Origin of the sequence: Pedobacter sp. W3I1 (assembly GCF_030816015.1) — a bacterium.
GTDB lineage: Bacteria > Bacteroidota > Bacteroidia > Sphingobacteriales > Sphingobacteriaceae > Pedobacter.
Genome location: NZ_JAUSXN010000001.1, coordinates 2,593,750 through 2,651,420, shown reverse-complemented (window position 1 = coordinate 2,651,420; position 57,671 = coordinate 2,593,750). Strand labels below are relative to the sequence as shown.

Sequence of the window (57,671 nt, the reverse complement as noted above, 5' to 3'; positions counted from 1 at the left end):
ATTGATGGTGAAAGTCATATTGTTGGCGAAAAAGCAATAGATGCTTACCTGAACGATGGCATGAAAGGTCGCTTCATCAAATCCATCAAACAGATCCTTTCGAGAACTACTTTTACCGAAACCCGTATCCATAATAAAAGATATACAGCTTCTGATCTGGTTACCCTGATTCTTAAAGACCTGAAAGAAAAAGCTGACCTGATTACGGGCTACGATTGCCACAAAGCCATTATCGGCCGCCCGGTTTTCTTTGATGACGACAATACCATGAAAGATACCCTGGCGCAAACCAGGTTAAAAAAAGCTGCTGAAAGTGCGGGTTTTACCGATGTGCGTTTTCAATTCGAACCTATTGGGGCAGCTTTTGCCTACGAAAAAACAATCAAAAAGAAGGAACGCGTTTTAGTAGCCGATTTAGGTGGTGGTACAACAGATTTCACCTACCTGATCCTCGATCCGGATAAGGTAGGCAGTAAAAACCGTAAAAACGATATGATTGCGTCTGGTGGTATCTACATTGGTGGCGATAGTCTTGATTCTGCTTTTATGTGGGATAAAGGCACACCCTATTTCGGGAAAAACACCATGTATGAGGCTACTCCTGGCAAAGTTTTAAATGTGCCGAAATCGCTTTTTGCCAATATTTGTACCTGGGATAAAATGAACTTTTTTAACGGTTTAAAAATCCAGAAAGAGATTGAGGAATATTACTATTACTCTGGCAACGATCCGAAGTTTAAAAACCTGATCACCCTGATCGAAAATAACCTGGGTTATTCTTTGTTCAGATCGATCGAGAAAACAAAGATTGAACTTTCAGATCAGCCTGTTTCTACCTTCGCCTATAGTAACATGGAAATCGAGATTGATGAAAATATTTCGCTGGAACAGTATAATTCGATTATCGAAAAAGACATCAATAAAATCGATGCTTACCTGGATCAGTTTATGGAAACATACAAAATTAACCCGGCAGATATTGACTGTTTGTTTTTAACTGGAGGAACATCGATGGTTTCGGCCGTGCAAAACTTGTTTAAACGCAAGTTCCCTCACATCCCATTAAACTCTGGCGATAATTTTAAAAGCGTAGCCAAAGGACTGGCTTACAGTGGTTATCTATTTGAAAATTAATTACACAGACTGTCATTCTGAGCGCAGCGAAGAATCTCTGCAACATAGCAACATTGTCTCTTACACCATGGTCTGTGTCCTCACAGGCCATTTAATTTAAGTTCTCAACATGTGAACATTCAAACCGAGGAGAAGAAATTACTGGTTTGGATCCGGAGCGCAATGCCTGTACAAAACATTCAGTTTCTTCCCGTTTTACGCTTTTACGCTTCGCTGCCTCGTACCTCGTTGCTGCAGGGTAACGCTTCAACCGCGGCTAATGGGCAAAAACAGTTTTTCATTTTTAGGGTTGCAGGGGGGCATAAAAATTATCCTTCTACTATGCTCCCAATATCAGATTCAAAAAAAAGAGACTGTATCACAAAAACAAATTGTCATCCTGAGCCTGTCGAAGGACTTAGTTAAATACACTTGTATGTGTTTCGACAGGCTCAACATGACAAATTTGCCGAGAAATTTTCTTTCTGATATATCCTTGAATTAATTTTATAATGACTTTTTAGCCTGTTTTTCGCCAAATGGTCTAACATTACTCGTCAGTTTTTTAAAGCCAAAGCGTGATGGCAGATTGGACGAGCAGCAAATTGCTGGTTTCTTTTTCTCTTTTACCCGAACAATTTCTTTAACCTTACCGTTTTTACAGGCAAAGAGCAATCCACAACATAAAATTAAAGCAGGCTTAATTAATTTATTCTTCATCTATTTTTCAATTTCTGACCAATCAAAACGAGGGTTTTCTGATGGTGTTTTAGCCTGTTTCATTAAAGCATAAAGTGTTTTAACAGTTTCAGGGTTTTTAGAAGCAACATCATTCTTTTCACCAATATCAGCTTTTAAGTTATACAACTCTAACTTTTCGGCAGTGCCTTTATCTTTAAAACGGATCAATTTCCAGTCGCCTTTGGTTAAAGCTTCTTTCAAACCGCTTTCATTAAACTGCCAGTAGAAATAATCATGTTCTTTAACTGCTTTTTTACCACTTAATAATGGCGAAAAAGATAATCCATCTATATTTCTGGGTGATGCTGTACCTGTTAACTCTCCTAATGTCGGCAATACATCCCAAAAGGCCCATGGCGTAGGATTAACCTGCCCTGCAGCAATTTTGCCAGGCGCTCTTACAATCAATGGTACGCGGATTCCACCTTCGTACAGATCTCTTTTTACGCCCCTGAACTCGCCACTGCTGTTAAAAAACACTGGATCGGCACCACCTTCTTTATGTGGCCCGTTATCACTGGTAAAGAAAATATAGGTATCGTTATCCAAACCTAATTTCTTAATCAACGCTACAATAGTACCTACATCGGTATCAAGTTTATTTACCATTGCTGCAAAAGTAGCATGTGGCTGCGCCTGACTATCATAGTTTCCTTTTTTCTCGAAAGGGGTTTCTGGTGGAAATTTACTCGAACCATCTGCATTCTGAAATTTCCTCAATAGTTCTGCAGGCACTTTTAACTCCGCATGTGGAACCGTTAAAGGCAAATACAAAAAGAAAGGCTGATCTTTATTGGCATTAATAAAATCAACAGCTTTATTTACAATCAGGTCTTCGGTATATTTTGTGGTGTCAACAGGCACTTCTACTGTTTTACCGCCAACAATTTCGTACAAACGATTGGTGTAATAATCGTGCGCATGCGATTGATCCAGGTAGCCATAAAAACTATCGAAACCTTTTAAATGCGGCGCACCTTTGCTGTCTTCATCACCAAGCCCCCACTTACCAAACATGCCTGTTTTATACCCATTTCCTTTTAAGCGCTCGGCAAGGGTCGTATCCTGAGCGCGTAGAGCGGCAAGACCATCTTTGGCTTTTGCATTACCCCTTACCCAGGCATGCCCCATGGTATAACCCGTCATTAAGGCACATCTCGAAGGAGCACAAACGGTATTTCCGGAATAGAAACGGGTGAACTTAATTCCTTCCTCTGTGAGCTTATCCAGATTCGGCGTTGGAATTTTAGAATTCGGGTTAAAGCTGTGTACGTTACCATAACCTAAATCATCGGCCAGGATAAAAATAATGTTGGGTTTCTTTTTACTTTGTGCCTGTACAGAAGCAAAATTGGCCGTTAGCGTAGCAAAAGCTATAAATTTTAATATATTTTTCATCTCTATTTGTTATAGTTTGGATTCTGTTTTAATATCGGATTATTCTGGATTGCAATTGACGGCACTGGCCATAAATAATCTTTATTGGCATCGAAAAGGCGGCTATCAATCCTTGCCCCTGCGCTATTGGTAATATTTCCATTTAATACCTGCTCAGCTATTCTCCACCTGCGTACATCATAATAATATAAACCTTCTCCTGCCAGTTCTACTCTCCGTTCATGCCTAATCTCTGCCCTCAATTCTTGCTGACCTAAAGTAGATGGAATATTTGGCATTTTAGCCCTTGCTCTTACTAAATTCAAAGCATCAAAAACCGATTGATCGGGACCAGAATCTTCATTTTTTGCTTCGGCGTACATCAAGAGTACATCAGCATACCGAAGTAAAATTAAATTTAACTCTGATGTTCCGCTTGTTGGTGCTGCAACAGGTTTTTCATTGTCTTTAAAAATAGTATATTTTTTTAATCCATAACCTGTACTGGGGTATTGAATTGCGGTTACGGTAGCACCTTTAAACTGTGTACCTGGTAAAATTACGGTGGCCTGTAATCTGCTATCGCGGTTTTCAAATGGTTTTGCAGCATTATAAACCGCTGAACTGTTTATTGGCTTTCCATCGGTTGCGTAATAGGTATTTACCAGATCGGGCAAAGGTGCTGAGCCCAGTTGTTGATCTAAACTGATATCGAGCGAATGGGTAAATTCAGGATATTTGTATTGCACATCAAAAATTACTTCGCTATTGCCTTCGTTTTCCAGATAGAATAAGCCACGGTAATCGGGAAACAAACTGTAAGTTTTTAAATCAATAACTGCTTTTGCAGCTTCGGCAGCTTCTTTCCAGCGTTTGGCATACAATAAAACCCTTGCTTTTAAAGCTAAGGCTGCACCACGCGTTGCTCTTCCTTTATCTACACCAGAGTAGGTTAAAGGTAATGCGGTTCCTGATGAGGCTTCGGTTAAATCTTTTAAAATCTGCGTGAGCAATTCATCGGCCGTGTTTCTTGGCAAATTGGCCTGTGTTTCGTAATTAGTGGCATCGGTAATTAATGGCGCTCCACCAAACAGATTCCAAAGGGGAATATAATATAAGGCACGAAGATATTTGGCTTCGGCTTTATACCTTTCTTTTAAGGCGCCATCCATACTTACTTTATCGATATTGGCCAATACATTATTGGCTCTGCCTATACCTTTGTAACTGCCATTCCAGGTTTCGTTAAAATAAGCTGTTGCCGCATTGTGCAAACCCCTCGAAATGATGTTATAATCGTTATTGTACTGGTAAGTATTCGGACTTAAGGCATCCAGATAGATGGAATTGGCAGCATAAACATTGTAGTAAATTGCAGCATAGGTTCCGTTCAGGGCAGCTTCTGCCTGCACTTTCGTATTCCAATAGGTGTCTTGCGTAAAACGATCAGTTGGCGTTACATCCAGATAATCTTTACAGCCAAACAAGAACACCGAAATGAATATAAATAGAATATATTTTCTCATGACCTGTTATTTAAATGATACATTAATTCCTGCAGTAATTGTTTTCGCATTAGGATATTCGATCAGATCGGCTCTGGTTAAATTCCTTTCCGGATCGCTGAACTTGAAGTTTGAAAAGGTTAAATAATTTTGTGCATTCACAAATACCTTTAACACATCAATACCTGCTTTATTGAGCCATTTATTGGGAAAGGAATAACTGATCTGCACATTTTTCAACCTGAGATAAGAGGCATCCCTTACCCAAAAGCTCGAAGTCTGAAAGTTTTGAGGATAGCCATTCGATGTAGTTAAACGTGGTAAAGAAGCTCCTGTATTGGTTGGCGTCCACGAATCGGTAAGCCAATCTTTCGTTACACCTGCACCATTTTTAAACGGTTGCGCCAAATTTCCGGTCAGGTAAGTATCCACATCCTGCAAGCCCTGAAAGATGAAACTGAAATCCCACCTTTTATAACCAAAACCACCAGAAAAGCCATAAACAAATTTTGGAATACTATTACCGATTACCACACGGTCGTTATTATCAATCACACCATTTCCATCTACATCTTTATATTTCAAATCGCCCGGAACCGTACCTGCATTTTGAAAAGCATGTGCTTTCACTTCGTCAGCACTTTGAAAAATCCCATCCGCCTGTAGTCCAAAAAAGCTATCAATTGGCGATCCTTCCTGAATAATGGTATTGCCGCTATAATATTTCTGTCCATTTACATTGGTGACTTTGTTTTTCACATAGGTTAGATTAGCGTCTAGATTATATCGAAGATCTTTTACCGAATCTTTAAAACCAAGTGTGATTTCAAAACCACGGTTGTTTACAGCACCGATGTTTTTTACAGGTCCGGCTAAATTACCTACCTGCCCGGGAACGCTGATCTGCCTTAGAATTTTCGAAGTCTGTTTATCGAACAAATCAACTTCAAAAGTCAGCTTGCTTTTAAAAAAGCTGCCCTCTAAACCGATATCGCTCATGGTGGTGGTTTCCCAGGTAATGTTGGGGTCGCTTAGCTGCGTAATGGCTGCCCCGCTTACAATTGTTCCGTTAAAATTGTAGTTCTGCCCCAGGGCGATGGCATCTACATAACTGAATAAAGGCACATTTTGATTGCCCAACTTGCCATATGATGCTCTAAGTTTTAAATTGCTAAAAATATTTAAATCTTTAATAAAATCTTCTTCACTGGCTCTCCATCCTGCTGAAAATGAAGGAAAAAATCCCCACCTATTGTCTTTGGCAAATCGTGATGAACCATCATACCTAAAATTCGCCTCGAACAGGTATTTTTCGTTGTAATTATAGTTGAAACGACCAAAATACGATTGTAACCTCGAAGCGCCAGAGGTACCTGTAACCTGAGGTGATGTACTCCCGGCATTCAGTTCGGTTAAGTCATTGCCCAGATAACCCTCGTTATAGGCAGAAAAATTACTGTCATCAAAACGCTCTAAACTAAATCCAGCCAATGCACCAAAATGGTGTTTATCAAGCGAACCTTCCCAGTTTAAAGTATGAAAATTGGTAATATTAATATTGTTCTGACTGATTTGTCTAACTCCTCGTGCAGGTGTATTGCCAATAGGTGTTACCACTCCTGTTTTCGGATTGGTTAGGTTAATAGCCGGATAAGAATATTTGTTAATACCATAAAGCAGGTTGGCTCCCAATGTGGTTTTATACCTGATGTTAAATGGCAACTGATATTCTAAAAATACATTGGCCATAGTGCGGTACTGGTTGTTTTTATTAAAACCTTCGTTTGCCAATGCTACGGTATTTCTAAAGAAATTATGTCCGGGAACACGAATCCATTGATCGGCATAAGTACCATCTTGTGCATAAGCCGTTTGGAAAGGCAAACCCCGGTAAGTTAAACCCATTAAACCACCTTCACCATTGCCATCATCGGCACTATAGGCACTTTCTTTACTGTTCCAAAAGTTAGCGGTTAAACTTGCACCCACCTTTAGGTTTTTGGTAATATCAGAACTGATATTCGAATTTAAGGAATAACGTTTACCCGATGAGGCAATTAAAATACCATCCTGATCTAAATAACCCAGCGAGATAGAAAAAGCTGTTTTTTCTGAGCCACCGGATATACGGAGGTTATGCTCCTGGATGGCTGCATTGCGAAACATGATATCGAACCAATTGGTATTTGGATAAATAATTGGGTCAGTACCGTTTCTATATTCGTTAATCAAGGCTTCACTGCTTTCGGCAGGCTTGCCCTCATTAGCCAGGGCACGGTTTTTACCGATCATGTAATCGACTGTATTGGTTACCACATCAGGAAACTGCGTGGCTTTTTGCGAACCTGCATAAAAGTTATAATCGATAGAAAATGTTCCTTTTTTACCCGTTTTCGTTTTCACTAAGATTACGCCATTTGCTGCACGGTTACCGTAAATGGCCGCAGAAGCTGCATCTTTTAAAACGGTTACACTTTCAATATCGTTTGGATTAACATCGCCCAAGGGGAATTCAATGCCATCAACCAGCACCAGGGGGTTGTTATTATTTAATGTACCTGCCCCGCGGATGCGAATGGTTGCCGCATCGGCCCCAGGCCTGCCTTTGGTTTGGTTAGTAAAAACGCCCGGCACATTTTGAAGTGCCTGAGTAGCATTGGTAATCGGCCTGTTGGCCAATGTTTTCGCATCTACAGTGGCCAATGATCCGGTGAGGTTAACCTTTTTTTGTGTGCCATAACCTACCACCACCACATCATTTAGTGGATTGTAGTCTTCTACAAGCTCAACTGTAATCTGACTTTGGGTAACCACCACTTCGCTTTGTTTATACCCAACGAAATTAACCAATAAAGTAAAAGGGAACTTTTGCCCGGTAATTAAACGGAACTTTCCTTCCCTATCGGTTGATGAGCCATTGGTTGTACCTTGAATTTTAACTGATGCGCCAATTAAGGTTTCTTTGGTTTTTGCATCAATTACAGTTCCAGATAAAGTGGCATTAATAGTAGGTTCTGTCGGGTTTTGTGCTTGTGATAGTAGCGGGATGCATGAAAATAATACAGGTAATAAAATGCGGCATGTTTGCCTGAGGCCCAACCGAAAATTGGACGTAATACTTTGTAAAGCCAAAGCCCCTTGTACGGGATTGACTTTCTCAAAATTTTGCATAACTTTGAAATAGGTGATTTGAACTGATTTGAAACAGGTGCAACGCCAATTGAATTCCTGTTTCGTTAATTTTGCCGGGGGAAAATACTTATGTATTTTCCTTTTTTTTGCTCTTACTGCACGAGTAGAAACAAGCAATTCTTTTTAAATTACCAGCAACAATACATTCTGTTTAAAGTTATAAATAAGGGGCTCGGTACGAGGATAGATTTCGTAAACTCTTGTTTCATAATGATTATATTTTCGGCAAATATAATTTTTTTTGAATAGACTACAAATTTACTAGACTTTTTATTTTACTTGCTCAAACCGGCTCAGATGCAGAATTGTAAACACTAAAATACAACTATGTAATATATTTACGAATATTTTTTTTCTTTAGGCTAAGATTTTATAATTTAGCGGATGTAAAATTGGTGCGGCTGATAAAATAGATGCAGTTAGCAAAACTTTACGCGTTAGGCGCGAAAGCAATTAATGTAGTGAGGTCTGGAATACCTGTTCTCTAGAAGAGATGAAATCAAACTGATGAACATTTCTTTGGCAGACGCACCAATTTTTCATTCAATTTAGGTTAGGCGGCTAAATTGCAATACCGAAATGCCTTTGTGCCGTTTAAAACTCGTACTAAAATTAGTAGTTTGTTCAAAACCCAATAATTCAGCTATTTCATCAACCGTATAATCACTGTGAAGCAACAATTCTTCTGCTTTGCGCATAATGTGATCTTTGATGAGTACTGACAGGCTTTTTCCAAGCACACGATCTAAAAATTTATTCAATTTACCAGCACTCATCCCCATGCCTTCTGCATAAAATTGAATGGATCTTTCTTGTTTATAAAATTGTTCTAAAATGGCCCTAAACCGCAATACCTGTTGCAAATCATCTAAAGTTATAGCAGCAAGATAGCCATCTAAACCAGCTGTAAAACCCAGAAATAATGATAAGTATTGTGCTAAAAAGGGCATATCTTTTTTAATATTGATTTCTCTTTTTAGCTGATCGAGTAAACTGTAAGTTTTAGTTGATTGGTGCGAATCGAGATCCCTGAAAGATAAATTTAAAAAGAGGTTCTTAGCCTGGGGGTCTAAGTGTTGAAGTAAAAATTCGGCATATAAGAAACTGCTAAAACTGAGCCAATAACCTGATGTAATTTCTCCATCGAGCCTAACCAGGCCTTCTTCCGGAATAAAAAAAATCCTACCTTTTAACAGGGGATAATCGCCAGAATTCATGCACAAAAAGCCATTTCCCTCGCGTACAATCAACATACGCATAGGGTATATTGCCTGCAACGCGCGTTCTCTTTTAAAAAAACCGCTAATTGGCTCCAGCTGTATCATAAAACTTAAGGATAAACAACAGTAAGATCAAATTTATCAGATTTGGTTACAAGTTGCTAAAATAATTTATTATAATGATAAGACGCTATCTGTAATACAGACTAATGGATTAATCATTAAATCATCATCAATCTTTCGGTTCAAGAATTAACACATTTATTGCAATTGATAATATTTGATGCAATTCAAAAGAAACTTTTAACCCCCTTCTTAAATTAAGTCCATTTATGGAGTCGTTTTGATAAAACAGAACTTCTTCTCCAATATTGCTCCTGATTTTCCCAAAACCCTCGGTTTCATTATAATAATCTATTGTACCCATTTCTTTTGTCACCATTTTTCGACACTCTTGCGTTAACTATTGTATAGTTCGCCAAAAAACTGTGCCAAATAATTATAAACTGATTAGATGATAAAAGAACATCCTATAATATTTATCTATGCAGATAGCACAATCACCTTAATGGCCTCAATTCCATTTTGTGTAAATTCAATATCAAACTGAACAATATTATTGGGTTTTATCGGATCGACTACACCATGGGCAAAAACACTCACTTCCCTCCCTCCATTGGATGGTATAATACTGCCAACACCTTCTTGTTGATTATAAAACTTTACTGTACCTAACCTCATCGAACTACTGAATCAATTTAACATTAACCGCATTAGGGCCTTTTTTCCCTTGTGCGATTTCGAACTCTACCCGATCATTCTGGCTTATTTTATCAGTTAAGCCTGTAACGTGAACAAAAACTTCTTCTCCGTCTTCTGTTATGATGAAACCAAAACCTTTAGATTCATTATAAAATTTTACTGTTCCTTGCATTTTATTTAGATTTTATACAATAAACATACAAAAAATCAAAAAGGTTTAGCTATTAAATAGATTTCTGCACTAAACCCATAGATCAAGCAATAATAAATGATGATTAGTGTTAGGATAAACAAAGCGTATATAATAAAAAAAAGCCGAAGACAGCATCCACAACTTTCCTATTTGAATATAATAGCTAATAAACTGATTTGAATTAAAAAACCGATAAAACAAGATTTTGCCAGCATCGAATCTCGATTGGCATACAACAGATATAACAAGCTGTTAGCCTGCATTTATCACTGCATAGTTCACCGATCCTAAATGATAATATAGGATTGATGTAAATACCAGAAATGAATTCTTTTTTTATTCGGATACCGAATTTTGCCGCTTCATCAATAAACCATTCAAGGAGAAAAGTTTCTCCTGAAAAAAGTATTTGAAAATTGAACTAACCCTTTTTTCCGCTAAAAATCACAAAGAAAACACTAAAACCACCTAAAAGGAAAACTATTCCAAGAATCAAATTTACTTTATCGCCCATTCTCTAATTTACAGATTAAAATGACAATGACAATAGGCTGACACAAAATAATTTAAAAAAACAACTTAAGGTTGTACGATTTGAATTTAATTAATTTTTACAAAGGTTTTGATGAGTCTTGTTTGAGATGATATAACTGCTCATTAACCCGATCATGGGTTTAAGTTTATAGGGACTGAGCACTGGAACTCACATTTAAACTTGATCATAAATAGCATAAAAGGGACACTTTTGACAGAGATTATGCAAGATTTTAAAATCGAAAGCTTTATTATATTAAGGTCTTGGGTCTGACCCTAAGTTTAGAAACACCCATTATATTTTTAGCAACCACTCCTCTTTTAGTAATAGCAGTATCAAATTCAACTGTACTCCCAACATATAAACCTTTCGCTTTGCAATCTACTATATCAAAATAAATGCTTTCTAAAACCAAATATTGAGAGATTAAACCAAAACCCCTTTCTTTATTGTAAGCTGTTATTACTCCAGTCATCGTATTATTTTTAGAGTGTAATCTATATAAAAATAACATTATCAACACAATACCAATTCAATAGTAGAGATTCTGAAAGAAAAAATAGATAAGATTAATAAATTTGTTGATGAATGGATTTCAATTAAAAACGTTTGATTTAAACACCAACGGAGCAATCTTTAATAAATTAGTACAGTCCCACTATACTTCCTCCCGCTTAAGTTATATTAATCTTTGCATATCATGAAAAGTTAACCAGATATAGTTAACTCAGTTATGTGCTTTATTCAATCAATCCATCATTCTATAATTCTCTCAATAAATAACTAATCGATCCTAATATTATTCGCATAAATTTTGATACAATACTTCAGGCTATAAAACTATATCCTATATTTATTAAAAATCCATCAACCAAATAAATGAAAACAACTTTTACCGTACTGTTATCTGCCATTGCATTTGTATTTATATCGGCAACAACACTAAACAAAAATGTTTACGAGAGCAAGGCTTTCGAATTTTTCCCCATACATAAAATAGACACACCAGATCAAGACCGTTTTGTAAAAGTTACCCTTGCACAAGGAGAATTTACAGAGCCTACTGAAATGACCATCCTCCCTAACCTGGATATTTTGGTAGCACAACGCAGAGGTGAAGTGTTGATTTATAAAAACCAGACCAAAAAAATTAAAGAGGCTGGTAAACTCGATGTTTATTTTAAAACCAGTACTCCGGATGTGAATGCAGAAGAAGGCTTATTGGGTATGGCTGCAGATCCAAAATTTGCAGTTAATAAATATATCTACCTTTTCTACAGTCCTTTTGATAAATCGGTAAATCGACTATCCAGATTTAAGTTAATAAACGATCAGATTGTAAAAGCATCAGAAAAGGTCATTTTAGAATTTTATTCTCAACGCGAAATCTGCTGCCATACCGGAGGATCTATTGCTTTTGGATCTGATAATTTATTGTATGTATCAACAGGCGACAATTCCACTCCTTTTGATGTACCCAAACAACAATATGTTAATAAAGGCTATGCCCCGCTTGATAACAGAAAGGGTTTAGAACAATACGATTCCAGAAGATCGGCTGGAAACACCAACGATTTGAGGGGTAAAATTTTAAGGATCAAAGTAAATGAAGACGGCACTTATAGCATTCCGGATGGTAACCTTTTTCCGAAAAATGATCCAAAATCTAAACCTGAAATTTATGTAATGGGTAATAGAAACCCTTACCGGATTTCAGTAGATCAAAAAACAAATTTTTTATATTGGGGAGAGGTCGGCCCTGATGCATCCAACGATGATGATTTGAGAGGTCCCAGAGGTTATGATGAAGTAAACCAGGCCCGTAAAGCAGGTAATTTTGGCTGGCCATTATTTATAGGCAATAATTATGCATATAAAGCTTACGATTATACTAATGGAGCAAACGGAGATGCATTTGATCCTGCAAAGCCAATTAACAATTCGCCAAACAATACAGGCCTGGAACAACTTCCACCCGCGCAACCAGCATATATCTGGTATCCTTATGGTGAATCGAAAGAGTTTCCACAGGTTGGTGCAGGTGGCCGTACAGCAATGGCTGGCCCGGTATATTATGCTACAGCGAACTCACCTTACCCGGCTTATTATAACGGAAAGCTAATTATTTATGAATGGGTACGTGGATGGGTAAAAGCGGTAACCATGAATGCACAGGGTGATTACCTGAGCATGGAACCTTTTATGGCTAATGTTTCTTTAGCAGCACCAATTGATATGGAGCTGGGCCCTGATGGAAAGTTATATATCCTCGAATACGGCAAAGGCTGGTTTACCAAAAATCCTGACGCTGCAATTACCAGAATCGATTACCTGAAAGGCAACCGCCCACCAACAGTTGAAAGCCTGAACATTGCAAAAACAAGTGGTTTACTTCCTTATAAAATGACCGCAACTGTTACGGCGAAAGACCCTGACGGAGATGCTTTAACTTATATTTGGAGCCTGGGAAAAGGAATTACCAAAACTACAACCACACCAAGTTTACAATATACCTTTACCAAAGTGGGCGAATATCCAGTAAGTGTTACTGTAATTGATAAAAGTAAAGCTTCTGTAAAAAGCCAGGTTGTACCTGTTTTTGCAGGGAACGAGCACCCCACTGTAAATATTGACTTAACTGGAAACAAGAGCTTTTATTTCCCTAATAAACCAATTGATTATAAAGTTTTAGTAAGCGATAAAGGGGCTAAAGTAAATAATAACCGCATATACATTTCAAATACTTATACAGAAGGAACCGATTTAGCTGGTGCACAATTGGGGCACCAACAGGCAGCACAAACTATGGCTGGCAGAGCACTGATGCTGAAATCTGATTGTAGCACCTGCCACAAGGAATCGGCTGTTTCTATTGGGCCCGCTTTCGATAAAATTGCAGCTAAATATAAAAACGACAACAAAGCGGTTGATTACCTGGCTTCAAAAGTGATTGGCGGGAGCCATGGCGTGTGGGGAGAAGTACCAATGCCTGCGCATACCGCAATGAAAGAAGCTGAAGTGAAAAAAATTACGGAGTGGATTATGACTTTGGGTAACAAGGAAGCCGTTAAAGCATCACTCCCAACCTCTGGAAAAATTGTTCCGCCAGCAGCAACCGATAAAAAGAAATCGGTACTAACCTTAAAAGCAACTTATACCGATGCAGGTGCTGCAGGTTTAAAACCTTTAACCACAACAAATCTCATCAATCTTAAAAGTAGTACCATTGATGCTGACGACATTAAAGATTTTGGAGGTTTTGAGCGAAAAGATGTTTTTGGTGGAGAAAAACTGGTTTTAACTAAGGATAACGGCTGGTTAGCCATTAAAAATATCGACTTAACTGGTATTTCTGGATTTGGTTTCTCATTCTTAAACCTTGATCAAGGCGCTGATGGAGAGATCGAAATCAGGTTAGATGACAGCAAAGGCATTATGATTGGAAAATCTACTTTCAGGAAAAGTATTCCAATCAACATGCTTTCGGATGGAAAATTCCATTCTATCTATTTTGTGTTTAAAGAACTAAAAACCAACGATAAAAAGAACAGGCCAATTATTCAATCAATTACTGTAGAGCCTAAATAAGTCTATAAATAAAATTATTTTGATGTTGCGTCATTCCCGCGAAGGCCTATCGTGTGGACACATCTTTTGGTTTGGTTTTTTTATACGTTTTGCTAGCTTGCTTTAATAAATTACAGGTTTTACCGAAGAACGCCGTCAATCCCAAGGGCCGGGAAAATCAAAAAAACAGGAGTAGTTCATTACAATTAGCACGAACAAACCTGAAACGCAGTGGTTTTGTGTTCATAGAGTCTAATTTAAAGTGCTGAAGAGAATTGAACACAAAACGAAGTGCCTCTGTTTTTTTGATGTGAATGAGGCTTGTGTTAAAGGCCCCTTGCCGGATTGACAAAGCGCTTTGGGTACTTTGGCGCTCCAAAGTACCATGCCCCCGCGGCAAAGAGCGGAAAAATCAACATTTGTATCTAAAAATTAGTTTTTAGAACCAGAATCTTTTAATAGCAGGAAAGATGCTGAAATAAATTCAGCATGACGATCGCCTTAAGAAAAGAGGTTATAAATACAAATCTAGGTTAACGAAGATGTGTCCACACGATAGGCGAAGGCGGGAATCTTAATGCAAGTAGAACACAACTAAAGCATTAAGATTCCCAATCAGGTTACCAACGACAGATTCTAAAACTGGCGTCATCTCGACCGAAGCAACTGCGGAGCGGAGAGATCTTTGGACTATGTTAAAAGATCTCTCCACTGCGGTCGAGATGACGATTTATCTTACCTATCATCCAACTCCTTTGTTTTTTGCTAAAAAACTGACCTTTGGAATGACGCATCTACAAAGTACTACTCGCCAATTAAGCACTTTGGGCTTTTTTTGTAAAAAAAAGTGATTTAATACCCTTCATTAAATCAGCAATAATATCTTTGCAGCAAATCCTGATGATTTCCATGCAAAACATTAAAAACATTATTTTCGATTACGGAAACGTGATATTTGATATCGATTTCAGAATTGCTCAGGCATCTTTTCAAAAGCTAGGCATTACCGATATTGAAAATTTCTTTGCCCACAAAGCACACAATCAACTATTTGATGATTTTGAAACCGGGGCAATTTCTCCGGCCGAATTTAGGACGGGAATTAGAAATGCCGCAGAGAAACCTGAATTAACCGACCAGCAAATTGATGATGCATGGAACAGCCTGTTAATTGGAACCATACAGCAAAACCACGATTTACTGCTTGAAGTAAAAGAAAAGTACCGTACTTTTTTATTAAGTAACAACAACGAAATCCATTACGACTGGATCATCAATTACCTCAAAACCACTTTTGAAATCAATAATTACGATGCGTATTTTGAGAAAGCTTATTTTTCTCAGCACATGAAACTGCGCAAACCGAGTACCAATATTTTTGAACAGGTATTAAAAGAAAACAACCTCGATCCGGCCGAAACCTTATTTATCGACGATAGTCCGCAACATATTGAAGGTGCTAAAAAAGTTGGATTAAATGCATTATTAATGACCGAAAAACCGGCACAACTGGGCGCCTTTTTAAAAGCGAACGGAATTTTGTAAATTAGTATATGTCAGAAAAAAAGTTTAAATCGTTAAAAGAGTTCTACCCTTTTTACTTGTTGGAGCATACCAATACCACATCGCGTATTTTACATTTTATCGGTACCGGATTGGTTTGTCTCGCCTTTTTCACAGGCTTTCTTTTTCATAATTGGCATTTCTTTCTGGCCATACCTGTATTGGGATATGGTTTTGCCTGGGTTGGGCATTTCTTTTTCGAGAAAAACAAGCCTGCTACTTTTCAGTATCCAGGTTATAGTTTAGTAAGTGATTTTATCCTGTTTTACGATTTGTTAACGGGCAAACAATCTTTTGTGGTGAAGAAATAATCCTCCTGGCATGTTCTGAGCACTACCCGTTCATCTTAAACTCGATTGAAGCGGCATCCTTTTTGGCTGTCACCCTGAGCGAAGTCGAAGGGCAGCCAAAAAGATACAGCGCAAAGCGAGACTGCATACCCCCAAGTATTACTGCATGTTCATTTCCAAAAAAATAATGAACTAATTATATACATGAAAGATGCTGAACTAAATTCAGCATGACGATACGAAAATAAAAAACAATCGCTCAACCTAAACTCGATTGCAGCGGCATCCTTTTTGACTGTCACCCTGAGCGAAGTCGAAGGGCAGCCAAAAAGATATAGCGCAAAGCGAGACTGCATACCCCCAAGTATTACTGCATGTTCATTTCCAAAAAAATAATTAACAAGAAAGATGCTGAAATAAATTCACTGTTGTCCGGAGAAATTATTTTTTACTTATAAAAAAGGGTAGCGATTAAAGCTACCCTTTATACTGTTATATTTGAGTTACGACACTTAAATCAACAGCATGAGCAAAAATACATTTTTTACCGGACAGCCGATCTTAAACCAGCTATTAAGTTTGATCGACCGGAATTCTGTGAGGTCATTGTCACGCCGTGGCGGTTACGACCATTATTATAAGTATTTTGATACTTTTTGCCACTTGGTTACAATGCTCTATTGTAGCTTGAACAATTGCACCAGCACCCGTGAAGTGGTCAGCGGGATGCACGCATGCCACTCCAAGCTTCTTCATTTGGGTATAAGCAGCCCCCCGGCAAGAAGTACCCTGTGCGATGCTAACAGTAAAAGGCCATTCGATGTTTTTCAACAGATTTACGAGCTTTTATACAAACGGCACCGGCATCTTTTACCGGACAGCCGATTAAAACAGTATGATAAGCTCTTTATTGCGGATTCATCCACCATCACGCTTTTCCAACGGATACTCGATGCGCCCAGCCCTGGGAAGATGAACGGAAAAAGAAAGGGCGGGATCAAGGTTCACACCCTGATCGGTGCAGCTGAGCATGTGCCCTTAAAAATCAGTTTTACTGCCGCTAGTGCGAATGACATGCCCTTCCTGAAAGAGATAGACCTTGAAGAAGGGTCATTTATTGTTTTTGACAAAGGTTATGTGGATTATTCGGAGTATGAGAGGATTGGAAAACAGGGCGCTTTTTTTGTCACCAGACAGAAAAAAGATGCAAGATATGAAATCGTTGAAAGTAGGGAACTGACCCTGCAGAGCATGGCGGCAGGTGTGCAGAATGACCGGATATTGATACAGGGTACGCGTACGCAACGGGAAAAGATCAGGCTGAACGTACGTATGGTTACCTTTTTTGATGCGGAATCGGGACGAACATTCGAATTCCTAACCAACAATTTCTCCCTGTTGCCCGAAGAGATCGCAGAAATATACAAAAAGCGCTGGCTCATCGAGGTGCTCTTCAAAAGGGTAAAGCAGAACTTTCCCCTTAAATATTTCCTTGGGGACAATGAAAACGCAATCAAAATCCAGATATGGTGTGCTTTTATATCCGATCTGCTGATAAAAGTTGTACAGGTACAGCTCAAAAGAAAATGGGCATTTTCCAATTTAAGGTCAATTATCAGGCTACACATGATGAGCTACATTAGCTTGTACAAATTCCTCAACAATCCTGAAAAGCTAAGTATGGGAAAAGGTAATAACAACCAGCTAAAATTGGGGGCCTTGGAAATAGATTTTAAGACATAAAACACCTCTAGAATGCGGATAAAACTTGTTTTATCGTTAAAATCTATTTTTACCGGACAACAGTGAAATAAATTCAGCATGACGATGAGAAAATAAAAACAGTTGGCAATTTTCAATTGGCAGTATCTATTACCGCCCAAAACTGAAAAAACCAACTGCTAACTGAATACTAAATTACAGTTTTCTTCTTTTTAATTCTCTTTCAATCAATCCCAACTCACGGCCTGTTTGTCCGGCCACTGAAGTATTTTCTTGTGCTCTTCTGAATAAATAAGGCATTACCGCTTTAATCGGTCCGTAAGGAACATATTTTGCTACATTATAATTCGAATCGGCCAGATTAAAACTTAAATTATCACTCATCCCTAACAACTGGGCAAAATATACATGAGGGTGATTGTGCGTAATATTTTTTTCCTCTAAAAGGTAAGTCAATAAACGGCTGCTATCTTCATTGTGCGTTCCGGCCACAATGGCAATGTCTTCAATATGATCAACACAATAACGCAAAGACTCATTGTAATCATGGTCTGATGCTGCCTTATCTGGCTGAATTGGTGAAGGGTAGCCCATTTCTGCTGCGCGTTTACGTTCTTTTTCCATATAGGCACCACGAACCATTTTCACGCCCAGAATAAAACCATCCGCTTTAGCAATTAAATGGTCGGCTTTCATATCGGCTAACTTATCATGACGGTACATTTGGTAAGTATTGTAAACAATAATCCGTTCACGGTTAAATTTACGCATCATAGCTAAGGCCAATTCATCGATCGTATCCTGAATCCAGGTTTCCTCCGCATCGATCATAATTGGCACACCTTTATCGAAAGCTGTTTGGCAGATCTTTTCGCAGCGTTGTTTCACCTTTTCATACTCAACCTTTTCGCTGGCATTTAGCGCTTCTTTAGCATCCAGTTTTTGCAATAAGGCAAAACGGCCAATTCCGGTAATTTTGAAAACCGTAATCGGAATTTTGGGATCACCATCAGCACGCATAATGGTACGGATAATTTCGGCACAGGTTTCGTCAAAAACCTGTTCTTCCTCTTCTCCTTCTACCGAATAATCTAAAATGGTACCTACCCCACCTTTATGCAGTTGTTCAATGGCCTTATCACATTCGGCAATGGTTTCGCCACCACAAAATTGCTGAAAGATGGTTACTTTTATTGCGCCTTGAATGGGCAAGCCGATATTTAAAAAGAAATTGGTAATAGCTGGGCCAACTTTAGTAAGAAAATTACTGCCAATCATTTTAAAAAGCCAATATGCTTTTTTTAGTTCGGTATTAGATTTTTGGCGGAAAGCAATTTCCGTATTATCGAAATTCGGTTGTTTGTTGGGGGATAAATCCATTTTTATCTATTAATAAGTCAGATTGGTGCAAAATTATAAAAAGCATTCATTGTTAAAACTAAAAACCTCTAAATAATCGTATTTTTGCACAAAATGATACAATTCAAATTAGAGGGCGAATTTATTCCATTAATCCAGCTGTTAAAAGCTACCGGATTAGTTGGCAGTGGCGGTGATGCCCAAACCGTTGTTGAGGATGGTTTAGTAAAAACTAACGGCGAGGTCGAATTCCGCAAACGTTATAAGGTTAGAGTTGGCGATATTATTACTTTTGGTGAAAACAAAATAGAAGTTATTTAATGGAACCACTAACCAGCGCAGGCCACACCTTATATTTCGAAAGCAGTTTAGCAGCACTAAAAACACTTTTAGAAAGCAACAAATACAGCAAAGTTTTTGTACTTGCTGATGAGCATACCAGCGAAATTTGCTTACCCCTGTTCCAGTCGCTATTAGATGATTATGCAGAATTTGATCTGATTGAAACTTCGGCAGGAGAAGAAAACAAAAACATCGATTTTTGTATTGGTATCTGGAAAACCCTTTTGGATTTTGAAGCTGACCGCAAAAGTTTGATGATTAATCTAGGTGGTGGTGTGATTACCGATATGGGTGGATTTATTGCCTCTACTTATAAAAGAGGGATTGATTTTATCAATGTACCCACTACCCTTTTATCGCAGGTTGATGCTTCGGTAGGTGGCAAAACCGGTATTGATATCGATAATGTAAAAAACATGGTGGGTACTTTTACCTTGCCACAAATGGTTTTTATCGAAACTGCATTTTTAAAAACATTGCCACAACGCGAGCTTTTATCGGGCTTTGCTGAAATGATTAAACATGGCCTAATTTATGATAAGCCTTATTACGAAAAATTAAAAGGAAGCAACTACTTAACTCCTTCTGCCGAAGACATTTACCGCTCAGTAGAAATTAAAAACGAAGTGGTTACCATCGATCCGCATGAGAAAAACCTGCGTAAGATTTTAAACTTCGGACACACCATTGGGCATGCCGTAGAAGGTTATTCTTTGGCAAACGACAAAAATCCGTTAACCCACGGTGAAGCAATTGCCATTGGTTTTGTTTGTGAGGCTGCATTATCGATCAAAAATAGTACGTTAACAAAAGAAGAACTGACAGATATTAGCGAATATATTTTATCATTATATCCTAAATATCATATTAAAAAGGAAAGTTTTGATACCCTTTTAGCATTAATGCAAAGTGATAAAAAGAATGAAGATGGAAACATTCTATTTTCACTTCTAGAAACAACAGGTAAATGCACGTTTAACTGCCGTGTAAGTACAGCAGATATTTTAAGCAGTTTAGATTATTATAACAGTTTGTAAAATGAATTTTACCGGAAGTGATATTTCTGTTGTTGGCCTGTTTGGTTTCGTAATCGTTTTAACCCTGGTTGAAATGTATTTCAGCTATGCGCACGACAGAAAATTATACACCAAACGCGATACCTGGACCAATATTTATCTGATGACGGCGGCGATTGTAATCAATTTAGCAACCAAAACCGGCACTTTTTTTCTATTAGAATATTGTTATCAATTCCGTTTATTCCAAATTCCTAATATTTGGGTTTATTGGCTTGTTTTAATTTTAGCGCAGGATTTTCTGTATTGGTTTTTACACACCGTTGGCCATTATGTGCGCTTTTTCTGGGCCATGCACGTTACGCATCACTCATCAGAACATTTTAACTTAACCACTGGTTTCCGTTCAACTGTTTTCGAGCCCTTGTACCGTGTTTTCTTTTATTTGCCTCTTGCATTTATGGGTTTTACAGCGGTTGACATTCTTTTTGCTTATCTGGTTACGCAAATTTATGGCAATCTGGTGCACACACAGTACAACATTAAGTTTCCAAAATGGTATGAATATATTTTTGTAACGCCTTCTCACCATCGCGTGCACCATGCCAGCAATGTTCGGTATTTAGACAAAAACATGGGCATGGTTTTAATCCTTTGGGATAGATGGTTTGGAACTTTCCAGGAAGAACTGCCAGAAGACGTGGTTAAATATGGTTTAACTACACAGCCAGAAGATACCGGAGCGGTTAACATTATTTTTCATGAATTTATTGCTTTGAGTGCGGATGTTAAAAAGGCGCCAACGTTTATGGATAAACTGAAATACGTTTTCAATCCACCAGGATGGAGCCATGATGGAAGCACCAAAATTGCTAAAATTATGCAACAGGAGTTACGTGAAGAGGAAAAGAAAAGGTATGAAACGCTACAACAGGATAAAATAAAAGTACTTAACGACCGGGGAGAGTTAAGTTCTACAGGATAATAAAAATTAACATCGGAATTTTAGCCCACAGATGCATAAAGTTAGATAGAGCCCCTAAATACATATTATTCATGATGAATACTCTATATCCTTATGCTTAATGCAGTTGTATCTTAATTAAGATATAATTTGTATTTTTGGTATAAAGTTTATTGCAATGACAACATTAACAATACAAGTTAAAGATAACGACACTGAATTTCTTTTAGAGGTATTAAAAAGAATTAATGCCAAGATAATTCAAACTCCTAAAAAGCAACTCTTGCTAGATGGAATAAAACAAGGAATAAAAGAGGCAAAAGACATTAGCGCAGGAAAAACTGCTCCGCTATCTCTTAATGATATATGATGGAGGAAATGAAAATTATATATTCTCCTATTTTTATTAAAAAAGCAAAGCATTTAAAAAAGAAACACGTATCATTAATTAACGATTTATCTCAATTAGAATCAATATTATTAGAAAATCCAAAAACTGGGACAGACCTAGGTAATGGTATTTTTAAAATAAGACTTGCTGTTAAGAGCAAGGAAAAAGTGGTGGTTATAGAGTGATCACCTACTTACAAGTTGAAAATGAAATCAATATGATTTACATTTATGACAAGTCTGAAGAAGCAACCATTACGAAAAAAGATATCCAGAATATAATTGATAGTTTATAATGTATTCTCAGCACTCTTCTCCACTAGCCTCAGATAGTCAGTTCAAACATTCCATACCCACCTTCAAAACAGTCTAAATCCAACAAAATTTAATTTTATTAAAAATATTTTCAATTTCCTATTGACAAATTAAATTTTGTTACTACATTTGGCTCAACAAAAAAAGAAATGCAAATTACAAACACATATTACTTTGGTTACTTTTACTATTTTAGTGAGAGCCGGGGCTAATATGCAAAAAGATATATAACAATATTAAAATGTATAAAAAAGTCCCGGCAAACAGCCGGGACTTTTTTGTTTTAACGCAAAAATGGAAACGACAAAACGAGTAGCAATTCAGGGTATTAAAGCATCTTTCCACGAAGAAGCCGCCTACAAATTCTTTGGTAATGATATCGAAACTGTAGAGTGTAATTCTTTTAAAGAAACCTGCGATAAATTAGAGAAAAACGATGCCGACTTCGTAGTAATGGCTATCGAAAACTCTATTGCGGGTAGCTTATTACCAAACTATACACTGATCCGCGATTATGGTTTTTCAGTTGTAGGCGAAGTTTACCTGCCTATCCAATTGCACTTAATGGCGCTACCTGGTGTAAAGTTTGAGGATATTAAAGTGGTTACCTCTCATCCTATCGCCATCCGCCAGTGTATCGATTTCTTTTACGATTATCCACAGATTAAAATTGTAGAGAGCAACGATACTGCTGCCTGCGCAAAGCGGATTCAGGAAGAGCAATTAACTGATACCATGGCCATTGCAAACAGTTTGGCTGCAGAACTTTACGGTTTGAACATTTTAGAACGCCGTGTAGAATCGAACAAGAAAAATTACACCCGCTTTCTAATTCTTAAAAAAGACAAAACAGACGAAGGAAAGAAAATAAACAAAGCGTCTATCTGTTTTCAGGTTGGGCACAAAGCAGGCTCATTGGCCACAGTTTTAAACATCTTTGCTGAACAGGATGTAAGCTTAACAAAAATACAATCTATGCCTGTTTTAGGTAAAAGAAACGAATATTACTTTTACGTCGATTTAGAATGGCCAAGTACAGAAAAATATGATAAAGCCATTAGAAAGGCATTAAAATATACATCGAACTTCAACATATTAGGAGAATATCAAAAGAACGATAAAGTATAAAAAGTCAGGAGTCTTAAATCAGGAATCCGAAGACAAATAACAGAATAATCAAACTTGTAAATAAAATAATTAAAATATAACTCCAGACTTTCCGCCTGCGGATTTCGGAATTAAACAACCCCATCATCATGAAACTTAATTTAAACATCCAACCCTTAAACACCTGGTTAAACGTAAACAACGAACCATTAATCATTTCTGGTCCTTGTAGTGCAGAAACTGAAGAACAATTATTAACAACAGCGCATTTATTGGCTGCTACCGGCAAAGTATCGGTATTAAGAGCTGGTATCTGGAAGCCACGTACTCGTCCGGGAGAATTCGAAGGTATCGGAAGTATCGGTTTAGAGTGGTTAAAACGTGCTAAAGCAGAAACTGGTTTACCAACGGCTGTGGAGGTTGCGAATGCAAAACACGTTGAAGAAGCCTTAGCAGCTGGTGTAGATATCCTTTGGATTGGTGCACGTTCTACTGTAAATCCTTTCACTGTTCAGGAAATTGCGGATGCTTTAAAAGGCCATGATGTTCCGGTATTGATCAAAAACCCGGTTAACCCTGATTTACAATTATGGATTGGTGCAATTGAGCGTATTAACGGTGCAGGAATTACTAAAATTGGTGCTATCCACCGCGGTTTCTCATCATTCGAGAAAAGTTCTTTCCGTAACGAACCAATGTGGGAACTTGCTATCCAGTTAAAAACACTTTGCCCTGAATTACCGATCATCAACGATCCAAGTCACATTTGTGGTAATCGTGAGTTAATCCCTTACATTTCTCAAAAAGCATTAGATTTAGACATGCAAGGTTTAATGATCGAATCTCACGTAGATCCTTCAGTTGCCTGGACTGATGCTAAACAACAAGTTACCCCTGCTGCTTTAGCTGAATTGGTTGATCGTTTAACCGTTCGTGAGCCAGAAGCACCAAACGAGGCTTTCGCTGATAAATTAGCTGACCTACGTAAATCAATCGATAAAATTGATGACATCTTATTACAAAAATTGGGTGAGCGTATGGCTGTTGTAGAGAAAATTGGTGAGTTTAAACGCGATAACCAGGTAACTATTTTACAGGTTAACCGCTGGGATGCCATCATTAAAAAAGGTCATGCTTTTGCAAAAGCTTTAAAATTAGATTTAAATTTTACTGAGAAATTCTTAGAATTGGTGCATGGTGAATCAATCCGTAAGCAAACTGAAATTATGAATGCTGGCAAAGCTGAACAAGGCATTGCTGCCGAGCAACATACTGAAGTTAAAGCGTAGTTGAGGTTAAAGCTGAAAGCATAAAGCTAAGTTTAACAGTGGTGTCATCCTGAGGGTTAATTTATTGTATAAAAATCAATATAAATTACAGGGATTTTAATAGATGATAATCCGCGAAGAATCGTCATTCCCAGAGGTCAGTTTTTTAGCAAAAAACGAAGGAGTTGGGAGACAGGTAAGATAAATCGTCATCTCGACCGCAGTGGAGAGATCTTTTAAACATAGTCCAAAGATCTCTCCACTCCGCATTTGCTTCGGTCGAGATGACGCGAATTTCAGAATCTGTCATTGGTAAATTGATTGGGAACCACGTAGTGCTCATGAATGCCTTTGAAGAAAAGAAAGCTTATGAATAATCGTAATGCCATAAGCTTTAAGATTAGCTTCGCTGAGCACTTCGTGGTTCCCGCCTGCGCGGGAAAGACGACCGTTCTTTGGAGTCTGTCAATGGTAGCCTGTCGAAGGGACTTACGATAGTTTTCGACTAACTCAGTATGATATAAAAAACAAATATGATGTGGTGTCAGATGTTTCCATCTGACACTTACATTTAAGAATAAACACAGAATAAAATGTCGAAAAACGCCTTAGTTTCTTTTAAAGGAACCAAGAATATTAATACGGAAATCCAATTAACAGGCTCGAAAAGCGAATGCAACAGGGCTTTAATTATTAGCGCTTTAAGCAAGCAACTGGTTAAAGTTGAAAATCTTTCCAATGCTGCCGATACGGTAACTTTAAATGGCATCCTGAATAAGTTGGGCGTTGAAGGTAGTGAGTTGGGAGAAGACTCCAAACTAAAAACTGCAAACTCCGAACTGGTTGATGTTGGCCCTGCCGGAACCGCTATGCGTTTCTTATCGGCTTATCTTTCAGCTAAAAATGGTAATTTCTTACTTACCGGAACCGAGCGAATGAAACAGCGCCCTATTGGGATTTTGGCACAGGCTTTAAAAACCATTGGCGCAGATATTTCTTATGCAGAAGCAGAAGGTTTCCCTCCATTGAATATTGTTGGCCCTTTAAATCAAAAAACCGCTGAAGTTAAAATAAAAGGCGATATCAGCAGTCAATATATTTCGGCCTTGCTGATGATTGCTCCTATCCTACCTCAAGGTTTAACTTTAGAAATAGAAGGCGAGCTTACTTCTAAGCCATATGTAGATATGACTTTAGATATGCTGGCTGAAGTTGGCATTACGCATTCCTGGAATGGAAATTCAATTTCCATTAAACCACAGGCTTTTAAACCAGGCACTTTGGTTGTAGAACCCGACTGGAGCGCAGCGTCGTATTGGTATAGTATTGCAGCTTTAGCTGATGAAGCAGAAATTAGTTTACCTGCTTTAAAAGAAAAGAGTTTGCAGGGTGATAGCCAGATCAAAAATATCATGAAGATTTTTGGCATTGCTACCAGCAAAACCGATAATGGCATTGCCATTAGCAACTTAGGCCTTTCTTTAGATACAAAAGAGGTTTTAGACTTAAAAACCTGTCCGGATTTAGCACAAACTATTGTAGTTATTGCAGCAGCTTTGGGCAAAAACATGGCTTTCACTGGTTTAGAAACATTAAAAATTAAAGAAACAGACCGTATTGCAGCCCTTCAGAATGAATTAGCTAAAATAGGCGTTACTTTTACAGAAGATAATCTGGTTTATACTTTAAATACCGATAACCTTCATTTTCCAGATAAAGTCACTTTCGCAACCTACGAGGACCACCGTATGGCAATGGCTTTTGCACCACTTGCCCTATTAATTAACGAAGTTGAAATTGAAGAAATGCAGGTAGTAGAAAAATCTTATCCGTATTATTGGGAAGATTTGAAAAAAGCAGGATTTGATGTTAGTATCAAGTAGCGAGAAAAAAGTATCAAGAACCATGTATCAAGAATGGGTGTTAAAATCCATTCAATAATTTAATCAATCTATAATTCAATTAAAAATAATGGCAGGCAACTCATTCGGACAACTATTTCGTATCACCACTTTTGGCGAATCTCATGGCGTAGCCATTGGAGTAATTATTGATGGCTGTCCGGCGCAATTGGATATCGATATGGATTTTATCCAATCGGAACTGGACAAACGCAAACCAGGTCAATCCAAAATTACCACACAAAGAAAAGAAAGCGATATCGTTCAGATTTTATCGGGTGTATTTGAGGGGAAAAGTACGGGGACACCTATTGCACTTTTAATTCCGAACGAAGATCAACGGTCAAAAGATTACGGTCATAATCTTGATGTTTACCGCCCTAGCCATGCCGATTATGTTTATGATGCGAAATATGGCATCCGCGATCACCGTGGCGGGGGTCGTTCTTCTGCACGCGAAACTGCTGCCCGTGTAGCAGCTGGAGCAATTGCAAAACTGTTTTTAAAGCAGCAAGGTATTGAAATTTTTGCACATGTAACTTCAGTAGGGACAATAGAAGCTCCTAATTTAGAAAGCAATGATTTATCAGCTTTATTGCAAATTAGAGAAGAGAATATTGTGCGTTGTGCTGATCCTGCAACTGCACACGAAATGATCGAGTTTATTGATTCGGTTAGAAAAGATGGCGATACCGTTGGCGGAAAAATAGGCTGCATAATAAAAGGCTGCCCTGCGGGATTAGGTGAGCCTGTTTTCGATAAATTGCATGCTGATTTAGGTAAAGCCATGCTCAGCATTAATGCCGTTCATGGTTTCGAATATGGCTCTGGCTTTGCCGGAAGCGAATTAAGAGGATCTCAGCACAATGATATCCCTCAGCCAAAAGCTGCCGATTCGAAAGTTTTTAAAACGACAACCAATTATGCCGGCGGTATTTTAGGCGGCATTTCTAACGGGATGGATATTACCTTCAAAGTAGCTTTTAAGCCTGTTGCAACCATTATGCATAACCAGCAAACCATCAATGCAGCTGGTGAAGCTTCGGAGATTAAAGGGAAAGGCCGACATGACCCTTGTGTGGTACCCAGAGCAGTAGTAATTGTTGAGGCGATGGCAGCACTCGTTTTAGCCGATCAGTTTTTAAGAAACAAAGCAAGCATTATTTAATTCGCCAAATGAGAATCATTACCTTCTTATTGCTATTGATCAGCATGAATAGCTTTGCACAAAGCTATGCTGAACAGATCACAAAACATCGTGAAATCTATAAACAGGATTTCATTAAAGACGAACGGTCACCACTCAAGAAAAACGACCTGCAAAACCTTCACTTTTATGAGGCAGACAGTGCGTATAAAATTTTGGCTGATGTAGAAATACTGAAGAATGAAAAAGTTTTCAAAATGCCGACTTTTAATGGTTCCAGCAGCGATTACTATAAATATGCACATGTAAATTTCATTTTGAATGACAAAAAAATTCAAATGACTTTATATAGAAGTGTTTCTTTATCAACCAACCCGGTTTATAAAGATCACCTCTTTCTGCCTTTTACAGACGAGACCAACAATAAGGAAACTTATGGCGGTGGCAGATACATTGATCTGGATGCAAAAGAAATCGTAGATCATCACATCGAAATCGATTTTAATAAAGCCTATAATCCTTACTGTGCCTATAGTGACGGATACCGTTGCCCTGTGCCGCCAGAAGAAAACGACTTACCATTGGCCGTAAAAGCAGGTGAGAAATTATACACTGGTGAAAAGAAACACCAAAAATAAAAGTTAATGTTACGTTTATCTACAAAATGATGCCTGGATTATCTTATAATCCATATTTTAACGTAAATTACAAACTTTAAGAAAAAAAATGTGTTCTCTAACTAAATTATATATTTCTAAATGACCTACAGTTGCTTAATTGTTGATGATAATGAAATTGAAAGAGATGCTATAGAAATGCATCTAAAAAAAATTCCATCATTAAATATTATTGCTGTTTGTAGTAATGGTATAGAAGCTTCGCAAATTTTATCCTCTACTACAGTAGATATCGTTTATTCTGATATTGATATGCCAGAGCTTTCTGGTATGGATTTATTAAAGAGTCTTAAAATACAGCCACTATTTATCTTTATCACTTCATTTAGTGAGTACGCTGCAGAAAGCTTTAATCTGGATGCGCTGGATTTTATTGTTAAGCCCGCAACATTCGAACGTATATTAAAAGCCACCAATAAAGCAATCGAATATATTGAATTGAGGAAACAAGTAAATAAACTCCCTGTCGAAAACTTAAACAACGACGATAAAACAGACGATGATTATTTCTTTTTTAGGGAAACTAAAGGCATAACCAAGTTGAAATATAATGATGTAATTTATATTGAAAGCATGGGCGATTTTTCAAAGCTGTTTACCAGCAGCGATAAGCATGTTATTTTGGTAAGCCTAAAAAATTTAGAAAAACAGTTGCCTTCGAAAATTTTTTCAAGGGTACACAAACAATACATCATCAATACTAATCATATTGTAACCTTAACCAATCATGAGGTCCATTTAGATCATAACTTTCTGGTTCCAATTAGTGCTTCTAACCGACAAGAATTACTGGAGAAATCAATTGACAAAAAAATCCTATCGAGATTTTTAAAATAAGTTATTTCTTCAGGATTATTTTAAAATAACTTCCACCTGCAGGATTAATATCAGCACTGATCTTACCATCCATTAAGCTAATAAAGGTTCTGCAGAGCAACAAACCTAAACCTGTACCTTTTTCTTTATTTGTACCCAAGGTGCTTACACCCGCACCTAAATAACCTGGCTTATTAAAATGTTCTACCTGTACAGGTGTTAAACCGATGCCCGTATCTGAAACTTTAATTTCTTGCACATTTCCATTAGGAAGAGTACTAACTGTGATGGTACCGCCATTTGGCGTAAATTTAATGGCATTACTGATGATGTTGCGAATAACCAGCATAAACATGTTCGAATCTGCTTTACAAAATGTTTTGGCTGGCACTAAATTCTGAATAGCTAAGCGCTTTTCATTGGCGTTATCCTGCAAAGAAAGAATAACCTCATTAATCAGATCATGAACATCTAATGATTCTAAATACGGGTTAAAACCCTGCATTTGGCTGGCCGCCCAATTGAGGAGGTTCTCCATCATTGTGGAGGTATAGGTGAGATTATTTTTCAGTGATGCAGCGTATCTGTTTAACTTCTCTTGCTCAATATTGCCACCTTCTAACAGCTGCATAAAGGAAATTAATGAATTAACAGGCGTACGCATATCATGGCTTACTACACTAAAAATACGGTCTTTAACTTTACTTAACTGCTCTAACTCCCGTTTTTGCGTATTGATAATCTTATTCAGCCTGGTTGTTTTCCGCTGGTTAAAAAATATAACCACGGCAATAATCAGAATAAGTGTTGTGGCTATGGTAAGGAATAATTTTATGCGTTCATCAAATTTAATCTGCTGTACCTGTTTACTAATCTGTTCGTCCTTTACTCCAGCGGTTAATTGTGCCGCAAATTTAGCATGAGCAAATTTGTTATCCTGAGCCAAACGCTGAATATCGAGATCAGCTTTTGCTTTTTGAAAAGTTAACAAATCCAATGCTTTTTCTTTATCACTCAACACCAATTGTTGCCTTTTTAGCACAAGTTCCTGCTGTTGCCTTTTTAATTCACCTTCTGTAAGTTTTTGCTTCAATAAATAGTCGCGCTCTTTAATACCAAAATCGAGCTGCATCTGTCTTCTGGTAATTTCCTTTTCCTTTTCCTGATCGAAAATTTTATCTCTAACCGCAATATATTGCCTGTAGTAGGCTAATGATTTGTTATAATCTTTTTGTTTCTCATATACAGTACTTAGACCTAAAGTAGCTAGTTTTTCAATATCCAGCAGCCTGTTTTCTTCTGCAATTTTTAAACTATTATTGAGTAATATGATTGCATTTTCAAAATCATTTTCTTTTTGGTAAAAGTTACCCAAAGCATATAAACTTGCGGCATAGGCTTCTTTATCTTCTCCCGATTTATTTAACTCAACTGATTTTTGATACGATTTTACCGCCGCATCCTTTTGTCCAATTGAAGTATACAAGTCAGCAAGATCTCGTTTAATGGTACCTACTAAACCCATATCTCCAATAGCTTCTGACACTTTTAACGACTTGTTATAATACGCTAAGGCCAGTTTTATTTTTTGGTTGGGCATTACATTCATCTCCGTTAATTCACGATCTGATGCCTCGAAATAATTGGTCCCCATCAGGCCATAAACAACGGCTACACCTCTTGTATTTTCGCCTTCTTTAGCAAATACTTTTAGCGCCATTTCCATGTAAACCAATGCCTGACTCTGGTTACCTAAGCTCTGATAAATGGTAGAAATATTGGTATAACAACTTGCCATATCGGTTTCGTTGCCCATTTTTTCATAGATAGCGATGGCCTTTTGATTAACTTCTAGGGATTTTACATAATCGGGAATACTGCCATACAAGGCGCCTAGATTGAGGTAAGTACCAGCTACCATATCCAAATTTCCTATTGAAGAAAACTCGGCAACTGCATTGTGATAGTTTTCTTCTGCCTTTTGGTAATCAGACCTTCCATGGTACATTAAAGCTCTTCGGTAATAAGCCAATGCAGAGAATTTTTTTAGATTTTTCTCATGCGAAAGCTGAATGGTTTTATCCACATATTCTTCCGCTTTCTCTACATTTTTCATCCGCATGTATTGGCGGTAAACCTCCGTCAATATTTTGATTTTGGTGGAGTCTGATTTTAGATTCTTTTGATTTAAACTTAAAAGGCTATCAAGTTTTTTCTGCGGCGCACTCGTCTGACTAAAGCTAGCTGTGCATAAAAATGAGAAAAAGAGAAACAGCATGCCTTTTTTAAAAAAACATGCTTTACTAACGAACTGAGCATTTACAAGATAGCGCGTCATTTTCAGTTCAAACTAATCATTTGTTTTATCGGAAAATAACCACAAAAAATCTTGAAAGTTACAGCGTTCACATCCGGGATAAGATAAAACATTCTGAAATAACAAAATAGCGTTTGGTTTCTAAAAGTAGGTAAAAAACTGATCAAATAGGTAACCAGTTTTTACCTTTCCATCAAAATCTCTATCATTTAAATATAAACAAAATAAGAAACTGATTGTAAAGCCTTTAAATTATTCAGACCGTTAAATCTTATACCCCAGCTATTACTTTATAAAAAAAATGAAGGGTATTTAGTTGGATTTGCATCGTGCATCATCTGGTAAATGGTTTCAATTACATCATCAACTGATGGTTTACTGAAATAATCACCGTCTGATCCAAATGGCGGACGATGCGCTTTAGCCGATAATGTTTTTGGCTGACCATCTAAATGGAAATAACCTTTTTGCTCTTCCAGTACCTTTTGCAGAATATAGGCAGATGCACCTCCTGGAACATCCTCATCTACGACCAGTAATTTATTGGTTTTGGCAAGCGAGTTTACACAAACCTGTGTGGTATCGAAAGGCAATAGTGTTTGTGGATCTATAATTTCTACCGAAATACCCAATAAGCTCAATTCTTCTGCCGCCTCCTGAACAATTTTTAAAGAAGAACCGTAAGATACTACTGTAATATCAGTGCCTTCTTCTAAAACCTCTGCTTTACCTAACGGAACCGTAAAATCGCCAACATTACTTGGTAGTTTTTCCTTAAGCCGGTAACCGTTTAAACATTCAATTACTACTGCGGGTTCATCAGCTCTAAAAAGGGTGTTGTACATACCGGCAGCTTGGGTCATATTTCTAGGCACGCATAAATGCATCCCTCTTAAAGCGCCTAAAATCATGCTGATTGGCGAGCCTGAATGCCAGATTCCTTCCAACCGATGACCACGGGTACGTACAATAACCGGCGCTTTTTGAATCCCTTTAGTCCGGTAGGAGAGCGACGCTAAATCGTCGCTAAGCACATTTAGTGCAAAAATTAAATAATCAAGATATTGTATTTCAGCAATCGGCTTTAAACCTCTCATAGCCAGACCAATACCCTGCCCCATAATGGTCATTTCTCTAATTCCAGTATCGGTAATTCTTAATTCACCATATTTGGCCTGTAAACCCGCAAAGCCTTGATTTACATCACCAATATTCCCTAAATCTTCTCCAAAAGCAACTAAACGCGGATCGCGGGCAAAGTTTTCGTTAAAGCAGGCATTAAGCACTTCCCTACCGTCGACCATTTTCGATTGCTCATCATATGCAGCATTAACCACTGCAATCATATCAGGACTTTCTTTGCCGTCAGTATGCAGTTTAGAATTGTAACGGTCGTGATTAAACTTAGCTTGTTTTTTATACCATGCCAACAGTTCATTGCGTTCCGGAGAGTTAAAACCAGTCGATAAACGTATGGCTTTTCGTACAGCAGTAAAAACCTCCCGGCGTTGTGCATCGGCAGTTGAAGCCAGATTTGCTGCAATCTTAGCCAGTTCAGGTTGATGTTTAGCCATACTGCTAATTAAATCAACCACTTGTTTTTGTTCGGGTTTAATACTATCCAAAAACTCATTCCAAGCTTCTTTTTGTGCATTACGTACAAAAGCCTTTGCGTCTTTTTCAACCTCTGCAATTTCCTCTTCTGTTGCTACAGCCGAATCAAGCATCCAGGCACGCATTTTCAGAATACAATCGTGTTCGGTTTCCCAAGACAAGCGGTCCTTTGATTTGTACCTTTCGTGCGAACCAGAGGTAGAGTGCCCCTGAGGTTGAGTAAGTTCGGTAACGTGAATTAAAACAGGTACATGTTCGTCTCTGCAAACATTTATTGCTTTTTCATACACCTCACATAAAGCCGGATAATCCCAGCCCTTTACTTTATAAATTTCATATCCTGGTTGATCGGCATTACGCTGAAAACCTTTTAAAACCTCAGAAATATCTTCTTTTGTAGTTTGATATTTTGCCGGAACTGAAATGCCATAGGCATCATCCCAAATAGAAACGGCCATAGGTATCTGTAAAACACCTGCAGCGTTAATGGCTTCAAAAAATACCCCTTCCGAAGTTGACGCATTACCAATGGTACCAAAAGCAACCTCATTTCCGTTTACAGAAAAGTGTTTTAAGTAATCTAGTTCTTTATTTTGTCTAAATAATTTAGAAGCATAAGCTAAACCTACCAAACGGGCCATCTGGCCACCAGTTGGAGAAATATCTGATGAGCAGTTTTTAATCTGCGTTAAATCGTTCCAGCTGCCATCTTCATTAATAGATTTTGTTGCAAAATGGCAGTTCATTTGTCTCCCGCCCGAAAACGGATCAGCTCCATCGGTCGGATTGGCATAAAGCTGTGCAAAAAATTCTTTAATGGTAGAAATACCTGTTGCGAAGGCAAAAGTTTGATCGCGGTAATAACCTGAGCGCCAGTCGCCGTTTTTAAAAGCTTTGGCCATAGCCACCTGGGGCACTTCTTTCCCATCACCAAAAATACCAAATTTTGCCTTTCCTGTTAATACTTCTCTACGGCCTAAAACACTGGCCTGCCTACTTTCGAAGGCTATTTTGTAGTCGTTTATGACGATAGATTTAAAATCGTTAAAACTGAGTTCGGAAGCATCAATAGTATTGGTCATCAATTTTTCATTCGGCATAGTAATCAAAGATTGGTTGCGGCAAATATATACAAAATTAAAAGTTTGCCTTTATCCTCCATTGTAAAATTATATATGGATTTGTAAAATATATTTGGAATAGTTTTTGTTTTAATATGAAAACATTAAATTTGTTTTAGATTATAAAAAATAAATTACAACCACATAACATGAAAAAGATCTTAGTATTATTCGCTTTTGTTTTAGGTTTAAGTGTTGCTGTAAATGCACAAACTAAACCTGCAGAGTTTAAATTTGAATCGGAAACTCACGATTTCGGTAAAATTGTATTGAACAAACCAGTTACATACGATTTTAAATACACCAATGTTGGCGAAGAGCCTTTAATTATCACTAAAGCTGAAGCAAGCTGTGGATGTACAGTACCTAAATACACTTCTACACCATTAAAAAAAGGTGAAACTGGTGTAATTTCTGTAACGTTTAACGCTGCTGCTGGTCCCTCTACTTTTTCGAAAGCCGTAACCATTACTTCAAATGCTAAAACACCAATTAAAGTGCTTTACATCAAAGGTGAAACGGTTGCCGCAGCTTCAAAATAAATTTTTTAAACGATAATATTTAAAAAGTCCCGATTTTCATCGGGACTTTTTTATTTTTGTGCCATGCCAAAAATTTCACAAAAAGGTGTGCAGATGCCTGCATCGCCAATCAGAAAGTTAACTCCATTTGCAGATCAAGCTAAAAAAGATGGTAAAAAAGTTTTCCATTTAAATATTGGTCAACCAGATATAGAAACACCTGAAGGAATGTTAAGCGCTATCAAAAACATTGATTTTAATGTTTGGGCCTATACACCATCAGAAGGTACACTTGCATACCGTTTAAAACTGACCGAATACTACAATAAACTGGGCTACAATATTACACCCGAAAACATATTGGTAACGGTTGGTGGTTCTGAAGCCATCACCATTGCCATGCAAACCTGCGTAAACGAGGGCGACGAAATTATCATTCCAGAACCTTTTTATGCCAATTACAATGGCTTTGCCTGTATGAGCAACGTGGTGGTAAAACCAATTCTTTCTTACATTGAAAATGGTTTTGCATTACCGCCGATTGCCGAATTCGAAAAATTGATTACTGAAAAAACCAAGGCGATCATAATCTGTAACCCCAATAACCCGACTGGTTATTTATATTCAAGAGCAGAATTAGAGGCTTTAAAAACACTTTGTGTTAAATACGATCTATTTTTATTCTCTGATGAAGCTTATCGCGAATTCTGTTATGATGGACGGGAATTTATCTCACCGATGCATTTAGACGGATTAGATGAAAATGTGGTCATTATGGATACAGTTTCTAAACGTTACAGTGCTTGTGGTGCACGTTTAGGCTGTTTAATTACGAAAAACAAAGAAGTTATTGCTTCAGGATTAAAATTTGCGCAAGCAAGATTAAGCCCGGGCATGGTTGAACAAATTGCTGGTGCAGCAGCTGTAGATACGCCAGATAGTTATTTTGAAAAAGTAAATACCGAATATACCTTGCGCCGTGATACTTTGGTTGGTCGGTTAAATAATATAGAAGGCGTTTTCTGTCCTAATCCGGGCGGTGCATTTTACGTAGTAGCAAAATTCCCTATTGATGATGCTGATAAATTTTGTCAGTGGATTTTAGAGGATTTTAACCATAATAACCAAACGGTAATGATGGCGCCTGCAACGGGCTTCTATTCTACCCCTGGTTCTGGCAAAAACGAGGTTCGTATGGCATATGTATTAAATACCAACGATTTAAACGCAGCTATGGATTGTTTGGAAGTGGCATTGCAGCAATATCCGGGAAGAGTAAGTTAATGTATAGATTGTTTAAAGCGGTTAATTTGGTTTACTTTTTTCACTGTAGGCTCAGCCCTGATATTCCAAGCAGAATTTGGCAGGTACAGAAGTGTCATCGCTCCTTTTTTACAATTTATCAAAATCCATGTATATTCGTATATGGATTCTAAAACCGTACTTGTCTTCGATGACGACCCCGATCTTTTAAACATTTTCAATTTCCTTTTTGAGGAAAGCGGCTGGCAGGTACACAGTTTCCAGAACTGTGATAATGTGGTTGAAATGGCGATCCAGTACCGGCCGCTGCTGATCCTGATGGACAACTGGATCCCATCTATCGGCGGAATCAGGGCTACCCAGCTCCTGAAGGCCAACGAAGAAGTGAAAAACATTCCTGTTATCTACATCTCTGCCAACAATGATGGGAAGGCACTTTCGGAACAAGCTGGCGCTGACTGTTTCATAGCCAAACCCTTTGATCTTGACGAGCTTTTGGCCCTTGCTGATGTCTTGGTAAACAAAAGTTAAAAAACCTTGTTTATCAGTCAGACCGACCAGGTATTTATCCAGCAGCAGACCATTATCCTAATTTATGGAAAACGGAAACCAGACAAAAAACGAACAACAGATTATAGCGCTCATCGAGAGCGCACCATTCCCTATTGCAGTATACGAAGGCCGCGAAATGCGTATCACACGCGCCAACCAGGCAGTGATCGATGTGTGGGGTAAGGGAGATGATGTGATCGGAAAAAACTATGCACAACTACTTCCTGAACTTAGGAACACCGGCATTTATCAAAAACTGGAGGAGGTTTACTCAACGGGCGTTCCCTACGATATCCGCAACAGCCGGGTCGATCTCGTTGTAAAAGGAGAACTGAAAGAGTTTTATTTCAACTACTCATTCACCCCTCTGTTTGACGAGAGCGGAAAAGTATATGGGGTGATGAACACCGCCGCAGACGTAACTGATCTGAACCTGGCGAAACAGCACGCAGAATTCAGCGAACAGAACTTCCGCAGCTTGATCCTTCAAGCGCCTGTGGCCATGTGCCTGCTACGCGGACCGGATTTTATCATTGAGATGGTTAATGCAGCCATGCTCGATATCTGGGGCAAGTCCAAAGACACCGTAATAAACAGACCAGTCTTCCAGGCTCTTCCCGATGCCAGAGAGCAGGGTCTGGAACAGGTAATGGAAGAAGTGTACCGCAGCGGGGAACCCTTTTTCGCGAATGAAACGCCTGTAAGGCTCTTGAGGCATGGAAAGCAAGATACCGTTTATCAAAACTTTGTTTACCAAGCCTATCGTGATCCTTTCGGCGCAATCCTTGGTGTGCTTGCCATTTCCGTCAATGTTACCGAACAGGTAAAATCACGCATGGAGCTGCAAAAGGCATATGAGCGGATCCAGCTTTCAAAGACCGCGGCACAACTCGGTACCTTTGACATGGACCTGGAAAAGGGTATTATGGAATGGGACTGGCGATGCCGTGAGCTTTTTGGTGTACGGCATAAAAACGAGGTAACCTACGAGGATGACTTCATAAAGGGCCTGCATCCAGACGATAGAACGAGGATTACTACCATCATCAGCGAGTTGCTCTCGGGAAGCAGCCCTAGCGGCGACTATGACGTGGAATATCGTACTATTGGTCAGGCCGATCATGAGCTGCGCTGGGTAAGGGCAAAGGGAAAAGTTTACTACGAAGATAAAAAAGCAAAAAGGTTCATCGGCTCGGTGCTGGATGTGACTTCGGAAAAGCGGAACGAACTGCGCCTGGCCGACCTGGCCGAAAAACAGGCACGCCTAGCCGCAGTAGTAAATTCAACTGACGACATTATTATCTCAAAGACCCTTGAGGGAATAATTACCAGCTGGAACCCGGCAGCGGAACGGGCTTTCGGTTATACCGAGTCTGAGACCCTCGGACGCCACATCTCTATTATCATTCCACCCGAACGTATCCAGGAAGAAGATTTCATTATCTCGCAGATACGCAGTGGAAACAACGTCGATCACTTTGAAACAATAAGGCAGGGCAAAAGTGGCAAGCAGTTACACTTATCGATCACCGTCTCTCCCATTTTCGGACCTAATGGAACGATCATAGGTGCCTCGAAGATCGCCCGCGACATTTCTGAGCAGCTACAGGTCCAGGAAACAGCGAGGAAATACACCGAGCGCCTTGAGATTATGAATATGGTTATGGGCTCTATATCCGAAGAGCTTGAACTGAACAAGATCCTGCAAAAGGTAACTGATGCCACCACAGAGCTCACCGGAGCACAATTCGGGGCTTTTTTTTACAACAAGACTGATGGCCAGGGAGAATCCTACATGCTCTTCACTCTTTCTGGCGCATCAAGGGAGTCTTTCGAAAAGTTTGGGATGCCCAGAAATACCGCTGTATTCCATCCTACCTTCTCAGGGCAGGGTGTAGTTAGAGTTGATGATATCACAAAGGATGAAAGATATGGAAAAAATGCGCCTCACTTTGGCATGCCAAAAGGACACCTACCCGTGGTCAGTTACCTGGCTGTCCCGGTAATATCAAGGAACGGAAATGTCATCGGCGGGCTGTTCTTTGGACATCCTGAACCAGCAATATTTACGCAGGAGCATGAAACAATAGTCACTTCTATCGCCGCCCAGGCCGCCATAAGCCTCGACAACGCAAAACTCTTTGAAGAAGTAAAGGCACTTAACGACAAAAAAGATGAATTCATCGGCCTTGCCAGCCATGAGCTCAAGACACCACTGGCAAGTATCAGCGGTTATCTTCAAATCCTGGGTCGCCTGACATTTGAAGCAAAACAGCAAACATTCCTTACTAAGGCATCCAATCAGGTGCAAAGACTCACCTCTCTTGTCAACGACCTGCTGGACATATCGAAGATTGAAGCCGGAAAGCTACAGCTTTCTATTAAACCATTTGACCTTGAGGCCGTGATTAGGGAATCGATCGAACTCATCCAGCACTCTGCCCCTAAGCATACTATCAGTTTTCATAGCAATACCAAGCATTGCATGGCCAGCGGAGACGCCCAGCGAATCGAACAGGTCATCATCAACTTGCTTAGTAACGCCGTCAAGTACGCACCAATGGCAGACCATGTTAAAGTAAGCCTTGACAGCTCCCCCGAGAAGATCACCGTAAGCGTTACAGACTTCGGACCGGGTATCCCGCATAACAAGCTTAAAAACATATTTAAAAGGTTCTATCGCATTGATGAGAGCTCACCTAACATCTCAGGTCTAGGCATAGGGCTGTACCTGGCTCATGAGATCATTAGCCGCCACAATGGAGAGATTTGGGCAGAAAGCGAACAGGGTATCGGAAGTACGTTTCTTTTTTCTCTTCCGGTTTACGGTACAGATTGACGCAATAGCTGGAAAATCCAAATGAAAGCAGCTTTGCGTTTAAACACCGCATCAATCCGGCAGAAGGGTTAATCCGATAACCGGGCCATTTTGACAAAACAAAAAGTGGGATGCAATGGTTTTGAGATCATGACAGCATTTAACATTGAAATCGATCATAACGATCAAGCGATCACCCTGACCATTGTCCCAAAAGATGATTATTTTAAGATTGTTTATTTAGGAGGGATTTTAGGAGCAATAAGAAAACAGGAATCTGACTGGATCTTACTGAAAGCTGAAGAGATCGAGCTTGAGGAACTAGCACCATTTGATTACAAATTAACAGAAAACAGTCATCATCTTTCTCTAGGTGTGGCTGAGATCAACCAGATCTCCGGGGCAATCGAAAATCACCTACAATAGCGGGTATAATGTCAAGGTGAATGCTTTCAAAAAGAAAATATGGTAATGCCATCTATTTTTTTCTCTGTCCAGCCAGAATTTAAACTAACTGGAAACAATTGATGTTAAAAGTTATCCGACAGCACATCTTAAACAGGCAAACTACCATTTAGTTGGACGTATCGTATCATAAGCTTTTTTTTCCATCATCCTTACATTATCCAAACCAAAAACTGTCTTTAAGTGTTATTTATCCTAAAAATCTACCTCAAAACCAAGAATAATGGACCAAAATGAATTCAGCTTAGCTGCGAACCGGCATGCATCTTCCCTGCATTCGCATGCCATGCGCTTCACCAGGGATGAAGACGAGGCGAAGGATCTTGTACAGGACACACTGCTTAAGGGTATACGTTTCTGTAATAATTTTGATCAGGGCACCAACATCAAAGGATGGCTTTATGTAATTATGCGCAATACTTTCATCAATAATTATCGTAAAGAGCAGAAAAAACAGGAACTCATTATCACAGAAGAAGAGTTATCAAGCGTACAGCTGATCAAAAGCGCCGACCGGAATGCATCAGAATCCAAATTTATGATGGGTGATATCCAAAAAGCACTTGACAGTATCCCAGATGCTTACAGCATTCCTTTTCAGCGCTATTTTGAAGGCTATAAATATGAAGAGATTTCGGCGGAACTGGGAATCCCCTTAGGGACGGTAAAGACACATATCCATCAGGCCAGACTCCTGCTCAAGAAATACTTAAAAAATTACAGGCACGGTTCCTAGTATTTACCCTTGGACAATCCGTTTTCTACACCAGGATAGAATAAAGATAGACAGAACAAAATGCTAATTTAGTTCAATAGTGTTTCTTCAAGTTACCTTAACGCAGTCTTCTTCCTTATCCTCAAATTTATACCCATGCGGAGCATCTCCGAGTGGAGCGTATGGGTAATGGATATCATCCGGCACCACTTCCGCCTCATTTACAAGCCTACCAGCTAATTTAGTACCGGTGCCTACCCCTGCTCAATGGTAATATCCTTTATCAAAAAACCCTGAAAGCTGAAAATTATCATAAGATGGATTATAAACACCCAATATTGTTTCCCATTCTCTGAACGGCCTTAAAATACATTTCGAGCATTTTAATCGATTGCAATTACCTGGCTTGCACCCCTAAGCATAACAAACATTCAAAAGTTTAACCCTGTAAACATATTAACTTTTTGCCGCATCGAGATAATCTAGTTTGCCTTCATGTGCATGATTTGCATCCCATTGCTCGCAAAAGGAATATCGCTGAATATGCCCGGCTTATCAAAATAACAGGCAATACAAACCGATAAAGTGCTAAAATTAAGTATCACCACGTTAAAAGTTCGTTTTACCACGTTAATACAAAAAAACGAAACTAAAATGCCTAGAATTAAGCAATTGGCTACTAAGCAAAATGATGTATGAACTTATAAGCTTCAGGGAAATAATTTTAGATGCCCTTAAAGTTGGAGCAGCATATAAGTGCCTCTGCAAGCAACTGCAAGACGAAATCTTAAAGGAAAGTAAACGGATATTCAGCTCCATTCAGCATAATATTACACAAATGGAACCCGATAGATCAAAGGCTTATCTAAGGCAACATCAAAGAGGGTTGATGCAATTAATGGATGAGTTAGAAACCATGGTGAATGAGGATAGCCTTAATGCTGGTCAAAAAAATAAAACAGAAGAAATTAATAGCATAGCAAATCTAATCAACCAGATGGTTTTGGATCTTCAGCAGTATTTACCATACTATTTCGACTATCATTGCCCTGTTTCCATAATTACTCAGAAACAGTTATTAGTAAATATTGCAGAAAATTCAAGCCAGATCATAAAAAGCCTTGAAGAACTGCATGCCGATAATGAAACCATTGTGGCCTTTACGCATATCGTTGAACACTTAAATAACGGTATTGTCCGCTTTACTTTCGAACAGGCAGGATATCTATATGATTTTTTCGAATCACTTAAAATAGCATTAAATAAATTTGCATCTCCTTTACAAATGCCAGGGTTTATCCTAATACTCGTATCCTTAAATTTTAATCACCCATCTTTTTATCATTCCTGCTGCAACTACTTTACTCAGGAACTTCGAAAGTGCGAAAACATTAGCGAGCAATATAGATTAATCCATTTCTTTAAAAAGCTAATTGGGCAGGTTTTTAAAACCATAAGCATACCCTACAATAGAAATTTGCCCGATATTGACGAATCACTACTGCGGTATATTGAAAGCGAAATCAGCTACCTCAAATCAATAGATACCATAGCCGAAGACCTAAGTCGTGGTGGTATTTTAGATAGCAATTTTAAAGTAACCTTTACGGTAAAACAGCTTGCCATATTCATACACCTACAAGTTGAGGCTGGCATCATCACAACCCAGAGCCCCAAGGCACTACATCAATATGTTACGAAACACTATAGTACTATAGAAAAAGATAGCATATCAGAAAAAAGCTTTAAAAATGCTTACTATGGAAATGTAGGAAACGATGTTGAAAAAGTGATCGAAAAAATCGTCAACATGTTGACCATTGCCGAGGGAAAATGCTAACCAAGAAGATTTAACAAACCCTTCCTGCGTAAAAAATCTACAAATTCGAAATACCAGTGCTCCGAATAATCATCCAACTCATGTAATTCCTTTTGGTGAGTCCCAATAATATCCTGAAGTGTAAAAAAGCCCATTAACTTACTTCTAAGCTTAAAATTCTCAGATAGTGGAAGTTCTGCAATGGGCAGATTGAGGAGAAAGTGATTTGGCTGGGAAAAACGATCCATAAAAAAGCGTGGGTTAACCCGATATCCGCTTTAGAGGCACCGCAAAATGCCCAGACACAAGATAAACAGGCACCCACGCGTAGCGTAGGCAACCATCTATTTTTTCCTGTGTCTTTTGAAGTTTTGCGGTTTTCTAAAACAGTAAAATAGCTTATTGCTACAATATCAAATATGTAATTAATTTTTATTTCATGGCTCAAATATAACGGAAGTGGTTAATGAGGTGCTTTCGGAATATTATGATACGCAGCGTCTTGTACAAGAAAATGAAGAAGCATTTTTCTTACGCACAAGCGGCGAACGCGGCCGGCTTACCAAAGTACTCAAAAAAGACATCATCTATCTCCAGGGCTCAAATAATCATGTGCACATTTACACGCCAACAAATGACTATTCGGTATACATGACCATAAAAGAAATGGAGGAAAAACTCCGGGAAAATGAGCAATTCTACCGCGTTCACAAATCGTACATGATTAACACCACCTTTGTAAAGGAAATTAATGGGCACAAAATCGATCTTGGAAAGTACGAAGTGCTTATGACTCCACAATACAAAGAGGCATTTATGGATTATATTGAAAGTCAAACCCTTGTCTCAAAACGCCTAAGGGATTGACATTTGCAAATCTGAATGAGTTGTAAGTGTTGTGATCACAGTCATTGTACTAGTAGTCGGATCACTCTTTTGAAAGCTCATATTAGCTGCTTTTTGTGAACGGAAAACAAACGCAGTTTTCCGGGTCGATTTTAAGTCTATTATTCTTTTCATAAACGAAAATTAGCCCCATCAAAATCCCTAAAAGACTACATTACGCAAAGCAATTATTGACTGTTGTGAAACCCAATTTTAACCTTAAAAAAAAATGAAAAACTGGCTAAAAAATTATCGCTGGCATATTATTGCATGGGCTACTTTCATTCTTTATGAATATATACTGATCTCATTGATCCTTAAAATAAATGCCACTTTATTAAGCTATTGCATTCACTACATTATCAATATAACACTCTTCTATATCCATGCCGAATTGGTATTAGGAAAAAGTTTAAAATCAAACAGACCTATTTATTTAAGGATAATTATATTAACAATAGTTGAAGTATGTTTGTATACTATTATCGCGTACCTCACAGATCGATCCCTTTCAAAAACAACAATAGTTCCTATTGATAAGCTCACGGTTACAGACTGGAAATTTATGTCTTCAACACTGTGGCGGGGAATCTACTTCATGTTATTCTCAACAGCTTACTATTTTATTAAAAGTTATATCCACCAGAAACATCGGGCAACCAAACTGGAAAAAGAAGCAATTGAAGAAATGTTGAAGCAAAAGCAAATAACGCTTGAACTGGCTAATGCTAAAAATGCCTATCTCAAAGCTCAAATAAATCCACATTTCTTGTTCAATACTTTAACCTATATATATAACAGTACGCATAAGAGTGAACCCCGGGCTGCAGAAGCCGTGCGATACCTTTCAAAACTGATGCGTTACGCTTTGGAGTGCGAACATGGTCCGGAAATTATGCCACTGGAAGCAGAGATCCGCCAAGTCGAAAACCTTCTTCAGCTTAGCAGAATAAAGCAGCCTGACTTATTTATAGATTTTAGTTATGACCAGAAAATCGAATCGACCGAGATCATTCCATTACTATTACTTAGCCTAACCGAAAATATGGTTAAACATGGTAACCTCAGCCAGCCGGAAGATCCTGGAAAAATTATGGTAAAGTTGTATGGAGGGCAGTTTAGCATTCAAACAAGTAACCTGATTAACACAGGTCTCAACGATACAGGTTTCCATACAGGCCTTGAAAATATCCGGCAAAGGCTGCTCCATACCTATGCAGACAGAGCAGAGATTTCTTCAGGAATGAAAGATAATTATTTTGAAGTGCTAATTACAATCAACCTGGAAGAAGCTCATAAATTTATATAACACCCTGTCGATTTCATCATAAAAAACAAAAATAAGTTAGACTTATAAGTTAGTTACTTCAAAACCACGATAACTAAGCATTTCGGCATTATGCGAAACAATTAGGCGAAGTTTTAATCTTTCTATAATTTCTCTGGCTTGAGCAATATTCCTTTGCATATCGTTTATTCCCCTGATTTCGATCCCACCCGACATTAGTTTAAATTTACTGGGCTCAAACTTATCGATAAACTGCTGTAGATCTGGGCTAACCTTTATCTGACTGTTTTGCATCATTAATGTTAATTCTTTGGCCGCAAAGCAACACAAAGCGTTTTAACTTATCAGTACTTTCATATTAACTTATTAAGAAATGTTCAATCGCAATTAAAGACTATTAAATTAATGTTGAAGCTATATTAAAATATGGTGTATTTAATTGCACTTGAACTGAAAATGCAATAAATTAGCTTAGAAATACAGCCGATCCATGGCTGATAGCGAACCACTTCCTAAAAAACAGATGATGCCCAATAATAAAGTATATCCGCTAAGCCTGCTGTTCCTGACACTTTTATTCAGCTCCATATCTGCAATAGCACAAATTGAACTCAAGGATAAAAAATATCACGTAGATACTAAAACATTTTCGCAAACCGATTCAGGTGCACTAAAGTTAGATATTTATTACAGTGGTAAAATAACAGAAACCAAGCCAACAGTGCTTTTTATATTTGGCGGAGGCTTTGTAATGGGCCACAGAGATAGCAAATTATTTGATCAATATTTTAACACTTTAATAGCGCATGGTTTTAAAGTGGTTTCTGTTGACTACAGACTAGGCCTTAAAGGAAAGAAATTTCCTAGTCCATTTAATACGTCTAACTTAAAAGCAGCTATTGATACGGCTACAACAGATGTTTTCGACGCAACGGCCTATCTGATCAAAAATGCAAAAGAACTCGGTATCGATACGGCTATGATTATCTTATCGGGATCAAGTGCGGGCGCTATTACTGCACTGCATGCCGATTATAACAAGCGTAATGCGACAGCACTATCTGCTAAACTTCCACAGCATTTTCAATACAAAGGTGTAATTTCTTTTGCCGGCGCAATTTTAAGTTATCAGGGCGCGCCAAAATATGCCATACCCCCAGCACCTACCATGCTTTTCCATGGCACAGCCGATAAACTTGTACCCTATAATAAAGTGCGATTGCTGAACAGGGGCTTTTTTGGTTCCAAATACCTTGCACGCACCTTCAGAAAAAACGGATATCCATATTACTTTCAGTATGTGCAAGGTATGGGACATGAAATAGCCGGCTCACCAATGGTTGAAAACCTGCCAGATATTTTGTGGTTTATAGAAAATTACATCATTAAACAAAAACACTACTTTATGGAAGTAGACTTTAAAGATGCCGACAAAAAACCCACTTTTAGCATCCCACCGGCTTTGAAAAAGAGATAGCGCAAATCGCATAGTTTCCGCTATTTTTCCAGTTCTCCGTTAAATTAGTAAATAAAAAGAGGCTTTACTAAAGTTAACGATCTCTTTATCTTAACACATTAGTTTTCTTGCTCTCCGGCCTCGCTGGTGAGTATTCTTTCCATTTCTATCATCATCTGCTCGGCCAGGCGTTGTTTAGCTTGCAATTTCGACAGGTAAGCATCGGCAAATGTTACTTCAAGTTCATCCATGATAAAGGCATATTTTGCCTTAAGTTCTATAAGATCAATCTGAAGCTTCTTGGAAAGATTTTGCATAGTACAAAGCTAAAAAAAGAGAGGCTTTAATTTCGGATAAAGATGTTATTTTTCTTTTTTTAAAAAAATACACCAAATAGACAATCACCATAAAACAATCTCCTAATTCTTTCGTTTATAAATTAATTCCGGCGTGGTTTCCGGAATAGATTTGTTTGGTTAGTTGATTAGGGATCACTCCCAAAGTGAATCCCTTTTCTTTTTTAACAAGCTTTTTATTGTTTGAACGTAGTTTCCGGGTAATATTTTCTAAATTGAACCTATCAAACCGATTACAATGGAAGAAATAAGATGGGGCATTATTGGCTGTGGAGATGTGACTGAAGTAAAAAGCGGACCAGCTTTTAATAAAGTTGCCAATTCTAAATTGGTAGCAGTAATGCGCCGCGATGGTGCCAGAGCTGCTGATTATGCAAAACGGCACCATGTTCCAAAATGGTATGATGATGCTGCTCAACTGATTAACGATCCGGAGGTTAATGCCATTTACATTGCTACCCCACCCCTACAGCACGAAGCTTACACCATTGAGGCCTTAAAAGCTGGCAAGCCGGTATATGTAGAAAAACCCATGACTTTAGATGCCGATGCTGCTCAACGCATGACTGATGCAGCCAACAAATTAAAGGTGAAGCTTTGCGTAGCTCATTACCGCCGTGCCCAACCCATGTTCTTAAAAGTTAAAGAATTACTGGCTACACATACCATTGGCGATGTTCGTTTAGTGCGGTTAAAAATGCTCCAGTCGCCCAACCCCGCACTAATTGCCAAAACAGCCGATAATTGGCGGATTAATCCAGCCATTTCTGGTGGTGGTTTGTTCCATGATCTGGCTCCACATCAGTTGGATCTGATGACTTACTATTTCGACGCTGTAAAAAATGCCATGGGCATGGCTACCAGACAACAGGAAAACACTGAAGTTGATGATCTGGTTACAGGAAATATCCTTTTCGAAAATGGGGTTCTTTTCAGTGGTACCTGGTGTTTCTCTGTTGCCCCACAAGATCAAGCTGATGTATGCGTGATTTATGGCTCAAAAGGTCACATCAGTTTCCCGATGTTTGGCAATAAAATCACTGTTTCTACCAATGAAACAGAAGAATTTATATTCGAACCTTTGCAGCATGTGCAACAACCCATGATCGAAAAAGTAGTCGATTACTTTTTAGGCAAAGGACAAAATCCTTGCAGTGGTGAAGATGCTTTGATTACGATGAAATTAATGGATGATTTTACGGGGAAATAAACGATGAAAAGAACTACAATATTTATTGTTTTAGGTATTCAAATGCGGATTGAAAATCCGTAGAACAGAAGGTCAAGATCGCAGATCCTGACCAACTATTTCATATAATCCATCTTCCATTATACATCTGCCATTCTCTCCTACATCATCTTCTTAAACCCCTCCCATTGCACTTTCCAAGTTCCATCTTTCGGGAAACCTGGATTTGTTTCATTATTCCCGTCCCAGCCCGCGCACATTAAAGCCACGGCAGTAAGCAAGCCACCATTTCCAGGCAGATAAATACGCAGGCGATCGTCCTGGTAATTATGGCCGTTAATAAGGTAAGTATTCGTTTGTACAGGCATGAGCAAAGCATCGATAGCTTTTTCGGGCATGCCCAGGCGGGTAGCTGTCATGGCTGTCATCGGGAAATCCCAGCCCCAGGTATCATTCCAACTCCAATCTTTCACAAACCAGATCAAAAGTTTTGCGCATGGTTGCTTTGTTTAACAGATTGGTTTCTGGCAACATGCCAAATGCGCCCAATACCGAAGGATGATCTGTTTTATATTCGGGATTGGTGTAAGAATCAGGTGCACTTTCTGCCGCCAGGTACACGCCATTTTGTACAGGTAGAGGTGATAATTTAGTCATCACCTCATCCCATTTTGGGTTTCGTGGCAAGCCCAAACGCAAACGCCATTCTTGAGCGGTCTTTAGTCCCCACTCCCAGTAAGCTAATTCATAGGTGGGATTAAATGTTGTTTCTGCCTTAAAACGCTCTTGTGCCGGAATTAACCCAGGCCCAAGCACATAACAGCCTTTTGCAGCATCGAAATGAGCAAAAGAAGCCATAAAATCGGCAGTTTGAAACACAAGCTCTTTATATTTTTGCAATACCTTTTCATCTTGATTTGCCCGATACTCCAATTCGGCAAAGGTAATGAGATGTGGCTGTTGCCAGATCAGCATGGCACCGATTGATGAAGGACTTTCATTGCCTTTGTTATCGGTCATTTTTTGCCAGCGCAGGCCATCAAATCCCTGTATCTGTGCAATTTTTTTGGCTTTATCGGCAACTTTAAAATACCAATCGGTACTCCGGTTTAACAACTCAGGCCTGCCCCATAATGCATAGTGAACCCCGTGCCACCAGTGCATTTCGAGGTGTGGTTTACCAAACCAGCTGTTATAGGTTAATCCTGTTTCTTGTGGAGGAAAATCGCCCGAACATTGTATTTTGGTAAGGTATTCGGAAAGGATAATCCTCCGTTCGAGTTCAAATGCACGTTTATCGGTACTTCCGGTAAAATCGACCGCAGCACCGCTCATCCAAAAGGCTTTCCATTGCTCCTGACTGTTTTGCTGGCTAAGTGCAAAAGAAGGAATAGCCTGAGTGCTTTTCTGCTGTGAAAAAAGGCAGCTGAAGCTAAACTGTTGATTAGCTTTATTGGGTGTAATGGTAAAATAATGTGTCTGTTTTTCTGTCAATTGTGCCTTTCCTTTCCACGAAAAGGAAGTATAATAAACAGCCGAATCAATCTGACGTTTAATTACCGCACCATCAGCACTTTGCCCGATCAATTGCGAAAGGTGTTTGTTATTATTGGCCCAGTTATTCCCCACATCGGCCCATTCACCTGTGGCTGCAGGATATCGGATTCTGATTTTTAAACGCCCGGCCTCAATTAAAGGTGATGAAACCGATGCGCTGATCAGATCCAGATCCTGATGCCCAACAGTAGTTACTTCAACAGGAATTCCTTCTACAGTAAAACTACTCTTAATTTCACCCGTCCAGGGGTTTAGGCTTTGGTTAATATTTTTAATATCGTTGGCTTTGGCCAACTGTCCGTTCTTTTTAACCAGATCGAAACCGATATTTCCCAACTGTAAACGGTGTACATTCTGGCGGAAATAGTTGGTAGCGGCCTTGGCCCTAAGCGGTGAGTTCAATTGTACCGTATAAGGTATTTTTCGTCCGTATTGATCGTAATATTTATAGGCTTCGGTAATGTGAAATTTCCCTTCATTTTTGTATGATCCCCAGCCCCATTGCGATTGTGTACCCAGTGGCACCCCTTTGGCGTAACGATCGGGAAAACTTTGCAACCCTGTGGCATCAACAGTAAAGGCAAAACGACCATTCCCGACAGATAAGGAAGAAAGGGAGTCTATTTTTTTCACCACAATGGTATGTCGCGTTACCAGCGCTTCCCGGTTTATCTGTGCAAAAACAGTTTCACTGGTAAAAAGCACAACGAAGAGCATCAAGAGCTTAAATTGATTTTTGATTTTACACATAGCACTTATTTTACTAAATCATTTAAATATTGTTCCAGGTTGCTATAGCCATTTGCATTAATTTTCTGTGCATCAGTAGCCTCTTTCGGGTTTAAGCGTTTTGATTTTTCCCAAGCATCTGGAATTCCATCCTGATCTGCATCTTTTATAGCCGATTTCGCCAATTTTGTTTGCGGTTGCCCACCGGCATCAGCCTCGGTTTTAAATATGGCACCTTTTGTACCTATACTTTTTAAATAGCCCATAATGCGGAGATCTACTGCATCTCTCTTTAATGAAGAACCCGCTTCTGCCAAAACTGTTTGATAAGCTTTTTCGGCCGTGCTTATTTTAACACTGCTTTTTGGCAGAAGTGAAGGTTCTTTGAGAAGCGTAGCCATTTCTTTGACAAAGTCTTCATCAGTAATGAGACGGCCATTTAGTTTTCCGTCCTTGTTAAGGTCGGTATAATTATCGCGGTGGTAAACATGGTCTGTTTTGCTGAACATGCTCAAAAAACTATCGGTAGAACTTGGTCCTGAAATAAAGTAATTACCTACCAGATCCTGATAATGATCGGCGCTTGAGTGTCCCCCGACAAAACCACTCTTGCCCCAGTTGTATACCACATTGTTGATAAATTCTATTTTGGCTTTCGCCTTTGGGTTGCGACTCTGGTTGCCTTCAAACAAACAATGGTGCATGGTTACATATTCCGGCACCTCTAACAGGGCACCAAAACGTTGTGGATCTATACTTTCGGCAACCACGCAATACTGTAAGGTTACGTTTTTGCTTTTTTTAATGTGCAGGTTATCCCAGCGTCCCCATTCGATCGAAACATGATCGAAAATGATATCGTTCAGATCGTCAGCGACCACCGTACATGAACCTTTAGACATGTTGATGCTGCCCCTAAAACGGACATAACGCACAATGGTTGAATCTTTAAAAGACACACTATTGCCATAAATGGTGATCCCTTCTTTTGGAGCGGTTTGTCCGGCAATGGTAATCCTTGGAGATACAGCAATTTTGCCACCGATCTTGATTACCCCCGAAACATCAAATACAACCGTTCGGCCCGGTTTGCTCACTGCATCTCTAAAAGAACCTTCGCCAGTATCATTCAGGTTGGTTACATGGTACACGCTTCCCCCTCGGCCGCCAGTGGCAAAACGGCCAAAACCTTCTGCTCCTGGAAAAGCCAGTTGCTGGGCCTGGGCTGTATAAGCTGTTATGCCCAAAAACAGGACACCTAATATTCTTTTAAAACACTTTTGTACAATTGGATTGATCATCAACTGACCGGATTTCTTTCTATTTAACATTTGGTAGATTTTAATTGCAATTTTATATAGTAGGATAAATTAAGGAATGTCACTAACTGAAGGAGAAATCAAAAAAGATTGTCACCCAAGGATTAGAATTTTCAGATAGATCGAAGTGGGAATCACATTTCCATAGCATAGCGTCATTCCCAACTTGATTGGGAATCTTAATGCTTTAACTAAATTTGCATGGAGCTTTAAGATTCCCGCCTGCGCGAGAATGACGACCCCTCTTTGGAATCTGTCATTGATAGCCTGTCGAAAGGTTTTTTCGATTTTGACTACAAAAAGGTCTTCGACTACTTGTCCCGATTTTTCGCGAAGCTCAGACTGACAACTGTTATGTTTAATTAATGTCATTGATGATGTATCTTATTTTAATTTAAAAGGTAAATACCAGTTTTCTTTGTTGGCTAAGCGCGATCGTACTAACGAGGCTGATGCGCCATCGCCTGCGGCTTCGAACTTGGCGGCTATTTTATTGGCCAGGTAATTGGGATCGGTGGCTTGTCTGCGCAAAGCGATGCGTAGCAGATCTTGCCATCGGTAACCTTCATATGCGGTTTCTAGGGCTTCTTCCTGCATAATCCGGTCTTCTACTTCAACAATAGTATTCGCTATTGTAATGGGATAATCTTGATTTACCGCACGACCTCTGATGCCCGAATTGCGGTACCAATTGCCCCTGATGGTTCCCCCATCCCCATTAAAATCGAATGGATAAGTATCAGGGACACCATTATAGAGTGCTTTGGTTCCAAAGGCGGTTTTAATCCCGCTGTTAATTAACGCTCCGGCCAAAACCTTGCGGTCTAAACGGTTTGCTGCTTCTGCATAACGCAGGTGTAATATGGCCGCACGGTAAATCACCCAAACCCCTGTTTTATCAAATGGCGTGCTCAGGCTGTAATTCTGGGAATATTTCAGTACCTCGGGTTCAATGCCATTAACCAATCGGTACGACATATCCAAACCTCTTCTATCGGTTAAACTGCCATCTAAACGGGTCTGATTGTTCCAGTTGCTGATTGATAAAGCCGAAGGTTTAACCAGGTAATCGCCTGATTTGGAGAAAAGGGTAAACAAAGGATTACCCGGCGAAAAGTTGCTGCTAAAAGGCAATGTCCACATCCGCTCCCAGTTGGCAATACGATCGGCTAATGGCGCCGAAAAGATTTTGGTCCAGGGGTTAAGTACGGCAGTTGTTTTTAAAGAGTGATCCTGCGAGTTATCGTCGCCAACACGGTAGGTATCGTACAGATCAATCTGCTGATCGCTTCCTGTACTCGAATTGGTGCCCGTTTCCATCACATCTTTATAGTAACCCGCAGCCTTTAGATAGTTTCCTTTCCAAAGATTCAGATCACCGAGAAACGATCGGCGTTGGATAAAAAATTTAAAAACACCATCCTTAACGATGTATACATCCATTGGTAAAATGAGCGTTGGACTGGCAGCGGAAGTATTCTGGTTTAAGTACTCTCTTGGAGTTGCTTCTGTTTCAGCAATTAAACGGCTCAACAGATCTTCAAAAGAAAGTTTCGGAAATTTACTTTCATCCTGAAGGTCAGCTATGGTGGTTAAGGCATCGGTTACATAGGGCACACTGCCGTAATGGATGCCCAGTTGCAGGTATAACCAGCTGCGCAGAAACAGAATATCGGTATAACGTTGGTAATATTGCATGTTATCAAGCAATTTTTTCTCCCGCATGATGTTGAAGTTCTTCAATGCATCATTACAGTTGATAATTACCTCGTAAAAAGGTTTTGGATCTGCGTAGGAATTATCGGCTGCAACCGTTTGTGTGCCTAATTGTTTTAAATAATTATTGGCATTGGAGGTTACATCCAACAAATCGCCCCGTAACTCATTCAACAACATATATTTATCGGCGAGTTTCACAAACTTGCCGTAAATACCCAATACTGCAGCATCGGCATCGTATACATTCCTATAGGTTTGTGAGGCTTCCAGTGCATCTTCAGGTTCAATATCGAAAGCCTTTTTACACGATAGGATGCTGCTCAGCACCAGCACAAACAATAAACAGCTGGTAATGGTGATATATAAATTCTTATTCATATCAATATTTTTCTAAAATTACAAACCGATTCTAACGCCAAGGAACATCGATCTAAAGCTGGGTTCCAAACCTATATCTACGCCTCTGGCAAATACACTGCTTCCAGCACTAAACTCAGGGTCGTAACCCAAATAATTGCTTACCGTAAATAGGTTATTGGCAATGGCATAAACGGTGGCCGAACGGATAAAATTGGCTTTTATAGGCACATTAAAACTTAATGATATTGTTCTCAGCTTGAGGTAAGAGCCATCTTCAATCCAACGGTCAGAAAAACGGGCATTGCGCGATGGATCTCCCCAGGAAGCTCGTGGTATATCGGTTAACTGTCCATCCACCCGCCAGCGGTTTACTGCCGCAAGGCTTTGGTTGTTGTAACCGTTCATGCTTTCTAAAATAGCACGTGTGCTGTTGTAAATATCGTTGCCATAACTAAAGGTGAAAAGGGCATCTAAGGACCAGCGTTTGTAGCTAATTTTATTGCTATATGCGCCAATAAAATCTGCATTCGGATTACCAATTACCTGGTGGTCGCGCTCATCAATGATCTTGTCGCCATTTAAATCGGCAAATTTCATATCTCCACCCTGGAAAGGAATAAAAGCACCATCAGCAGTTTTATTGCTCAGGCCAGAAGCAACCGCCTCAGCATCGGAACTGTATACCCCATTGCTTTTATAACCATAGAATAAATTGGCTGCATCGCCGATCTGGGTGATGATGGTGGCTCCGCCATATTGTGTAAGCAACTGGGTATTGCCGCCCAGCTGACTGATCTTATTCCGGTTTAAACTATAAGTAAGTCCCATGTCCCATTTAAGATCCGTTTGGTTAATTAACCTGCCATTAATGGCCAGTTCAAAACCCCTATTGGTCATAGTGCCGCCATTACTTACTGCATAACTGAAACCTGTTGAAGTGAGTAATGGTTCGTAGATCAGCATATCGCTAACCTTGTTCTGGTACAGATCTAAGCTCAGGTTTAGTCTCTCCTTTAAGAAAGATACATCAACACCGGCATTTAATTTCGCATTGCGTTCCCATTTTAGGGCGGTATTGCCAATGTTGCCCCTAACCAGCCCTTGCCGACCTAAAAAATTCTGTGATACATAGTACGATTTAGCCGTATAGTTACCAATATCATCATTCCCTGTTAAACCATAACTGGCGCGTAATTTTAAGCTTTCTACAAAGTTGTTGTCCGCCATAAAACTTTCCGACGAGATGAGCCATGAAGCAGCAAGAGATGGCATAACCGCCATTTTTACGCCATTAAAATCCAGCACATCGGGTATATCTTTTCCAAAGCGGGAAGACGCGTCGGCGGCGATATTAAAGGATAGGAAGTACTTGTTATAGGCTTCGTAATTCACATTGAAATAGTTGTTTAGCCAGTTCCACTTGCCTAAGGAGCCACCAACCACGCGAAGGGTACTCTGTGTACCCCCAAGGGTTACAAAATCATCGCTGGCAGTATTAAAACTGGCCCCGTTATCTACCTCGGCGCTGCTGTGCTGCAACCTGAAACCAAGATTTCCACTCAATTTGCTCACCTCGTTCAAATCTTTGCTGTACGATACCCAGGTATCGGTATTAACCGTGAATAAACGTTGTACCCCTGCTGCCGCTTTATTGTAACCAACGGCAGTAGGCAATAAAACCGGCGCGATACCAAGCATAGGCGTAAAATAGTTTTCGCGTACTTTATCGTAGGTAATCCCTACCATGGTATTGGCTTTAAAAGATTTATTAAACTCATAGTTAAAACCGATGGAGCCCGAAAAACGGTAACTGCGGTTGAGCGCCTGGATATTTTTGACCGCCGCACTCGGATTACTCGTACCAAATATATCGGTATTGGCAAGGTTTGGCGATTGGATACCTGTTTCAGATAACTCGAAAGGCGAAAGAAAAGGCGCCTTAACTAAGGCGAGATATAAGGGATTTGTGGCATAAGCCTGTCCTTGGTCTCTTAGGTTCTGCTCACTTCTGGTAAAGGCAAGGTTAACCTGCGATTTTAACTTAGCTGAAAGGTTTAGATTGGCATTAAAACGGGTTTGATAACGGGTTAAATTGGTGCTATCGGTTAAACCGTCGTTATTTAAGTAGCCAAGCGATAAAGCATAAGTAGCCACATCATCCCCTCCGGTTACTTTTAGGTAATAATCCTGACTGATGCCACTGCTCATTACCTGATCCTGCCAATTGGTGTTCTGATGATAGTTATAGTAACCTGGATTAGGGTTATCGTTCATGTAAGGTTCGGCTTTAATCAGCGCATCGGTCATGCCCGGTTTGGTTTTAAGCAAATCGGACAAGAAAATGCGGTAGTTATCGGCTTCCATTACTGGCAACTGACTTACCGTTCCATTGTAACCGCCATATGTAGAAAAATCCAAACGGGTGGCCACATCTTTAGCACGTCCGGTGGTAATCATTAAAACCCCATTGGCACCTTTTGTTCCGTAAAGGGATGCGCCATCTTTAATCAGCGTAATGTTATCAATGTCTTTGAGGTCGATATTGGCCAGGCGGTTATTCTGGTGACCCGAAATAATAGAACTTCCATAAGTATTCACATCGTAAATCACACCATCAACCACAATTAAAGGTTGGTTCGCAGCGTATAAAGAATTGTATCCTCGTAAGTAAAGATCAGCACCAATATCGGATGTACCCGATTTTTTGATGGCCTCCAGACCTGCTATTTTGCCTTGCAGATAAGAATCTGGTGTTTCGCTGGCACGCTCCCAGCTTCCGTTCAGGTTAACTGTAGTTACCGAGTAAGGTGTGCGGTTTTTTAATACCGTACCAAATGGCACTGTGGCAGCATCGTAAATCGAAATATAACGTTCTTCAAATAAAGCGATTTTGCTGATCATTTTACGTCCTTTAAGGGCTTCTTCTTTCGATTGGTAACCCTGGCCAGAAATCACCAATACGGCATTGTAGTTGGGTACACCAATCTTAAAATTTCCCTTTTCATCAGTAAGTGCAGCCGCATAGCCCGCTACCGAAACACTAATACCTGGCAATGGCTTTTTACTCGATGCGCCAATTACCACACCACTCACCTGTGGTCCGGTTGGCCGCTTAAATTTAATTACCGTGGCACTTACCGAATCTTTCTCCTGAGCCAGCAAAGGTTTGCCCATTACAAAGAACAGTAAGCAGAGTAAAATTCCTTTGATCAGCTTTTTTGTATAGTTGTACATAAATCTTTTTGAGGGCTAGTTAACTGGTTTTAATTTGATATAATCTAAAGAAAGGGCTGTTGGTGCAGTACTCGAAGCCGCTAAAGATGAAGCGAGAAAAGTATACAGCGTTCCATAAGTATCGGCCGTATAAGTGCCCAGATACACTTCTTTATAGGTATTGCGGTAAGCATCACTGTCTTGCGCCAGTCCAATTAGGGATGGAACAGTGTGGTACCCTACCGTAGCCAGTGGAAAAAGTACACTCCCGAAACTCTTGTTGGTATTAAAATCTACTTTCATGCTGATCGGCGCCACCAGAATATCGTTTATCACCCTCCAGTACACTTCGTATTTTACCGAATTAACCGTCGATCTGTACCGGTAGAAATAAAGCGGACTCGGACTAGAGGTAATACTTCCTGTTTGCAGATCAGTGAAACGTTTGCCCTGCGGATCGCTTTTAATCCGTGCAAGCGGGTTGGATGGCACACGTAACGAATCAGGCATTTCGCCCTGGATGATAACGGTTGGAATTTTATTCTCCATTAGTTTATAACCGATGCTATTTACCACGTAGGCAATACCGTTGCTTAATACACGGGTTTCTACAATTGCACGTTTATCTAAATGGATTTTCACCCCGGTAACCGTGGTCATCGAATCGGGTAACTCGTTTAATCTGTATACCTTATTTACCACCAAATCTCTCACAACACTCCATTTAGTAAGGGTATCGGCGTAAAGAGCATTGGCATGTTTGTTATAGGTAGCCAGTTTATTTTGTTCGGCGGTAAAGGCCATATTATTTAAAATGATATAAGTCATCAAGCTATCTTCGCTGCTGATGTTGGAAATACGCTGAAAATACCTGTTTCTGATTACCTTGAAGGTTGTGCCCTCCTGGTAAACGCCTTTAGTGGTTACAGGATCTTTATACAACAGCACACCTTTGCTCGTATCTACTTCCTCTTGTTCCTGGCTTTTAATAAAGTCTTTCTGCAAACTGGCCACACCGAGACTCTGTAAAAATTCCCAGGCATTGGCTTTGGGCATTGATGCGGCATTTATGGTATGTAATACACCGTTTTTCACGTAAATATCGGCGGAGCTAATATTTGCTTCTTCGAAAGTGGTTTTGGTGAAAATGGTATTCTTGCCATTCAGCATCCTGATGACCAATAATGGTTTAGGCGAGGTGGTAAAATAGCTTTGGTTAGCGATATAATTACCTACAAGCCGTTTCAGGGCCGCAGTATCATTTACAATAGTGGCATCGATACTTTTCAGTGCCTCGTTGCTGGGTGCCCATA

The 57,671-nt window shown here is 39.2% G+C and carries 49 protein-coding genes (2 of these 49 only partly in view); 28 read left to right on the top strand and 21 right to left on the bottom strand.

Annotated elements, in window-relative coordinates; all coding sequences use genetic code 11:
• Positions 1-1,134, top strand: partial view of an Hsp70 family protein gene (locus tag QF042_RS11085; RefSeq protein WP_307528239.1) — the 3' portion only. It extends 75 nt beyond the left edge of the window; 1,134 of the gene's 1,209 nt are visible here — the last part of the coding sequence; its start codon lies off the left edge, out of view; its stop codon occupies positions 1,132-1,134.
• Positions 1,135-1,620: 486 nt separating this feature from the next.
• On the opposite strand, the gene QF042_RS11080 is transcribed toward QF042_RS11085, so the two are convergent.
• The 9 genes from QF042_RS11080 to QF042_RS11040 all read right to left on the bottom strand — a co-directional run bounded on the left by QF042_RS11080 (position 1,621) and on the right by QF042_RS11040 (position 11,113).
• Positions 1,621-1,833 carry a hypothetical protein gene (locus tag QF042_RS11080; RefSeq protein WP_307528238.1) on the bottom strand — a complete coding sequence of 71 codons (213 nt, stop codon included), beginning with the start codon at positions 1,831-1,833 and terminating at the stop codon, positions 1,621-1,623.
• The gene (locus QF042_RS11075) at positions 1,834-3,252 is read right to left on the bottom strand and encodes an arylsulfatase (RefSeq protein WP_307528236.1); all 1,419 of its coding nucleotides are present in this window, start codon (positions 3,250-3,252) and stop codon (positions 1,834-1,836) included. It lies immediately after the preceding gene.
• 2 nt (positions 3,253-3,254) lie between these two features.
• Positions 3,255-4,757, bottom strand: coding sequence for a RagB/SusD family nutrient uptake outer membrane protein (locus QF042_RS11070; protein WP_307528235.1), 1,503 nt, complete (start codon positions 4,755-4,757; stop codon positions 3,255-3,257).
• A 6-nt stretch (positions 4,758-4,763) separates the two neighbouring features.
• Positions 4,764-7,907 (bottom strand): TonB-dependent receptor, encoded by a 3,144-nt coding sequence (locus QF042_RS11065; protein ID WP_307528233.1) that lies wholly within the window; start codon positions 7,905-7,907, stop codon positions 4,764-4,766.
• A gap of 569 nt (positions 7,908-8,476) precedes the next feature.
• Positions 8,477-9,253, bottom strand: a complete 777-nt coding sequence (locus QF042_RS11060) for an AraC family transcriptional regulator (RefSeq protein ID WP_307528232.1) — start codon at positions 9,251-9,253, stop codon at positions 8,477-8,479.
• 127 nt (positions 9,254-9,380) lie between these two features.
• Entirely contained in the window at positions 9,381-9,590 is a 210-nt protein-coding gene (locus tag QF042_RS11055; RefSeq protein WP_307528230.1) for a hypothetical protein, read from the bottom strand.
• Positions 9,591-9,691: 101 nt separating this feature from the next.
• Positions 9,692-9,889: a cold shock domain-containing protein gene (locus QF042_RS11050; protein ID WP_307528228.1), complete on the bottom strand. Its 198-nt coding sequence runs from the start codon at positions 9,887-9,889 to the stop codon at positions 9,692-9,694.
• A 4-nt stretch (positions 9,890-9,893) separates the two neighbouring features.
• Positions 9,894-10,082, bottom strand: a complete 189-nt coding sequence (locus QF042_RS11045; protein WP_307528226.1) for a cold-shock protein — start codon at positions 10,080-10,082, stop codon at positions 9,894-9,896.
• 806 nt (positions 10,083-10,888) lie between these two features.
• Complete coding sequence (locus tag QF042_RS11040; protein ID WP_307528224.1) at positions 10,889-11,113, bottom strand: cold shock domain-containing protein; 225 nt, start codon at positions 11,111-11,113, stop codon at positions 10,889-10,891.
• Between the two features lie 404 nt (positions 11,114-11,517).
• Between QF042_RS11040 and QF042_RS11035 the strand changes: the two genes are divergently transcribed.
• The 4 genes from QF042_RS11035 to QF042_RS11020 all read left to right on the top strand — a co-directional run bounded on the left by QF042_RS11035 (position 11,518) and on the right by QF042_RS11020 (position 17,801).
• Positions 11,518-14,226, top strand: coding sequence for a PQQ-dependent sugar dehydrogenase (locus QF042_RS11035; protein WP_307528222.1), 2,709 nt, complete (start codon positions 11,518-11,520; stop codon positions 14,224-14,226).
• Positions 14,227-15,114: 888 nt separating this feature from the next.
• A complete protein-coding gene (locus QF042_RS11030) occupies positions 15,115-15,750 on the top strand; it encodes an HAD family phosphatase (RefSeq protein WP_307528219.1) in 636 nt (211 codons plus the stop codon).
• 8 nt (positions 15,751-15,758) lie between these two features.
• Entirely contained in the window at positions 15,759-16,079 is a 321-nt protein-coding gene (locus QF042_RS11025) for a DUF962 domain-containing protein (protein WP_307528217.1), read from the top strand.
• A gap of 504 nt (positions 16,080-16,583) precedes the next feature.
• Positions 16,584-17,801 carry an IS4 family transposase gene (locus QF042_RS11020; RefSeq protein WP_307528216.1) on the top strand — a complete coding sequence of 406 codons (1,218 nt, stop codon included), beginning with the start codon at positions 16,584-16,586 and terminating at the stop codon, positions 17,799-17,801.
• Between the two features lie 174 nt (positions 17,802-17,975).
• Here QF042_RS11020 and QF042_RS11015 read toward each other — a convergent pair whose 3' ends face one another.
• A complete protein-coding gene (locus tag QF042_RS11015) occupies positions 17,976-19,160 on the bottom strand; it encodes a proline dehydrogenase family protein (protein WP_307528214.1) in 1,185 nt (394 codons plus the stop codon).
• A gap of 93 nt (positions 19,161-19,253) precedes the next feature.
• On the opposite strand from QF042_RS11015, the gene QF042_RS11010 reads away from it, so the two are divergent.
• From QF042_RS11010 to QF042_RS10955, 12 genes are all read left to right on the top strand, one after another.
• Complete coding sequence (locus QF042_RS11010; RefSeq protein WP_307528212.1) at positions 19,254-19,460, top strand: RNA-binding S4 domain-containing protein; 207 nt, start codon at positions 19,254-19,256, stop codon at positions 19,458-19,460.
• On the top strand, positions 19,460-20,518 hold the full coding sequence (gene aroB / locus QF042_RS11005) for a 3-dehydroquinate synthase (RefSeq protein WP_307528210.1): 1,059 nt from the start codon (positions 19,460-19,462) through the stop codon (positions 20,516-20,518). The genes QF042_RS11010 and aroB overlap by 1 nt, the downstream gene beginning before the upstream one ends.
• 1 nt (position 20,519) lies before the next feature.
• Positions 20,520-21,482 carry a sterol desaturase family protein gene (locus tag QF042_RS11000; RefSeq protein WP_307528208.1) on the top strand — a complete coding sequence of 321 codons (963 nt, stop codon included), beginning with the start codon at positions 20,520-20,522 and terminating at the stop codon, positions 21,480-21,482.
• Between the two features lie 157 nt (positions 21,483-21,639).
• Positions 21,640-21,831 (top strand): hypothetical protein, encoded by a 192-nt coding sequence (locus QF042_RS10995; protein ID WP_307528207.1) that lies wholly within the window; start codon positions 21,640-21,642, stop codon positions 21,829-21,831.
• A gap of 8 nt (positions 21,832-21,839) precedes the next feature.
• Positions 21,840-22,037: a hypothetical protein gene (locus tag QF042_RS10990; protein WP_307528205.1), complete on the top strand. Its 198-nt coding sequence runs from the start codon at positions 21,840-21,842 to the stop codon at positions 22,035-22,037.
• The gene (locus tag QF042_RS10985; protein ID WP_307528203.1) at positions 22,034-22,147 is read left to right on the top strand and encodes a hypothetical protein; all 114 of its coding nucleotides are present in this window, start codon (positions 22,034-22,036) and stop codon (positions 22,145-22,147) included. The genes QF042_RS10990 and QF042_RS10985 overlap by 4 nt, the downstream gene beginning before the upstream one ends.
• A 313-nt stretch (positions 22,148-22,460) precedes the next feature.
• Positions 22,461-23,294, top strand: a complete 834-nt coding sequence (locus tag QF042_RS10980; RefSeq protein ID WP_307528201.1) for a prephenate dehydratase — start codon at positions 22,461-22,463, stop codon at positions 23,292-23,294.
• A gap of 128 nt (positions 23,295-23,422) precedes the next feature.
• Complete coding sequence (locus QF042_RS10975) at positions 23,423-24,562, top strand: chorismate mutase (protein WP_215128497.1); 1,140 nt, start codon at positions 23,423-23,425, stop codon at positions 24,560-24,562.
• Positions 24,563-25,134: 572 nt separating this feature from the next.
• Complete coding sequence (aroA, locus tag QF042_RS10970; RefSeq protein WP_307528198.1) at positions 25,135-26,424, top strand: 3-phosphoshikimate 1-carboxyvinyltransferase; 1,290 nt, start codon at positions 25,135-25,137, stop codon at positions 26,422-26,424.
• An 88-nt stretch (positions 26,425-26,512) separates the two neighbouring features.
• Positions 26,513-27,610 (top strand): chorismate synthase, encoded by a 1,098-nt coding sequence (gene aroC, locus QF042_RS10965; protein ID WP_307528196.1) that lies wholly within the window; start codon positions 26,513-26,515, stop codon positions 27,608-27,610.
• Positions 27,611-27,618: 8 nt separating this feature from the next.
• Positions 27,619-28,227 carry a DUF1684 domain-containing protein gene (locus QF042_RS10960; RefSeq protein WP_307528194.1) on the top strand — a complete coding sequence of 203 codons (609 nt, stop codon included), beginning with the start codon at positions 27,619-27,621 and terminating at the stop codon, positions 28,225-28,227.
• Between the two features lie 120 nt (positions 28,228-28,347).
• The gene (locus QF042_RS10955) at positions 28,348-29,103 is read left to right on the top strand and encodes a LytTR family DNA-binding domain-containing protein (protein ID WP_307528192.1); all 756 of its coding nucleotides are present in this window, start codon (positions 28,348-28,350) and stop codon (positions 29,101-29,103) included.
• A 1-nt stretch (position 29,104) separates the two neighbouring features.
• Here QF042_RS10955 and QF042_RS10950 read toward each other — a convergent pair whose 3' ends face one another.
• Together QF042_RS10950 and QF042_RS10945 are read right to left on the bottom strand one after the other, a co-directional pair.
• Entirely contained in the window at positions 29,105-31,198 is a 2,094-nt protein-coding gene (locus QF042_RS10950; RefSeq protein ID WP_307528190.1) for a tetratricopeptide repeat-containing sensor histidine kinase, read from the bottom strand.
• Positions 31,199-31,689: 491 nt separating this feature from the next.
• Positions 31,690-34,113, bottom strand: coding sequence for a thiamine pyrophosphate-dependent enzyme (locus tag QF042_RS10945; RefSeq protein ID WP_307528188.1), 2,424 nt, complete (start codon positions 34,111-34,113; stop codon positions 31,690-31,692).
• Between the two features lie 170 nt (positions 34,114-34,283).
• Here QF042_RS10945 and QF042_RS10940 point away from each other — a divergent pair, with 170 nt between their 5' ends.
• The 7 genes from QF042_RS10940 to QF042_RS10910 all read left to right on the top strand — a co-directional run bounded on the left by QF042_RS10940 (position 34,284) and on the right by QF042_RS10910 (position 42,308).
• Complete coding sequence (locus QF042_RS10940) at positions 34,284-34,676, top strand: DUF1573 domain-containing protein (protein ID WP_307528186.1); 393 nt, start codon at positions 34,284-34,286, stop codon at positions 34,674-34,676.
• Positions 34,677-34,739: 63 nt separating this feature from the next.
• Positions 34,740-35,939, top strand: a complete 1,200-nt coding sequence (locus QF042_RS10935) for a pyridoxal phosphate-dependent aminotransferase (protein WP_307528184.1) — start codon at positions 34,740-34,742, stop codon at positions 35,937-35,939.
• Positions 35,940-36,080: 141 nt separating this feature from the next.
• Complete coding sequence (locus QF042_RS10930; protein ID WP_307528182.1) at positions 36,081-36,449, top strand: PleD family two-component system response regulator; 369 nt, start codon at positions 36,081-36,083, stop codon at positions 36,447-36,449.
• A gap of 64 nt (positions 36,450-36,513) precedes the next feature.
• A complete protein-coding gene (locus QF042_RS10925; protein WP_307528180.1) occupies positions 36,514-39,309 on the top strand; it encodes a PAS domain S-box protein in 2,796 nt (931 codons plus the stop codon).
• A gap of 90 nt (positions 39,310-39,399) precedes the next feature.
• Positions 39,400-39,714: a hypothetical protein gene (locus QF042_RS10920; RefSeq protein WP_307528178.1), complete on the top strand. Its 315-nt coding sequence runs from the start codon at positions 39,400-39,402 to the stop codon at positions 39,712-39,714.
• 262 nt (positions 39,715-39,976) lie between these two features.
• Positions 39,977-40,489 carry an RNA polymerase sigma factor gene (locus QF042_RS10915; protein ID WP_307528176.1) on the top strand — a complete coding sequence of 171 codons (513 nt, stop codon included), beginning with the start codon at positions 39,977-39,979 and terminating at the stop codon, positions 40,487-40,489.
• Between the two features lie 817 nt (positions 40,490-41,306).
• Entirely contained in the window at positions 41,307-42,308 is a 1,002-nt protein-coding gene (locus tag QF042_RS10910) for a hypothetical protein (RefSeq protein ID WP_307528174.1), read from the top strand.
• Here QF042_RS10910 and QF042_RS10905 read toward each other — a convergent pair.
• Positions 42,305-42,535 carry a hypothetical protein gene (locus QF042_RS10905; RefSeq protein ID WP_307528172.1) on the bottom strand — a complete coding sequence of 77 codons (231 nt, stop codon included), beginning with the start codon at positions 42,533-42,535 and terminating at the stop codon, positions 42,305-42,307. The two genes, QF042_RS10910 and QF042_RS10905, sit on opposite strands and share 4 nt — an antisense overlap.
• A gap of 211 nt (positions 42,536-42,746) precedes the next feature.
• On the opposite strand from QF042_RS10905, the gene QF042_RS10900 reads away from it, so the two are divergent.
• Both QF042_RS10900 and QF042_RS10895 read left to right on the top strand, forming a co-directional pair.
• Positions 42,747-43,154 (top strand): LytTR family DNA-binding domain-containing protein, encoded by a 408-nt coding sequence (locus QF042_RS10900; protein WP_307528169.1) that lies wholly within the window; start codon positions 42,747-42,749, stop codon positions 43,152-43,154.
• Positions 43,155-43,401: 247 nt separating this feature from the next.
• Positions 43,402-44,481 (top strand): sensor histidine kinase, encoded by a 1,080-nt coding sequence (locus QF042_RS10895; RefSeq protein WP_307528167.1) that lies wholly within the window; start codon positions 43,402-43,404, stop codon positions 44,479-44,481.
• 42 nt (positions 44,482-44,523) lie between these two features.
• Here the strand turns inward: QF042_RS10895 and QF042_RS10890 are convergent, their stop codons facing one another.
• Complete coding sequence (locus QF042_RS10890; protein ID WP_307528165.1) at positions 44,524-44,757, bottom strand: hypothetical protein; 234 nt, start codon at positions 44,755-44,757, stop codon at positions 44,524-44,526.
• Between the two features lie 193 nt (positions 44,758-44,950).
• Between QF042_RS10890 and QF042_RS10885 the strand changes: the two genes are divergently transcribed.
• Positions 44,951-45,937 (top strand): alpha/beta hydrolase, encoded by a 987-nt coding sequence (locus tag QF042_RS10885; protein WP_307528163.1) that lies wholly within the window; start codon positions 44,951-44,953, stop codon positions 45,935-45,937.
• 98 nt (positions 45,938-46,035) lie between these two features.
• On the opposite strand, the gene QF042_RS10880 is transcribed toward QF042_RS10885, so the two are convergent.
• Positions 46,036-46,233 (bottom strand): hypothetical protein, encoded by a 198-nt coding sequence (locus QF042_RS10880; protein WP_307528161.1) that lies wholly within the window; start codon positions 46,231-46,233, stop codon positions 46,036-46,038.
• A 277-nt stretch (positions 46,234-46,510) separates the two neighbouring features.
• Here QF042_RS10880 and QF042_RS10875 point away from each other — a divergent pair, with 277 nt between their 5' ends.
• Positions 46,511-47,482: a Gfo/Idh/MocA family protein gene (locus QF042_RS10875; RefSeq protein WP_307528159.1), complete on the top strand. Its 972-nt coding sequence runs from the start codon at positions 46,511-46,513 to the stop codon at positions 47,480-47,482.
• A gap of 140 nt (positions 47,483-47,622) precedes the next feature.
• On the opposite strand, the gene QF042_RS10870 is transcribed toward QF042_RS10875, so the two are convergent.
• The 6 genes from QF042_RS10870 to QF042_RS10845 all read right to left on the bottom strand — a co-directional run.
• Positions 47,623-47,934 carry a hypothetical protein gene (locus tag QF042_RS10870; RefSeq protein WP_307528157.1) on the bottom strand — a complete coding sequence of 104 codons (312 nt, stop codon included), beginning with the start codon at positions 47,932-47,934 and terminating at the stop codon, positions 47,623-47,625.
• Positions 47,912-49,768 (bottom strand): hypothetical protein, encoded by a 1,857-nt coding sequence (locus QF042_RS10865; RefSeq protein ID WP_307528155.1) that lies wholly within the window; start codon positions 49,766-49,768, stop codon positions 47,912-47,914. Before QF042_RS10865 ends, QF042_RS10870 begins: the two co-directional genes overlap by 23 nt.
• A gap of 5 nt (positions 49,769-49,773) precedes the next feature.
• On the bottom strand, positions 49,774-51,078 hold the full coding sequence (locus QF042_RS10860; RefSeq protein WP_307528153.1) for a polysaccharide lyase family 1 protein: 1,305 nt from the start codon (positions 51,076-51,078) through the stop codon (positions 49,774-49,776).
• Positions 51,079-51,450: 372 nt separating this feature from the next.
• Positions 51,451-53,163 carry a RagB/SusD family nutrient uptake outer membrane protein gene (locus QF042_RS10855; RefSeq protein ID WP_307528151.1) on the bottom strand — a complete coding sequence of 571 codons (1,713 nt, stop codon included), beginning with the start codon at positions 53,161-53,163 and terminating at the stop codon, positions 51,451-51,453.
• An 18-nt stretch (positions 53,164-53,181) separates the two neighbouring features.
• A complete protein-coding gene (locus QF042_RS10850; protein ID WP_307528149.1) occupies positions 53,182-56,379 on the bottom strand; it encodes a SusC/RagA family TonB-linked outer membrane protein in 3,198 nt (1,065 codons plus the stop codon).
• A 15-nt stretch (positions 56,380-56,394) separates the two neighbouring features.
• Positions 56,395-57,671, bottom strand: the 3' portion of a protein-coding gene (locus QF042_RS10845; RefSeq protein ID WP_307528147.1) for a fasciclin domain-containing protein. It continues 226 nt past the right edge of the window; 1,277 of the gene's 1,503 nt are visible here — the last part of the coding sequence; its start codon lies off the right edge, out of view — the gene reads right to left on this strand; its stop codon occupies positions 56,395-56,397.

Excerpts from the sequence above, each read along its gene's own strand:
- QF042_RS11080 (WP_307528238.1), bottom strand. The coding sequence starts at position 1,833 with ATGAAGAATAAATTAATTAAGCCTGCTTTAATTTTATGTTGTGGATTG.
- QF042_RS11075 (WP_307528236.1), bottom strand. The coding sequence starts at position 3,252 with ATGAAAAATATATTAAAATTTATAGCTTTTGCTACGCTAACGGCCAAT.
- QF042_RS11070 (WP_307528235.1), bottom strand. The coding sequence starts at position 4,757 with ATGAGAAAATATATTCTATTTATATTCATTTCGGTGTTCTTGTTTGGC.
- QF042_RS11065 (WP_307528233.1), bottom strand. The coding sequence starts at position 7,907 with ATGCAAAATTTTGAGAAAGTCAATCCCGTACAAGGGGCTTTGGCTTTA.
- QF042_RS11060 (WP_307528232.1), bottom strand. The coding sequence starts at position 9,253 with ATGATACAGCTGGAGCCAATTAGCGGTTTTTTTAAAAGAGAACGCGCG.
- QF042_RS11055 (WP_307528230.1), bottom strand. The coding sequence starts at position 9,590 with ATGGTGACAAAAGAAATGGGTACAATAGATTATTATAATGAAACCGAG.
- QF042_RS11050 (WP_307528228.1), bottom strand. The coding sequence starts at position 9,889 with ATGAGGTTAGGTACAGTAAAGTTTTATAATCAACAAGAAGGTGTTGGC.
- QF042_RS11045 (WP_307528226.1), bottom strand. The coding sequence starts at position 10,082 with ATGCAAGGAACAGTAAAATTTTATAATGAATCTAAAGGTTTTGGTTTC.
- QF042_RS11040 (WP_307528224.1), bottom strand. The coding sequence starts at position 11,113 with ATGACTGGAGTAATAACAGCTTACAATAAAGAAAGGGGTTTTGGTTTA.
- QF042_RS11035 (WP_307528222.1), top strand. The coding sequence starts at position 11,518 with ATGAAAACAACTTTTACCGTACTGTTATCTGCCATTGCATTTGTATTT.
- QF042_RS11030 (WP_307528219.1), top strand. The coding sequence starts at position 15,115 with ATGCAAAACATTAAAAACATTATTTTCGATTACGGAAACGTGATATTT.
- QF042_RS11025 (WP_307528217.1), top strand. The coding sequence starts at position 15,759 with ATGTCAGAAAAAAAGTTTAAATCGTTAAAAGAGTTCTACCCTTTTTAC.
- QF042_RS11020 (WP_307528216.1), top strand. The coding sequence starts at position 16,584 with ATGAGCAAAAATACATTTTTTACCGGACAGCCGATCTTAAACCAGCTA.
- QF042_RS11015 (WP_307528214.1), bottom strand. The coding sequence starts at position 19,160 with ATGGATTTATCCCCCAACAAACAACCGAATTTCGATAATACGGAAATT.
- QF042_RS11010 (WP_307528212.1), top strand. The coding sequence starts at position 19,254 with ATGATACAATTCAAATTAGAGGGCGAATTTATTCCATTAATCCAGCTG.
- aroB (WP_307528210.1), top strand. The coding sequence starts at position 19,460 with ATGGAACCACTAACCAGCGCAGGCCACACCTTATATTTCGAAAGCAGT.
- QF042_RS11000 (WP_307528208.1), top strand. The coding sequence starts at position 20,520 with ATGAATTTTACCGGAAGTGATATTTCTGTTGTTGGCCTGTTTGGTTTC.
- QF042_RS10995 (WP_307528207.1), top strand. The coding sequence starts at position 21,640 with ATGACAACATTAACAATACAAGTTAAAGATAACGACACTGAATTTCTT.
- QF042_RS10990 (WP_307528205.1), top strand. The coding sequence starts at position 21,840 with ATGAAAATTATATATTCTCCTATTTTTATTAAAAAAGCAAAGCATTTA.
- QF042_RS10980 (WP_307528201.1), top strand. The coding sequence starts at position 22,461 with ATGGAAACGACAAAACGAGTAGCAATTCAGGGTATTAAAGCATCTTTC.
- QF042_RS10975 (WP_215128497.1), top strand. The coding sequence starts at position 23,423 with ATGAAACTTAATTTAAACATCCAACCCTTAAACACCTGGTTAAACGTA.
- aroA (WP_307528198.1), top strand. The coding sequence starts at position 25,135 with ATGTCGAAAAACGCCTTAGTTTCTTTTAAAGGAACCAAGAATATTAAT.
- aroC (WP_307528196.1), top strand. The coding sequence starts at position 26,513 with ATGGCAGGCAACTCATTCGGACAACTATTTCGTATCACCACTTTTGGC.
- QF042_RS10960 (WP_307528194.1), top strand. The coding sequence starts at position 27,619 with ATGAGAATCATTACCTTCTTATTGCTATTGATCAGCATGAATAGCTTT.
- QF042_RS10955 (WP_307528192.1), top strand. The coding sequence starts at position 28,348 with ATGACCTACAGTTGCTTAATTGTTGATGATAATGAAATTGAAAGAGAT.
- QF042_RS10950 (WP_307528190.1), bottom strand. The coding sequence starts at position 31,198 with ATGAAAAATGTAGAGAAAGCGGAAGAATATGTGGATAAAACCATTCAG.
- QF042_RS10945 (WP_307528188.1), bottom strand. The coding sequence starts at position 34,113 with ATGCCGAATGAAAAATTGATGACCAATACTATTGATGCTTCCGAACTC.
- QF042_RS10940 (WP_307528186.1), top strand. The coding sequence starts at position 34,284 with ATGAAAAAGATCTTAGTATTATTCGCTTTTGTTTTAGGTTTAAGTGTT.
- QF042_RS10935 (WP_307528184.1), top strand. The coding sequence starts at position 34,740 with ATGCCAAAAATTTCACAAAAAGGTGTGCAGATGCCTGCATCGCCAATC.
- QF042_RS10930 (WP_307528182.1), top strand. The coding sequence starts at position 36,081 with ATGGATTCTAAAACCGTACTTGTCTTCGATGACGACCCCGATCTTTTA.
- QF042_RS10925 (WP_307528180.1), top strand. The coding sequence starts at position 36,514 with ATGGAAAACGGAAACCAGACAAAAAACGAACAACAGATTATAGCGCTC.
- QF042_RS10915 (WP_307528176.1), top strand. The coding sequence starts at position 39,977 with ATGGACCAAAATGAATTCAGCTTAGCTGCGAACCGGCATGCATCTTCC.
- QF042_RS10910 (WP_307528174.1), top strand. The coding sequence starts at position 41,307 with ATGGAACCCGATAGATCAAAGGCTTATCTAAGGCAACATCAAAGAGGG.
- QF042_RS10905 (WP_307528172.1), bottom strand. The coding sequence starts at position 42,535 with ATGGATCGTTTTTCCCAGCCAAATCACTTTCTCCTCAATCTGCCCATT.
- QF042_RS10895 (WP_307528167.1), top strand. The coding sequence starts at position 43,402 with ATGAAAAACTGGCTAAAAAATTATCGCTGGCATATTATTGCATGGGCT.
- QF042_RS10890 (WP_307528165.1), bottom strand. The coding sequence starts at position 44,757 with ATGATGCAAAACAGTCAGATAAAGGTTAGCCCAGATCTACAGCAGTTT.
- QF042_RS10885 (WP_307528163.1), top strand. The coding sequence starts at position 44,951 with ATGGCTGATAGCGAACCACTTCCTAAAAAACAGATGATGCCCAATAAT.
- QF042_RS10880 (WP_307528161.1), bottom strand. The coding sequence starts at position 46,233 with ATGCAAAATCTTTCCAAGAAGCTTCAGATTGATCTTATAGAACTTAAG.
- QF042_RS10875 (WP_307528159.1), top strand. The coding sequence starts at position 46,511 with ATGGAAGAAATAAGATGGGGCATTATTGGCTGTGGAGATGTGACTGAA.
- QF042_RS10865 (WP_307528155.1), bottom strand. The coding sequence starts at position 49,768 with ATGTGTAAAATCAAAAATCAATTTAAGCTCTTGATGCTCTTCGTTGTG.
- QF042_RS10860 (WP_307528153.1), bottom strand. The coding sequence starts at position 51,078 with ATGTTAAATAGAAAGAAATCCGGTCAGTTGATGATCAATCCAATTGTA.
- QF042_RS10855 (WP_307528151.1), bottom strand. The coding sequence starts at position 53,163 with ATGAATAAGAATTTATATATCACCATTACCAGCTGTTTATTGTTTGTG.
- QF042_RS10850 (WP_307528149.1), bottom strand. The coding sequence starts at position 56,379 with ATGTACAACTATACAAAAAAGCTGATCAAAGGAATTTTACTCTGCTTA.